A 57,671-nucleotide genomic window follows, 5' to 3' on the forward strand; every position below is an offset into this window, starting at 1 on the left:
ATCCTTGTCGCGCAAGTGGTTACAGGTAATCGACCCGGCTCAAACGATCCAGGGTCCGGCCCATCTGAAACGTAAATGGCCGGCCCAGGGTCTGCATCTTTTGATCGCACAGCGCTTGCAGCTCATCTTTGCGGGTGTCGAAAGACTGGGCGGTTGTGAGCTTCTGCACGCCGATGGAGCCGATGCTGATGGCGAATTCGTCGAACGGAACAGGCGCGGGCCGGGTGATTTTCGAGCTCGATGGCCAGATCTGGACGTTTTTCTGTTGCAGGTGCCGGTTCAGGTCCGGGTCATCGAAATGCACCCTGAGCGGTACCTTGGCGATGCTGCTGCGGATCATCAATGAGATCAGGCCGGGCTCCCTGAGGTCGTCCTCGAGGGCTTCATAGGCGATCAATTGCAAGCGCTCGGGCATTTTCAGGTGGGCGGTGATCTTGCAAGTGACCGGGCCTTCGATTTCGCTCTCGCTGACGATGGCGCTCATGGTGTCCTCATAGCTGCGGGCCAGCAGCATTTCGAAGGTCGGGTCGAACTCCAGGCTGGCGTCGATGCTGTCCGGCAGCCCGCTGGAGCCGGACGGGGTGACGCTGGCATGGGCGTTATCCAGGTCCAGGCGCAGGTTCATCGAGCTGGCCTTTCGCGCGTTGGTGACCCCTTCGAAGAGGGACCTGAGGCTGCCTCGTTGTTCCGGGCTCAGGGAACGGTCCGCCAGGCGCAGGTGGATCACCTTGTCATCCTCCGCGTCGCGCTCCAGGGCGATGGCATCCGGGTCCAGGCCTTGGGCGCTGAGCGCGGTGTAAATGCTCTGCTTGTACGCCTCGTGCACCAATTGGTCGGAGAATTGCGGGCCGGCCTTGGGGTCGGAACGCACCGAGTCCTGGAAGTGCAGGGTCGCGAAGTCTTCCTTGCATCCGGTCAGTGAGAGCAGCAGTGGCAACAGCAGCAGGCAGCAACGTTTCATGGTGGGCTCGTGCAGAGGATCAGCGGGGGCAGGGTTCGCGGCATGGGCGAACCGGAGAAGGTGCGGACAGGCGGCCGACGCGTCACTGCGCGAGGCGGCGACCATTGAGGCCGATGACCACGGCGAACTTTTTGGCGATGACCACCTCGGCCAGGTTGCTGGCGGCCAGGAAGTTCTGCATCGGGTAGGGAAATTCCACGGGGATTTCACCGATCGACACATGTTGCAGCGCTTGCGCCGGCAGCTCGATGCCGTCGCTCGCGGCGCCGCCGCGAATCAGGTAGACGTTGTCGCTGACAGGTTCGTAGGACATGCCGCCACTGCCCTGGATCCGTTGCAGGCTGGCGGTCTGTTCGGCCAGCACTTCCAGTTCGGCCTGGGTGATGGTGCGATGGGGTTTGCCGTGCAGGCGCAGGTCCTGCAGGTTCATGCGGTACTTGGCGCGGCGGCTCAGGTAGATGACAGCCGACACCAGGCTGATGACACCAAAAACCAGGGTGACCAGGTTGAGGAACAGGTTCATGCGCATCCTTGCAGGTACTGGCAATCAGGGTCGCGCATTATCCGCATCCGTTGCCGGTGGGTCCATGGCCCAGCCCGGGGCTTGCCCACTTTTTTGCGCGGCAGGCCAGGGCTTAATCGAAGCTCATGAAGCAGTCGCGCTCGGCGTAGTACTCGATGGCCGCCAGTAGCTCGGTGTTGCTCACCGTCGGCTTGTGGTGCAGGGCGCTCATGACCACGTCTTCGAGCAGTTCGTCGCTGAACCAGAATTCCAGGCCGTTCTGGATGACGTACGGCGGGTAGATTTCTTCGTCGTCATCGGTGATCTGGGAAAACGCCTCGATCACGCAGGGGGTTTGCAAGGTCAGAGGGGTGTCTTGTGGCGCGCCGTAGACGCAGAACTGCAGGGTTTTTTCCTGCTGGCGCAGACGCTCGATCAAGTCGCCAAAGGCCAGGTGCTGCTGGTAGTGCATAACACCTCCGCCGGTCATTCGCGGTAGCTGACGCTGGCGATGTAGTGAACGATCACGCCGCGGATGCTGGCGGTCGATGGGGTGCCGGTGAAACGGTGGTCGTAGGCCAGCACCAGTTGATTGAACGGCTGCGGGGTTTGCCCCAGGCCTTGCTCGGTGAGGCTGTCGCAGATGCTGGCGGCGTATGAAAAGTCTTCAAGGGCGGCGAGCAGCGAGCAGCCCACCTCGACTCGCGCAACTTCCAGCAGGTCGTCGTCGAGGCTCACGCCGAAGGCCCGGGAAAACTCCGAACCCTGGCTATCGCCGTCTTCGGTGTAGCTGGGGCAGGTCAGGTGGTGCAGCGTGTCCTCGCTCCAGTCAGCGTGGGTCGCCCAGATCGAGACGGTTTTTTCCGGCATTTGCGGTTCCTTGGCAAGCGCTCGGCATGGGGGCTCAAGCGTGCTCGGTAAAAGTGTTGCGGACTTTACCAGACACCAGAGTGCCCTGGAGTTTGTTGCAATCGCTCACACACTGCGCGGCAGGCAGGCGCCTTGGCTGTCTAGGTGGCAGTACACGAGCGCCGTTGGTCTGACGGCGGATATAGCATATTGAGATATCAGATGCTCGCGTCTAGCCTCCATAGCACTATGCGATAGGGACATTGCATGCGAATCATCACGGTCAAACGAATCTGGGAAGCCAAGGCGCGCTGGCAGCAGTCGGCCAATGCCCTGGATACGTGGTATCGGCTGCTCAAGGGCAGCAAACCGGTGGATTTCGCCGCCCTGCGCGCTCTTTGTCCGGCGGTGGACAAAGTGGGCCCGCTGCATGTGTTCGATATCGGTGGTAACAACGTGCGGTTGATTGCAGTGGTTCGCTATACCACGCAGAAGCTGTACATCCGTCATGTGTTGGATCACCGCGACTATGATCGCGGCCAATGGAGGGAGGAACGAGGATGAGTGTGTTGGTCGAGCAGGCTGCCGAGCATTGGCAGTATGTGGCGCCCCTGGTGTGCAAACCCAGGACCGAGGCGGATTACGACAGGTTGGTCGCGGCGCTCGATGAGTTGCTGGAGCTGACCGGGGATGACGAGGCGCATCCGCTCAACAGCCTGGTGGATATCATCGGCGACTGGATTGAGGCCTACGACGAAGAGCATCGGCCCATGCCGCAGGTCAGTGGGGTCAGTATGCTGGCGTCCCTGATGCGCGAGCACGGCCTGACCCAAAGCGACCTGCCCGGGGTGGGCGCGCAGTCGGTGGTGTCGGAGGTGCTCAGCGGCAAGCGCCAGCTCAACCTGCGGCAGGTCCGCTGGCTGGCCGAGCGCTTTGGTATCTCGGCCGAAGTGTTCATCTGAGGGCGCGACTCAGGAAGAACAGCTGATCTCCAGGTGCTTGCCCCACTCCGGGGGCCGCTCGGCATAGGCCTGCATGCCGGGCTGCTCCTCGAACGGCTGGCTCAAGACGCTGTGCAGGCGGCGTACCTCGCTGTAGTCGCCGCTCTCGGCGGCATCGATGGCCTTTTGCGCCAGGTAGTTGCGCAGGATGTACAGCGGGTTGACCCCGTGCATCCGTGCCCGGCGCTGAGCCTGAGGCTCCTGCGGCTCGCGGGCGACCCGGGCCTTGTAGCGCTCGGCCCAGGCGTCGAACCCCTTGATGTCGACAAAGTCGTCCCGCAGGCGGGCCACGGCCAGTTCGGCGGACTCGTCCCCCAGGCGGCGGAAGAACAGGGTGTAGTCGACGCTGCTGCCCTGCATCAGTTGCAGCAGTTGCTCCAGCAACTTCTGGTCCTCGTCCTCGGCGGTGGTCAGGCCCAGGCGCCGGCGCATCAGGTCCAGGTACTGCGCCTGGTACAGCGGCAGGAACAGGCCGAGGGTTTCGCGCAGCGCCTCGACGCTGATGAAGGGGGTCAGGGCCTGGGCCAGTGCGCTGAGGTTCCACTGGCCGATCGGCACCTGGTTGCTGAAGGAATAGCGGCCCTGGTCGTCGGAATGGTTGCAGATGAAGTGGGCGTCGAAATCGTCGAGAAAGGCGAAGGGGCCGAAGTCGAAGGTGATGCCCAGGATCGACATGTTGTCGGTGTTCATCACCCCGTGGCAGAAGCCATAGGCCTGCCACTTGGCGATCAGTTCGGCGTTGCGCTCGACGATCTCGCGAAACATCGCCAGGTACGGCTCGGGCTGCTCAAGGCACTCGGGGAAGTGCATGGCCAGCACGTGTTCGCCGAGCTGTTTTTGCTGCTCGGGTTTTTTCGTGTAGTAGAAATATTCGAAGTGGCCAAAGCGGATATGACTCGGCGCCATGCGCAGCACCATCGCCGCCCGCTCCTGTTTCTCGCGCCAGACCGGGGTGTCGGAGCCGATCACGCACAGCGCCCGTGAGCTGGGGATGCCCAGGGCATGCAGCGCCTCGGAGGCGAGGAATTCGCGGATCGACGAACGCAGCACCGCGCGGCCATCGCCCATGCGCGAGTAAGGGGTTTGGCCGGCGCCCTTGAGGTGCAGGTCCCAGTGCTCGCCGGCGGCGTTGTACACCTCGCCCAGCAGCAGGCCACGGCCGTCGCCGAGTTGCGGGTTGTAGGAGCCGAACTGATGCCCGGAATACACCATCGCCCGTGGCTCGGCCTCGGCCCACAGCTTGTGCCCGCCAAACAGCTCGGCGAACACCGGGGTCTCGGCCAGCGCCGGGTCCAGGTCCAGCAGGGCCATGGCGGCGTCGCTTGCCACCACCAGGCGCGGGTTGTCGATGGGGTCGGGCAGGACGTGGGTTGAGAAGGCGTCGCCCAGGCGGGCGAAGCGATTGTCGAAGGTCAGTTCGTCGAGGGCTTTCAACGGCCATCTCCTGGGGTCTGGTGCCGTTTGGTGATGAGCCGCGTTGCGGGGCCAAACGGTGCGAGGAAAGGCGCGGCCTGTCACCAAGCGGCAACAGGCCCTCGCAGAATGTCCGAGCATTCTGCTCGGGATAGGGCGCCTAGTCGAGTTTGCCCGGCGGCGGCTCTTGCAGCGGCTTGCCTTCGGGCAGCGGGACAATGGTCTTGGTCTCCGGCTCGATGGGCACCATTTTGTACTCCTGGCCGTGGAGGTTTTTCAGGTAGACCTCCATCTGCCGGAACGAAATGTTGATGTGCTGCTTCTTGAACTCGCGGTTGATAAAGCGGTTGACCTCATCCACCACCGGGTTGCGGTCGCCCAGCTCGCGCACGTGCATGCGCAGTTCGTGGTCCAGGGTGCTCTCGCCGAAATTGAGGAAGTACACGTGGGGCTCGGGCTCCTTGAGCACCCTTGGGTTCTCCCGCGCGGCCTTGAGCAGCAGTTCTTTCACCAGGTCCAGGTCCGAGCCGTAGTCGACGCCGAGCTTGAGGGTGACCCGGGTGATGGTATCGGTCAGCGACCAGTTGATCAGTTGCCCGGTGATGAAGGTCTGGTTGGGGACAATGATGTCCTTGCGGTCGAAGTCGGTGATGGTGGTGGCGCGGATGCGGATCTTGCTCACCGTACCCGACAGGTTGCCGATGGTGATGGTGTCGCCAATGCGCACCGGGCGCTCGAACAGGATGATGATGCCGGAGATGAAGTTGGCGAAGATCGCCTGCATGCCAAAACCCAGTCCCACGGACAAGGCCGCTACCAGCCACTGCAACTTGTCCCAACTGACCCCGAGGGTCGAGAGGGTGGCGACGAAACCGACCCCGGCAATGGCGTAGGACAACAGGGTGGTGGTGGCGTAGGCGCTGCCCTGGGCCAGGTCCAGCTTGGACAGCACCAGCACCTCCAGCAGCCCCGGCAAGTTGCGCGCCAGGGCGAAGGTGATGCCGATAATGATCAGCGCGCCGAGCATGTCGCCGATGCTGATCGGCACCATGCTCATGTTGGCGCCGGTGCCGCTGGTGTATTCGTAGAGGGTGACGTTGTCCAGGTAGGAGAACACGGTGATCAGGTCCGACCAGACCCAGTACAGCGCCGCCATGAAGCCGCCGAGCAAGGCCAGACGGATCAGGCGCAGGGATTGCTCGTTGACCTTTTCGATATCCAGGGGCGGCTCTTCGACCATCGCATCGCCGCTTTCCCCGGCTTCCTTGGCAGCCTGGCGCTTGCTCAGAGCGCGCTGGTAGGCCAGGCGCCGTGCCGCGACGCTGAGGCCGCGCACGAAGGTGGCTTCGATCACCAGCCAGAACATCAGCAGGTACAGGGTATTGATCAGGCGGTCGCTGAGTTTCAGCGCGGTGTAGTAGTAGCCGAAGCACACCGCGATGAACAAGGCGATCGGCAACGCCGTGAACAGCACCCCCACCGCCTTGCGAAACAGCGAGGCGTTCTGGTGGGTCGGGCTGCTCAGCAGCAGGCGGCTGAGCAGCCAGGCCATCAGCGCGTAACAGGTCAGGACTACGGCGATCCCGAGCACATCATCGGCCAGGGCCGCCGGTTGGTGCTCGGCCACCGCCACCACGGCCACCAGTGCCAGCACCACCAGGCCCAGGCGCCGGACCCAGCCCTGGAGGAATTCGACCTGGGGCTTCTCCCAACGGAAATGCAGTTCGGCCACGCCGCCCGGCGCGAGGATGCGATAGGCGGTGTAGAACACCAGCCAGGCCTGGGCCGTCTGCAACAGCGCGGCACCGAGGTTGGCGTTCTGCCCCCGGGCGTCGATCTGCAGGGCATAGCCGCACAGCGCCAGGGCCAGGGTCACCGGCATGGCCAGGAGGATATTGACCAGGATCGCCAGCGGTGTGTGCCACTGACTGTCGCGCTTGAAGTGGCCGATGTCCTGGTGAACCTTGTTCAGGCGCGAATACAGGCTCTTGCGTCGCCACAGCAGGGCACCGATCAACAGCAGCAGCGGCAGGAACAGCAACGGGCGCTGGGCCAGGCCGTCGGTCAGCTCGCTCAGGCTCGAGGCCCAGGGCAGGGTGGTGATCTGCTTCTGCAGGCGCTGCGGCACGCCTTCCAGCCATTCGAGGTCCAGCGGCTTGTTGCTGGGGATCCAGAACATCTGCTCGTCGAGGGTCGCCCGCAGGTTTTGCGAGGTGCTCAGCAGTTGCTTCTGGTTCAGTTGCAGGGTGATGGATTCGTTGAGCAGCGCGCTCAGTTCGCGGTTCAGCCGCTCCAGCAGGTCGGCGCGGGTGATCGCCAGGTCGAGCAGGGTCCGGCGCAATTGCGGCGTGACCTGCTCGGACGGCTGGGTGGCCAGCAGGTTGTCGACGTAGGTGCTGGGGCTGCTGATCAGCTCGCGCTGCTGGTTGACTTCGAACTGGTACAGGCGGATGTCGGCGATCTGGTCGGCTAGGTCGCGGTCCAGGCGCAGGCACGGCAGGGCCTGTTTCTGCTTATAGAGGATCTTCGACAGCAGCAGGCTGCCCTTGAGCACGCTGATCTGCTCGTCCAGGGCTGCATCGCTCTGGGTCACGCTGTCCAGTTGCTGCTTGGTTTCCAGGTTCTGCTGGGTCAGTTCGTTGAGACGGTCGGTGCTTTTGAGCAGGTAGTCGGAGAGCTTGAGGTTGGCCGCGCTTTCGCTGGCCAGCAGGCTGCTGCTGCCGGCCTTTTGCGCTTCGATGGACTGCTGGGTGACGGTCTGCTGCGACTGGGCCAGGCGTTTCTGGTTGATCAGGGTCTGCAGGTCCTGGATTTCCTGTTCCAGGCGCGCAGTTTTTTCCATCAGCAGGTCATGCTGGCTGTTGCCCAGATCCTGCAACTGGCTATTGCCTGCCAGCTCCTGGCGCCGCAGGGGGATCAAGGCATTGATCGCCGCCAGTTCGGCATTCAACAGGTTGCGCTGGTCGGCGCTGAGCAGCTTGCCGTTGTCGCGGCCGGACTTGAGGGTCAGGTTGATCTGCTGGGTGCGGGTCTGGCTGCTGCTGATTTCCGCCTGGGCGCGCTCCGGACGGGTTTGCGCGGTAATGGTCAGGCTGTTGGCATCGGCCAGGGCTTTTTGCAGGTCGCTTTGCTGGGTGGTGCGTTCGGTGAGCAGTTGCTCCAGCTGCGACACCGGCGCGCTGGCATAGCGTTGCGCTACCGGCACCACCTTGGTGGCTTTGAGGCGAGCCAGTTCACGCTGGTTTTCCGTGGTCTGGCGCGGCGCGTTGGCCAGTTGCTGCTTGAGGTCGTTCAGCCGCTGTTCGTAGTCCTGCTTGTTGCTCAACTGGGTCAGGGTGTTTTGCAGCACCGTCTGCAAGGCTTTCTGGTCGGCCTCGGGCAGTTTGCGGTCGGCGATTTTGTCCAGGCTTTGCTGGACCGCTTCGGCGCTGGGCGGTTCGGCAGCCTGGGCGGCGCTTACGGAAAAACACAAGCCCAGCAGGGCAATGGCGAGAAAAGTGCGCAGGGTTGGCATAGAGACCGGTCAAGCAAGTGGAAAAAGGGTCGGGTGCGTCAAAGCTGGTATCAGGTTGATACTAAACCGCAACGCGCCCTGGAGTTTAGAGGAAGAGACCGGGGCCCGGGCGACTTCCTTCGGGGAATCTGACGCCCACTTTGCTGATCTTGTTCCCGTCCATCACTGCAACGGTCCAGATGGTGCTGTTCCACTCCACCTGGTCGCCCACCACCGGTGCGCCACCGACCTTCTGGGTGATGAAACGGCTCAATGGCATGTCGCTATCAAGGCCGTCCAGCTTAAGCCCGTACAGCGCCGAAACCGCGCCCAGCTGGGCGTCTCCTTCCAGCACGAAGTCGCCGAAGAAGCGCAGATCCAGGCCACGTTGCGGGGCCTGGCTGAAGAGTTTGCCGAGGGCCGACAGGTTGTGTTCATGGCCGATCACGCACAGCAAATCATCGGCTTCGAGCACCGTACTACCCGACGGATGGAGCAGTTCCTGGCCGCGGAACAGGGCCGCGATCCGCGTGCCCTCGGGCATTTTCAGCTCGCGCAGGGCGGCGCCGATGCACCACTTCTCCGCGCCCAGGCGGTAAACGAACAGCTCCCACTCGCTGGTGACGTGGACTTCCAGCGCGGCCCGGGAAATCGGCGCCGGCTCCGGCGGCACCGTGACCTTCAGCAGCTTGGCGACCCAGGGCAGGCTGGTGCCCTGGACCAGCAACGACACCAGGACGATAAAGAACGCCAGGTTGAAGTACAGCTGGGCGTGGGGCAGCCCGGCCATCAGCGGGAACACCGCGAGAATGATCGGCACCGCGCCGCGCAGGCCGACCCAGGATATAAAGGCTTTTTCCCGACCATGGAAGGCCTTGAACGGCAGCAGGCCGACCATCACCGACAGCGGCCGGGCAAACAGGATCATCCACAGCGCCAGGCCCAGGGCCGGCAGGGCGATGGGCAGCAGGTCGTGGGGGGTGACCAGCAGCCCCAGCACCAGGAACATCCCGATCTGCGCCAGCCAGGCCATGCCGTCGAGCATGTGCAGGATGCCGTGGCGGCTGCGCACCGGGCGATTGCCGATCACCAGGCCACACAGGTACACCGCGAGGAAACCGCTGCCATGCAGGGCGTTGGTCAGGGCGAACACCAGCAGGCCGCCGCTGATCACCAGGATCGGGTACAGGCCGTTGGCCAGATGGATGCGGTTGACCATTTGCAGCATCACCCAGCCACCGCCCAGGCCGATCACGCCACCGATGCCGAACTCGCGCAGCAGGTGCCCGAGCAGGCTCCAGTGCAGGCCGGTCTGGCCGCTGGCGAGCATGTCGATCAGGGTCACAGTGAGGAACACCGCCATCGGGTCGTTGCTGCCGGATTCGATCTCCAGGCTCGCGGTCACCCGTTCGTTCAGGCCCTTGCCGCCCAGCAGGGAAAACACCGCCGCGGCATCCGTGGAGCCGACGATGGCGCCGATCAACAGGCCCTGGATCAGGTTGAGGTCAAATAGCCAGGCGGCGGCCATGCCGGTCAGCCCGGTGGTAATGAGCACCCCGACCGTGGCCAGGGACAACGCCGGCCACAACGCCACGCGAAAGCTCGAGACCCGGGTGCGCAAGCCGCCGTCGAGCAGGATCACGGCCAGGGCCAGGTTGCCCACCAGGTACGCGGTTGGGTAATTGTCGAAAATGATCCCGCCGCCATCGACGCCGGCAGCCATGCCCACGGCCAGGATGATCACCAGGATCGGGATGCCCAGGCGGGACGAAAGTGAACTGACTAAAATGCTCGCACCTACCAGCAACGCGCCGATCAAGAACAGGCTGTTGATGGTCGTCGCATTCAAAGGCAGTACTCCAGGAGCGAAAAGGCGGGCACAAACTGACCATGCAGTCTGCGTGCCAGCGATTCTAACCTGTTGAAATACGGTGATGTCAAAAAGCTTTTTATCGCGGCGTGCCGGGTGTTCTGGGTACCCCGTTCTATAGGGATACCCAGGCGGCCAGGCTACAGGTGAAAGCGTGTCACCAGGTTACTCAGGCCGACTGCCAGGCGCGACAGTTCCTGAGCCGCTGCACTGGTCTGGCCGGCCCCGGTTGAGGACTGCACCGACAGGTCGCGAATGTTCACCAGGTTGCGGTCGACCTCGCGGGCCACGGTGGCCTGCTCTTCCGCGGCGCTGGCGATCACCAGGTTGCGTTCGTTGATTTCGACAATCGCACTATTGATGGTGCCCAGGGCCTGGTCTGCGCCGCGCGCGATGGTCAGGGTCGATTCAGCGCGCTCGGTGCTGTGGTGCATCGAGCTCACGGCCTCTTCGGTGCCGGTCTGAATGCTGGCGATCATGCGCTCGATTTCGCTGGTCGATTGCTGGGTGCGATGGGCCAGGGCCCGCACCTCGTCGGCCACCACCGCAAACCCGCGTCCGGCATCGCCGGCCCGGGCGGCCTCGATTGCCGCGTTCAGGGCCAGCAGGTTGGTCTGGTCGGCCAGGCCGCGAATCACATCCAGGACCTTGCCGATATCGCGCGATTCATTGGCCAGGTCGCCGATCAGGCTGGCGGAGCCCTGCACGTCCTGGGTCATGCGTTCGATGGCGATCAGGGTTTCCTGAACGATGTCGCGGCCCTCGCCCGCCGAGGACGTGGCGTTCTGCGAGGCTTCACAGGTGCTCACGGCGTTGCGCGCGACCTCTTCCACGGCGCTGGTCATCTGGTTGACCGCGGTCGCTGCTTGCTCGATTTCGTTGTTTTGCTGGCTCAGGCCCTGGGCACTTTCGGCGGTCACGGTATTGAGTTCTTCAGCGGCCGACGCCAGTTGCGCCGACGAGCCGGATATTTCTTGCAGGGTGTCCCGCAGTTTTTCCTGCATGGTGCCCATGGCTTGCAGCAAGCGGCCGGCCTCGTCCTTGCCATCGACCTGCACCGCTTGGGTCAGGTTGCCCGCAGCAATCGCCTCGGCGGCCTTCAGGGCACTGGCAATGGGTTGGGTAATGCTGCGAATCAGCAGCCAGGCAAAAATCGCGGTCAGCACGCTGGAGAAAATCAGCAGCCCGACCACCAGGTTGAAGGCCCGGGAATATTGCTCTGTGGCCTGCTCGTTGCTATCCAGGCTCTGCTGGGTATTGACCTGCATCATCTGGTTCAGCAGCGCGTTGACCGCCTCGGAGTTGGTCTTCATCTCGCCATTGACCAGTGCACGCAAGGCTTCGATCTGGTTACTCCGTGACAAGATCGCCATGCGCTGTTCGAGCTGGCGATATTGCTCATGCAGTGCCTGGAACTGCGTATAGCCGGCCTGTTCCTCGGGGCTGCTGATGGACTCTTCGTAAGCGGGGCGTATGGCCCGCATCTGCTGTTCGCTGTTCTCCAGTTCATCGAAGGTCTGTTGCAGTACGTCAGGTTCACGGTTGACCAGCAGCCGGTAGGACAGCACCCGCTGGCGCATGGTCAGTTGGTTGAATGTATTGAGACCGCTGAGGCTGGGGATGTTGTCGCGAGAGATGTCTTCAGCCGCGCCACGGATCTGGCGCATCTGGGTCAGGGCAAAGATGCCGAGGGCCAGCATCAAGCCGCCGATCAGGGCAAACCCGAGGACGGCCCTTGGGCCGATATTCATATTGCGCAAAGACATGGTGCTTACCTCGAGCAGGGGCGCTATGGGAGGCGCCGGGGTTTTTGGACGGAAGTACAAAACCTATCGGGCTGGCCAATCAAAGCTTGATACATCTGATGCACTTTCAGAAAAATCCTACAGGGCGAGGGGATCTCAGGAACCACGGGGGCGAAACACAGTCTTTAAAGCTCGCCGAAAAGGACCGCGGCCAGGTTTATCAAGGCGTTGCGCCGGATAGCCCTGGCATCCGTGGTGACTTTTCTTTATCGTACGCGCCCTTTGAAAATGCTCGGAAAATCATAATGTTGGAAGCATCCCTAAGCCAATTGGAACAGCTGGTCAGCGACCTGGTGCAACAGAACCAGGAACTGCTCGGCACGAACGAAACCCTGAAGAGCGAACTGGCTCAGGCCAAGGATGAAAACGAAAGCCTGCAACTGAGCCTGATGGAGCAGGAAGAGAAACAAGGCGCGACCGCCGCCCGTATCCAGGCCCTGGTCGAGCGCGTCAGCGCTGGTCCCGTTAGCGCATGATGCACGGCGCCGAAGGGGTAAAAGTCGTCTCGATTCTCGGTGAAACCTATTCGATCAAGGCGCCGGCCGGGGAAGAGCAGACCCTGCTGGACGCTGCATTGATGTTGAAAGCCGCGTTGGCCGACACCAAGAAGAAATACCCATCGTTGATTGGCGACCGGTTGTTGGTGCTGGCAGCGATGAATCTGTGTTCGCAGCAGATCGAGATGCAAAAGCGCCACCAGCAGGAACTCAACCGTTACCAAGAGCAAGTCAGCGCCACGGTTGAAGTCATCGCCAAGACTATCAACCAGGGTTGAAGGGTTTGAGTACAACCAAGGAGTAGATTGTCGATTGAGTTGTATACAATCGGCACGGCTGTTGCAGTGTTTCAGCCTCTTATTCTTTGGGGGTGCTCCATGCAGTTCTGGCGACGCAGTATTCAATGGCAACTGATCCTGGGCATGGGTACTGCCCTGCTGGTCAGTGTTCTGATCGTGGTTGGCCTCTACACCCTGGTGGTCAACCGCCTGGCCCAGAGCTATCTGCTGGAGCAGGCACTGCCGTCGAGCATCGAAGCGATGCGCAACGATATCGAACGGATTCTGGTACAGCCGCTGACGGCAGCGAAGGACATTGCCGGCAACACAATGGTGCGTGATTGGCTGGCGGGGGGCGAAAACGTCGCTCAATCGGACAGCTTCGTCAGCTACCTGGAAGGTATCCGCGCCGAGCACCAGGCCTTCACCGCCCTGATCGCGGGCACCGCCAGCCACCACTACTACAACGAAAAAGGCCTGGACCGGACCCTCAGTCGGTCCAATCCCGCCGACTCCTGGTTCTACTCCTTCATCGACGGCGATTCGCCGCGCCTGCTCAATATCGATAACGACACCAGCACCGGCGAGCTGGCGCTGTTCATCGACCTCAAGGTGCGCCAGGCCGGCAAGGTGGTGGGTGTGGCCGGGCTGGGCCTGAGCATGCGCGAGCTGTCGGAGCTGATTCACAATTTCAGTTTTGGCGAGCGCGGTAAGGTGTTGCTGGTGCGAGACGACGGCCTGATCCAGGTCCACCCCGAGGCCCGGTTCAGCGGCAAGCGCCAGCTGGCGCAGCAGATCGGCGAAGACGCGGCCAAGGCGGTGATGGGCCATCAAGGCCTGTCCAGCAGCGCCTTCATCCGCGACGGCGAGGACTACCTGGCCTTCAGCCTGCCCCTGCGCGACCTGGGCTGGACCCTGGTGGCCGAAGTGCCCAGGGCGCAGATCTACGCCGAGGCTCGGCAGGCCCTGTGGCTGACCAGCGGCATCGGTTTGGCCGTGGCCCTGGCCTGCCTGTTATTGGTGGTGCTGCTGGCGCGTGGGCTGGTGCGCCCGATCCGCCAGGTAACAGCGGCGCTGGTAGCGATTGGTAGCGGTGGTGGCGATTTGACCCATCGCCTGGATGCCAGTCGTGCCGATGAGCTGGGTGATCTGGCCCGGGGCTTCAATCGTTTTCTGCAAAGCCAGCGCGACATGATCGGCGAAGTCCTGGCCACCAGCGAGCGCCTGCGTGCGGCCGTGGGCCAGGTGGCGCAGGTGGTGGACAACACCGCCGGGCGTTCCGGCCGCCAGCAGGAAATGACCGACATGGTGGCCACCGCCGTCCACGAAATGGGCCTGACGGTGCAGGACATCGCGCAGAACGCCGGCAACGCCGCGCTCGCCTCGCAGTCGGCACGGGACGAGGCGTTGCAGGCCCGTGACGTGGTGGGGGGATCGATCCGGCATATCCAGAGCCTGTCCGATGAAGTAGGGATTGCCGCCGAGGCGGTGAGCGAACTGGCGACCCAGGTGGCTTCCATCGATCAGGTGCTGGCGGTGATTCGCAGTATTTCCGAACAGACCAACCTGTTGGCCTTGAACGCCGCCATCGAAGCGGCGCGGGCCGGTGACATGGGCCGTGGTTTCGCGGTGGTGGCCGATGAAGTGCGAACCCTGGCGCGGCGGACCCAAGCCTCCACTGATGAGATCCAGCACATGATCCAGCGCCTCAAGCAGGGCGCGGAGAACGCCGTGTCCTCCATGCATTCCGGGCAGGCGGCCACCGGCACCGGAGTCGAGTCGAGCCAGCGCACCGGGGCTTCCCTGACCGCGATTACCGGCCAGGTCGAGCGCATCAGCGACATGAACCATCAGGTGGCGACGGCCACCGAGGAGCAGTCGGCGGTGACCGAGGAAATCAATCGCAATGTGCAGGGCATCTCCGACCTGGCGCGGGCCACGGCCAGTGAAGTGCAGGCCTGCCGCGAAGACTGCCAGACCCTGCAGCGCCTGGCGGATGACCTGGCGCGGCAGGTGGGCGGGTTCAAACTGGGTTGATCGAGTGCGTCAGGCCCCGTGTCTCAGAGCCCGCGCCTCAGAACCAGGCGTCCTGCATGGTCAGGCAGGTGTCGTCCCGGGCTTCGAGCAGGGCCAGTTCATGATGGCAACTCGGTACTTCCCAGGTCAGGAAGTACCGCGCCGCCTGCAATTTGCCCTGGTAGAAATCGCTGTCCGCCGGGTTGCCCCTGGCCAGCCCTTGTTCGGCGTGGATCGCCTGTTCCAGCCAGCGCCAGCCAATCACCGTGTGGCCGAAAGCTTTAAGGTACAGCGCCGAGTTGGCCAGGCTGCTGTTGACCCGGCCCTGGGCCAGGTCGCCGAGCAGGCCCAGGGTCACGCTTTGCAGGCGTGCCACCAGTTGCTCCAGGGGCTGGCGCAGGCGCGTCAGTGATTCATGGGCCTGGGCCCGTTCTGTGGTCTGGGCGATCAGGCGGATCAGTTGCTTCAGGCCGGCGCCACCGTTCTGCGCCAGCTTGCGCCCCAGCAGGTCGAGGGACTGGATGCCGTGGGTGCCTTCGTGGATCGGGTTCAGGCGGTTGTCGCGGTAGTACTGCTCCACCGGGTATTCGCGGGTGTAGCCGTGGCCGCCGAGGATCTGGATCGCCAGCTCATTGGCCTTGAGGCAAAACTCCGAAGGCCAGGATTTGACGATCGGGGTCAGCAGGTCCAGCAGTTCGTGGGCCTGCCTGCGCTCGGTCTCGCTGCCCAGGGTGGTGGTGTCATCGAACAGCCGCGCGGCGTACAGGCCAAGGTCGAACGCGCCTTCCACATAGGCCTTCTGGGTCAGCAGCATGCGCTTGACGTCGGCGTGCTGGATGATCGACACCGGTGCGGTGTTCGGGTCCTTGCTGTCCGGCAGGCGGCCCTGTGGCCGTTCGCGGGCGTACTCCAGGGAGTACAGGTAACCGGCATATCCGAGCATCACCGCGCCCATGCCGACGCCGATCCGTGCCTCGTTCATCATCTGGAACATATAGCTCAGGCCCTGGTGCGGCTTGCCCACCAGGTAGCCGACGCAGGCGCCGTTGTCGCCGAAGTTCAGTGCGGTGGAGGTGGTGCCGCGCCAACCCATCTTGTGGAACAGCCCGGCCAGCAGCACGTCGTTGCGCGGACCGAGGCTGCCGTCATCGTTGACCAGGAACTTGGGCACGATAAACAGCGAAATGCCCTTCACTCCGGCCGGCGCATCCGGCAGCTTGGCCAGGACCATGTGCACGATGTTTTCCGACAGCGGGTGATCGCCGCCGGAGATAAAGATCTTGTTGCCCTTGAGCCGGTAGCTGCCATCGGCCGCCGGTTCGGCGCGAGTGCGGATATCCGACAGCGAAGAGCCGGCGTGGGGTTCGGTGAGGGCCATGGTGCCGAAGAAACGACCGTCGATCATCGGTTGCAGGAAGCGTTGCTTCTGCTCCTCGGTGCCGAAGCTCTCGATCAGGTTGGCCGCACCCATGGTCAGGAACGGATAAGAAGTCGAGGCCGCGTTGGCCGCCTGGAAATGCGCAAAGCAGGCCTGGGACAGCAAGGTTGGCAACTGCATGCCGCCAGCCTCGAAACTGCGGGCAGCATTGAGAAAGCCGGCCTCGAGAAAGGCGTCGACGGCGGGTTTGACGTCAGGAATCAGAATCGCTGCGCCGTTTTCATAGCGCGGTTCGTTCTCGTCACCCTTGCGGTTGTGCGGGGCGAAGAACTTCTCGGCAATGCTGCGGGCGGTGCCGATGGCGGCATCGAACGTTTCGCGATTGTGTTCGGCAAACCGCTCGCGCTGGGTCAGGCCCTCGGCATCGAGGACTTCATACAGCTCGAAAGCCAGATTGCGGGAACTGAGCAGCGTCTCGGACATGGCGGCCTACCTGTAGAAAAGTATGCCGCGAGTGTAGGAAGGCTTATAAAAAGGGGGAAGGAAGATAGATGGGGGTGATGGGGCGGCACAAGCAGCAAGTAACAGCGGCAAGTTGCAAGCCTCTAGCGGCAAGAAAAAAGCAGCCCGAACTGGACTGCTTTTCCTTGCCGCTAGAAGCTTGCCGCTGCTCTTACCCGATGGTCATGAGGCTGGCGTTACCGCCCGCCGCAGCAGTGTTGACGCTCAGTGCGCGCTCGATCACCAGGCGTTCCAGGGCCACCCCGGTTTCGCCCTGGGACAGGCCGTGCACGCCGACGATGGCGCCGGCACGCTTGGCCACTTGCTCGCACACTGCGCGCAACTGGTCGGAGTCGCCGTGATGCAGCACGGCATCGATCAGCACCTCGTCCTTGGTCCAATCGGCGACGCGCTGGATGCGGGCCTGGACGTCCTTCGGCAGGCGCGCATACAGCGCCTTGCCCGGTTCACCTTCCGGCCATACCGCGCTGCCGCCTACGGCCAGTACCGCGGCCAGTTGCGTCAGCAGGTCGCCTTCGTCCTGGGCCAGGCACAGCACGTGTTCGCGGGGCAGGATCGCGTAGCTGTTGCGCTCACCGGTCGGGCCGGCCAGGGTCCGGGTGACGCCACTTTGCGATTGCGCCGCAAACTGCACGCAGAGCGCGCCCAGTTCCGCCAACTTATTGCTTTCGGCCCAGGCTTGCAGGGCGCCCAGCGGTTTGCTCATGGCGTCGCGCAGGCGCACATCCGGTGCATTCAGGGCGTCGCCACGAGCGAACGACTGCTCGATGGCGTCCACTGGGCGGGTCGACAGCAGGCGGTACAGGTACAGCGGGCCACCGGCTTTCGGGCCAGTGCCCGACAGGCCTTCGCCGCCGAACGGTTGCACACCGACCACGGCGCCAACGATGTTGCGGTTGACGTAGACGTTACCGGCATGGACGTTGTCGATCACCTTGGCGATGGTTTCGTCGATGCGGGTGTGCACGCCCAGGGTCAGGCCGTAGCCCGAGGCGTTGATCTGGGCGATCAACTGGTCGATCTCTTTGCGCTTGTAGCGCACCACGTGCAGCACCGGACCGAAGATCTCCCGTTGCAGCTCGTCGAAGCTTTCCAGTTCGATCAGGGTCGGCATGACGAAGGTGCCGCGCTTGATTTCTTCGCCGTCGGCAATCGCCACCTGGTACACGTTGCGACCTTTGTCGCGCATGGCCTGGATATGTTTCTCGATGCCGGCCTTGGCTTCGGCGTCGATCACCGGGCCGATGTCCACCGACAGGCGCTCCGGGTTGCCCAGACGGCATTCAGCCATGGCGCCCTTGAGCATTTCGATCACGCGGTCTGCCGAATCTTCCTGCAGGCACAGTACGCGCAGGGCCGAGCAACGCTGGCCGGCGCTGTCGAAGGCCGAGGACACCACGTCGATGACCACTTGTTCGGTCAGCGCCGAGGAGTCGACGATCATCGCGTTCTGGCCGCCGGTTTCGGCGATCAGCGGAATCGGCCGGCCCTGGTTGTCCAGGCGCCCGGCGACGTTGCGTTGCAGCAGTCGCGCCACTTCGGTGGAGCCAGTGAACATCACGCCTTTGACCCGATCGTCGCCAACCAGGCGGGCGCCGACGGTTTCGCCGCGGCCCGGCAGCAGTTGCAGCACGCCTTCGGGAATCCCGGCTTCGAGCAGAATGCGCACGGCTTGTGCCGCCACCAGCGGAGTTTGCTCGGCAGGCTTGGCCAGTACCGGGTTGCCGGCAGCCAGCGCTGCGGCGACCTGGCCACTGAAGATGGCCAGCGGGAAGTTCCACGGGCTGATGCAGACCACCGGGCCCAATGGGCGGTGGGCATCGTTGGTGAAGTCGTTGCGAGCCTGTACCGCGTAGTAGCGCAGGAAGTCCACGGCTTCACGCACTTCGGCGATGGCGTTGGCGAAGGTCTTGCCGGCTTCGCGGGCCAGCAGGCCCATCAGCGGCTGGATCTCGCCTTCCATCAGGTCGGCGGCGCGTTCCAGGATCGCGGCGCGTTCGGCGGGCGGGGTCGCCTGCCAGATCGGGCCAGCGTTGATCGCGCACTGGAGAGCATTGTCGACGTCTTCGACCGTGGCTTCCTGGACATGGCCGACCACGTCGCGCAGATCCGACGGGTTGAGCACGGGGGCAGGCGCTTCGGTGCTGGACGCGCAGCCCAGCATCGGCGCGGCTTTCCAGTTGTTGTGAGCAGTGGCCAGCAGGGCGCAGGACAGCGATGCCAGGCGGTGTTCGTTGGCCAGGTCGATGCCCGCCGAGTTGGCGCGCTCGCTGCCGTACAGATCACGCGGCAATGGAATACGCGGGTGCGGCAGGCCGAAGCCGCCTTCCAGCGTTGCCATTTGCTCGATGCTGGCCACTGGATCGGCCACCAGCTCCTGGATCGAAATCGACTGGTCGGCAATCCGGTTGACGAACGAGGTGTTGGCGCCGTTTTCCAGCAGGCGACGGACCAGGTAGGCCAGCAGGGTCTCATGGGTGCCCACCGGTGCGTACACGCGGCACGGTCGGTTCAACTTGCCTTCGGCAACCTTGCCCACCACTTGCTCGTACAGGGGTTCGCCCATGCCGTGCAGGCACTGGAACTCGTACTGGCCCGGGTAATAGTTCTGCCCGGCGATGTGGTAGATGGCCGACAGGGTGTGGGCGTTGTGGGTAGCGAACTGCGGGTAGATGACTTCCGGCACCGACAGCAGCTTGCGTGCGCAGGCGATGTAGGAAACGTCGGTGTAGACCTTGCGGGTGTAGACCGGGTAGCCCTCCAGGCCTTCGACCTGGGCGCGCTTGATTTCGCTGTCCCAGTACGCGCCTTTTACCAGGCGGATCATCAGGCGATGGCGGCTGCGGCGCGCGAGGTCGATCACGTAGTCGATCACGTACGGGCAGCGTTTCTGATAGGCCTGGATCACAAAGCCGATACCGTTCCAGCCGGTCAGCTGCGGCTCGAAGCACAGGCGCTCCAGCAGGTCCAGGGACAGCTCCAGGCGGTCGGCTTCTTCGGCGTCGATGTTCAGGCCGATGTCGTATTGCTTGGCCAAGAGGGTCAGCGACAGCAGACGCGGGTACAGCTCGTCCATCACGCGCTCGTACTGGGCGCGGCTGTAACGCGGGTGCAGGGCCGAGAGCTTGATCGAGATGCCCGGGCCTTCATAAATGCCGCGACCGTGGGAAGCCTTGCCGATCGAATGGATGGCCTGCTCGTAGGAGGCGAGGTACTTCTGTGCATCGTGTTCGGTGAGTGCCGCTTCACCGAGCATGTCGTAGGAGTAGCGGAAGCCCTTGGCTTCGAACTTGCTGGCGTTGGCCAGGGCTTCGGCGATGGTTTCGCCGGTGACGAACTGTTCGCCCATCAGGCGCATGGCCATGTCGACGCCCTTGCGGATCATCGGCTCGCCGCTCTTGCCGATGATGCGGCTCAGGGACGATGTCAGGCCGGCTTCGTTGTGGGTGGCCACCAGTTTGCCGGTCAGCAGCAGGCCCCAGGTGGCCGCGTTGACGAACAGCGACGGGCTGTTGCCCAGGTGCGGCTGCCAGTTGCCGGTGCTGATCTTGTCGCGGATCAGCGCGTCACGGGTGCCCTTGTCGGGAATGCGCAGCAGCGCTTCGGCCAGGCACATCAGGGCCACGCCCTCCTGGGACGACAGGGAGAACTCCTGCAGCAGGCCCTGAACGATACCGGCACGGCCGCCGGCGCTCTTCTGGTTGCGCAGTTTTTCCGCAATCGACGACGCCAGCTTGTTGGTGGCTTCGGCCATGGCCGCCGGCAGGCGGGCCTGCTCGATCAGCATCGGCACCACTTCCGGTTCCGGGCGGCGGTAGGCGGCGGTGATCGATGCACGCAGTACCGACTGCGGGAGGATGCTTTCGGCGAATTCGAGGAAGCACTGGTGCGCGTGGTCGAGTTGCACCTCGCCGGCTTCGTCGCCGTCGGTGCGGATCGAACCGCTGAGCTCAGTCAGGGTTGCACCACCCTCGAGTTTTTCCAGGTAATTGAAAATTGCCTGCTTGATCAGCCAGTGCGGTGTGCGATCAATCGAGGTCGCGGCCGCCTTCAGGCGCTCGCGGGTCGGGTCATCGAGTTTGACCCCAAGGGTGGTGGTAGCCATATTTTTATCCTCATGTTTGCCACGACTGCGTGGCATCAGCTGGGCGCAAGATTAGCCGGGCGCCGAAAGAGGTGCAACCGGGTGCAACCCTTTTTTTGTCGGACAAATACGCAGCTCATCAGGAAAAAAATTCCAGTTGCTTGGGTGTGATCGCAGTTGGTGCTTTTCATTCTGAAAATCAGGCTTTTTGCTCCAAAAGGGAGCAAGAAATGGGTTATTACGGATTAAAACGACTAGGTGCAACTAATTCTCAAGAAACTGGTTGCACCCTATTTGAGTTGTTGAATAGGATTCGCGCCCAAGGTGCAACCGTCTCACGAGGGCGGTTCACCGGCTGATGGCTTTCCTGGGGAAACATCGGTCATAAATGCGCGGAACACCCCATCGTCTGTCAGACGTACACGTTTGGCGGTGAAGAATGACCGCAGCACCATAAAAACAAAGCCAGGGCGTAACTCAATGAGTGCAAGCAATCCAACCTTGATCACCTTCGTGATCTACATCGCAGCAATGGTGCTGATCGGCTTCATGGCCTATCGCTCTACCAATAACCTTTCCGACTACATTCTGGGCGGCCGCAGCCTGGGCAGCGTGGTAACTGCGCTTTCCGCCGGTGCCTCGGACATGAGCGGCTGGTTGTTGATGGGCCTGCCAGGTGCCATCTATATGTCGGGCCTGTCGGAAAGCTGGATCGCCATCGGCCTGATCATCGGCGCCTACCTGAACTGGCTGTTCGTGGCCGGTCGCCTGCGGGTGCAGACCGAGCACAACGGCGATGCCTTGACCCTGCCGGATTATTTCTCCAGCCGTTTCGAGGATAAAAGCGGTCTGCTGCGGATCATTTCCGCGGTCGTGATCCTGGTGTTCTTCACCATCTACTGCGCTTCGGGCATCGTGGCCGGCGCCCGTCTGTTCGAAAGCACCTTCGGCATGTCCTACGAGACCGCGCTGTGGGCCGGTGCTGCCGCGACCATCGCCTACACCTTCGTCGGCGGTTTCCTGGCGGTGAGCTGGACCGACACCGTACAAGCCACGCTGATGATCTTCGCCCTGCTGCTGACGCCGATCATCGTGCTGCTGGCCACCGGTGGCGTCGACACCACCTTCCTGGCCATCGAGGCCCAGGACCCAAGCAACTTCGACATGCTGAAAAACACCACCTTCGTCGGCGTGATCTCGCTGCTGGGCTGGGGCCTGGGTTACTTCGGCCAGCCGCACATCCTGGCGCGCTTCATGGCCGCGGATTCGGTGAAATCGATCGCCAAGGCCCGTCGCATCTCCATGACCTGGATGATCCTGTGCCTGGGCGGCACCGTGGCGGTGGGCTTCTTCGGCATCGCCTACTTCTCGGCGCACCCGGAAGTGGCCGGCCCTGTGACCGAGAACCACGAGCGTGTGTTCATCGAACTGGCCAAGCTACTGTTCAACCCGTGGATTGCCGGCGTCCTGCTGTCGGCCATCCTGGCGGCGGTCATGAGCACCCTGAGTTGCCAGTTGCTGGTGTGCTCCAGTGCCCTGACCGAAGACTTCTACAAGGCTTTCCTGCGTAAAAACGCTTCCCAGGTCGAGCTGGTGTGGGTCGGTCGGGCCATGGTGCTGCTGGTGGCCCTGGTTGCCATCCTCATGGCCGCCAACCCGGAAAACCGCGTACTGGGGCTGGTCAGCTACGCCTGGGCCGGCTTCGGCGCTGCCTTCGGTCCTGTGGTGCTGATCTCGGTGCTGTGGAAAGGCATGACCCGTGACGGCGCGTTGGCGGGGATCATTGTCGGTGCGGCCACTGTGATTCTGTGGAAACACTTCGACACCATGGGCCTGTACGAAATCATCCCGGGCTTTATCTTCGCCAGCCTGGCGATCCTCCTGGTCAGCAGCAAAGGCCGCCCTACGGCGGGCATGCTGCAACGCTTTGACGCTGCGGAAAAAGACTTCAAGCTCAATCGCTGACGGCCACGAGCCAAGGCTCGTTGCCCTCGGATAAGAAACGGCCCGCCACCTTCTGGTTGCGGGCCGTTTTTTTTAGGCCAGGCTCAGGGCCTGGTCGAGGTCGGCAAGGATGTCTTCGATGGCTTCGATGCCCACCGAGAGGCGGATCATTTCCGGTTTGACCCCGGCTTTGGCCTGCTCCTGCTCATTCATCTGGCGATGGGTGGTGGAGGCCGGGTGACAGGCCAGGGACTTGGCGTCGCCGATGTTCACCAGGCGCTTGAAGATCTGCAGCGCGTCGTAGAAACGCACGCCGGCTTCATAGCCGCCCTTGAGGCCGAACGAGAGAATCGCCGACGGTTTGCCCTTCATGTATTTCTGCGCCAACTCGTGGTGCGGGTGGTCAGGCAGCCCGGCGTAGCTGACCCAGGCCACCTGGGCATGCTGCTGCAGGAACTGCGCGACCTTGAGCGCGTTCTCGGTGTGGCGTTCCATGCGCAGGGCCAGGGTCTCCAGGCCTTGCAGCAGCAGGAACGCGTTCATCGGCGCCAGGGCTGCGCCGGTGTTGCGCAGTGGCACGGTACGGGCGCGGGCGATAAAGGCCGCCGGGCCGAACTTCTCGGTGTAGACCACACCGTGGTAGGCCGGCTCCGGGGTGTTGAGGCTGGCGAATTTTTGCGGGTGGTCGGCCCACGGGAAGGTGCCGCTGTCGACAATCACCCCGCCCAGGGAGTTGCCGTGGCCGCCAACGTATTTGGTCACCGAGTGCACCACGATATCGGCGCCGAACTGGATCGGCTTGCACAGGATCGGCGTGGCCACGGTGTTGTCCACCATCAGCGGCACGCCACGGGCGTGAGCGGCCTGGGCCAGGCCTTCGAGGTCGACGATGTTGCCGGCCGGGTTGCCGATGCTTTCGCAGTACACCAGCTTGGTCTTGTCGTCGATCAGCTCGGCAATCGCCTCGGCCGAATCATCCCGGGCAAACCGCACCTCGACGCCGAAGCTGGGCAGCAGGTGGGCGAACAGGGTGTAGGTGCCGCCGTACAGCTGCGGGGTGGAGACAATATTGTCACCGGCCTGGGTCAGGGTCTGGATCGCGTAGTGGATCGCCGCACTGCCCGCGGCCACTGCCAACCCGGCAATCCCGCCTTCCAGGGCTGCCATGCGCTGCTCCAGCACATCGTTGGTGGGGTTCATGATGCGGGTGTAGATATTGCCCGGCACATCGAGGTTGAACAGGTCCGCGCCATGCTGCGCGTTATCGAACTCGAACGCGACGTTCTGGTAGATCGGCACGGCCACGGCCTTGGTCGTCGGGTCTGATTTGAATCCATGGTGCAGCGCAATCGTTGCGTCTTTCATAAGTGGCTCGACCTCCTTGGCTTGCATTGGTTTTTTTGTAGGGCCTGAATGTAATGCCTTCGCAGCGCACAGGTCGAACTGGCATTAGAATTTTTTCTCACCCCGGCCCCGGTTTGCGGCATAAGCCAGGGGCTGCGCGGCGTGACCTGACGACGGCGCGTGTACAAGGTAAACTTCGCCCCCTGCGCAGGAGCAACCATGAACTATCGTCACGCCTTCCACGCCGGCAACCACGCCGACGTCTTCAAACACCTGACCCTGACCCGCCTCATCGCCCTGATGTCGCGCAAGGAGCAGCCATTTGCTTACCTCGACAGCCACGCCGGCATTGGTCTGTACGACCTTCAGGGCGACCAGGCGTCGCGCACCGGCGAGTACCTGGAGGGCATTGCCCGGTTGTGGGGCGAGCAGGATCTGCCGCCGCTGACCGCCGATTACATGGACCTGCTGCGCAAGATGAACCCGGATGGCCAATTGCGCTATTACCCGGGCTCGCCGGAGCTGGCGCGGCGCCTGACCCGCCCGCAGGACCGGGTGCTGCTCAACGAGAAACACCCTGAAGACGGGCAGTTGCTCAAGGACAACATGAAAGGTGATCGCCGGGTGGCGGTGCACCTGGGCGAAGGCTGGCACGTGGCGCGGGCGCTGCTGCCGGTGGCCGAGAAGCGCGCGTTGATGCTGATCGATCCGCCCTTCGAGCAATTGGACGAAATGCAGCGGTGCGCGGCGTCGCTCAAGGAAGCCATCGGCCGCATGCGCCAGACCGTGGCGGCCATCTGGTACCCGGTCAAGGATCAGCGCATGTTGCGCCGCTTCTACCAGGACCTGGCCGGCACCGGAGCCCCCAAACTGTTGCGCGTGGAGTTGCTGGTGCACCCGCTGGACACCCCCAACAGCCTCAACGGTTCCGGCCTGGCCATCGCCAACCCGCCGTGGGGCCTGGAGGAAGAGCTGCGGGAACTGCTGCCGTGGCTGTCGAAAAAGCTCGGCCAGACCCAGGGCGGCTGGCAGATGGACTGGCTGATAGAGGAGTAACAGCGGCAAGCGGCAAGCCAGGACTGAACCGCTTGTCGCTGCTCTTAACTTGCCGCTTGTGGCTGCTCTAAATGGGGCAAGTGACCCCGGTGCCACCGATGCCGCAGTAGCCGGCGGGATTTTTCGCCAGGTATTGCTGGTGGTAGGCCTCGGCAAAGTAGACGGTCGGGGCTTCTTCGATTTCAGTGGTGATGGTGCCCAGGCCGGCCTTGGTCAGTTCTTCCTGATAGGCCTGTGCACTGGCTTTTGCCGCCGCCAACTGCTCTGGCGTGGTGGCATAGATCACCGAGCGATACTGGCTGCCGATGTCATTGCCCTGGCGCATGCCCTGGGTCGGGTTGTGCAGTTCCCAGAACATTTTCAGCAGGTCTTCGTAGCGGGTCTTGGCCTGGTCGTAGACCACCAGCACCACTTCGCTGTGGCCGGTCAGGCCCGAGCAGACTTCTTCATAGGTCGGATTGGGCGTCACGCCGCCGGCATAGCCGACCACCGTGCTGACCACGCCGTCGTGCTGCCAGAAGCGGCGTTCCGCGCCCCAGAAACAACCCAGGCCAAAGATCGCGAAGCCCACATCGTCGAGGAATGGGCCCAGCAGCGGGTTGCCATTGACGAAATGGGTTTCGGGCAGGTTCATCGGGGTTTCGCGGCCAGGTAGAGCTTGTTCTTTAGTCGGTAGCACGTTTTTGTTCACCAGGATTTCCGAGCGCAGAACCATGATTCAGTCCTCTCAGTCAGGTTGGGGAGTCAGTTACAGAATAGACACGCAGTTTGCCCGAGTGTTACAGCGCTGTCAGGCGATTGGGCCGCGCGGGTAGCGTTTGAGCTTGTCGATCAGCTCGGAGCCGGGGATCGGGCGGTCGAACAGGTAGCCCTGGCCGACGTCGCAACGGTGGCGGCGCAGGAAGGCCAGTTGCTCGGCAGTCTCGATGCCTTCGGCCACCACCTTGAGTTTCAGGTTGTGAGCCATGGCGATCACCGCTGAAGTGATCTCCATATCGTCCTGATTGTCGGGAATTTCGTGGATAAAGCTGCGATCGATCTTGATGATGTCGATCGGGAATTTCTTCAGGTAGCTCAGGGACGAATAGCCGGTGCCGAAGTCGTCCATGGCCAGGGTCAGGCCGAGCTTTTTCAACTGATCCAGTTGCTGGTGGGTGTCTTCCGTGGCTTCCAGCAGCAAACCTTCCGTCAGTTCCAGCTCCAGCAGCGAGGAGGGCAGTTGCTCCTCCTTGAGGATGCTGGCGATCGAGGCCACCAGGTCCGGGTCGGAAAACTGCTTGGGTGACAGGTTGATCGCCACCTGCAGGTTGCCCAGGCCCGCTGCGGTCAGTTGCTTGCTCATGCGGCAGGCCTGGCGCGCGATCCACTTGCCGATGGGGATGATCAGGCCGGTCTCTTCAGCCACGCTGATGAACTGGTCCGGGCGGATCATGCCCTTTTCCGGGTGGTTCCAGCGCAGCAGGGCTTCCATCCCCAGCAACCGGCCGCTGCGCAGGCAGAGCTTGGGTTGGTAGAACACGTCGAGTTCGTTCTGGGTCAGGGCGCGGCGCAGATTGTTTTCCACGAACAGCTTGTAGCTGGCCTCGGCGTTCAGTGCTTCGGTGAACACCTGCACCTGGTGCTTGCCGTTGGCCTTGGCCTTGTGCAGGGCCAGGCCGGCGTTGCGCATCAGGGTTTGCGGGTCGCGCCCGTGCAGCGGCGCGCAGGCCAGGCCCACGGAGCCGGTGACGCTGATCAGCTGGTTGTCGACGAACATCGGCTTGTCCAGGGTCGTCAGCAACTGGCTGGCAATCAGCTGGCCGGCCTCCAGGCTGGTGTCATCCAGCAGCACCGCGAACTCGTTGCTGGCGAAGCGCGCCAGGCTGCCGCTCGGGCTCAGGCTGTTGCGCAGGCGGCGGGCCAGGCTGATTAGCAATTTGTCGCCGGTCTGGTGGCCGAGGCTGTCGTTGATCCGCTTGAAGTTGTCGATGTCCACCAGCAGCAGGCTGATGGGGGTGTTGCTGTCGCGGGCGAAACGTTCGTCAAGGTTGCGGATAAAGGCCGGACGGTTGCCCAGGTTGGTCAGGTTGTCGGTGTAGGCCAGGCGCTCGATGCGCTGCTGGGCCAGCTTGGCCTGGGTGATGTCTTCGTAGATGCCGATGTAGTGCGTCAGCTCGCGGTTGTCGCCATAGACCTTGGAGATCGACAACTGGCCCCAGTAGGGCTCCAGGTTTTTGCGGCGGCTCTTGAACTCGCCTTGCCAGCTGTTGCTCTGGGCCAGGCTTGATGGCGCGTCGAACAGCAGCTCGCTGAGGTTTTCCAGGGCCGGCAGTTCCGACAGCCGATGACCGTGGACTTCCTCGGTGCTGTACTGGGTGATCGCCGTGAAACTGGGGTTGACGTACTCCACCACGCCATCGCAATTGACCAGCAAAAACGCGTTGGCGCTTTGCTCCACGGCACGCTGGAACAGGTGCAGGGCGCTGGTGGCGGTGCGGCGGTTGTGATTGTTGATGACTTGGGCGAACTGATCGGCCAGCTCGCCGGCAAAGGCGATCTCGTCGGACTGCCAGGCCCGGGTCACGCCGGTCTGTTCCAGGCACAGCACGCCGACCACCTGGCCGTCGATGCGGATGCTCGCGTCGAGCATCGCATTCACGTCGCGGGGCCTAAGGCTTTCTGCCATCTCTCGGGTGCGCGGATCGCGCATGGCGTTGTGCGCATCGATGGCGCGGCAGCTGTGCAGGGCCTCCAGGTAATCCGGAAAACCACTGGCGTCGATAACCTCGGGGATCCGGTATTCCTGAGTCGCGCGGGTGTACGCGGCGATCGGCTTCAGCAGCTGGTCTTCGAGGTTCCAGATGCTCGCGCAGTCGATCTCGTAGATGTCGCAGGCGCAGCGTGTGATCAGCTCGGCGGCTTCCTTCAACGAGTTGCCGGAGCTGTAGCGCTGGCGCGTCAGGAGCAGGATCAGGTCCTGCTGGGCGCGTACCCGGTCCAGGTGCTGCAGCTGTTCCTGCTGGGCGCGCTGGTTGAGTTCCAGGGCGATCTGCAGACGGCTGTTCTGGGTTTCCAGGTCCTGGGTGGGCAGTGTGGGGGCGTCGCTGAACAGGCCGTCGACCACCAGCAGGTAGCCGCGCAACAGGTGGCGATTGTGCTGTTTGTAGGCTTCGCCCAGCTCCAGCAGGCTCAACGGGCCTTCGGCTGTATGCAGGGTGTAGCGCACCAGATAGTGCGGGCTGTGGGTCAGTTGCTGCTGGATGGCGTCATGCAACTGATAGCGCGCTTCAGGCTCCATCAGGCTGGCGTAAGGGGCGCCGACCAGGGCACAGAGTTCGACCGCCGGCAGGCCGAATTGGCGTTCGCAATTGGGGTCGAGAAACAGCAGCGCCCAGCTAGCTTCGTTCAGCCGTTCGAAACGCAGCATGCCGAGCCTGGAAGGCACGGGCAACTGCGTCACTACCTCGGCCACCATACGGCTGGCGGCATCGGGTTGGCTTTTCATTGAGGAACTCGCTTCGAAAATGCTGATCGCGCTGGGCTCGCGCCCTCTTCACTGTTGTCTGCGGCAAGGTTGCATCATGCGGCACTTACTGACAAGAGAGATGAAGGCTAAGTGCTATAAGAATCTATCGGCAGCGCTCAGGATTTCTGCACACTTATCGCGTGCCGTTTGGCGCCGGGCTCTGGCCTGGCTGCTGCGCCGATGTGCAGGCAAAAAAAAGCCCCGCCAAATTGGCGGGGTTGAGGTACGAGCGTGGCGCTCGGAAAACAGTGCGTATCGGCTCTCCCATGACAGGAGAGCCGATTGGCTTACAGCAGGATGGTGCGGATGTCGGCCAGCAGGTCGCTCAGGCGCTTGGTGAAGCGTGCCGCAGCGGCGCCGTTGATCACACGGTGATCGTAGGAGAGCGACAGGGGCAGCATCAGCTTCGGCTGGAAGGCTTTACCGTCCCAGACAGGCTGGATGGTGGCCTTGGAAACACCGAGGATCGCCACTTCCGGCGCGTTGACGATCGGCGTGAAGCCGGTGCCGCCAATGTGCCCGAGGCTGGAGATGGTGAAGCAGGCGCCCTGCATGTCGTCGGCCGAAAGTTTCTTGGTCCGGGCTTTTTCAGCCAGGGCCGCGGCTTCGGCAGCCAGTTGCAACAGGCTCTTCTGATCGACGTTCTTGATCACCGGTACCAGCAGGCCATCAGGGGTGTCGACCGCGAAGCCGATGTTGACGTACTTCTTGCGGATGATCGCCTTGCCGCTAGGGGCCAGCGAGCTGTTGAAGTCCGGCAGTTCCTTGAGCAGGTGTGCGCAGGACTTGAGCAGCAATGGCAGCACGGTCAGCTTGACGCCAGCCTTCTCGGCGACGGCTTTCTGGGCCACGCGGAACGCTTCCAGCTCGGTGATATCAGCCGAGTCGAATTGGGTCACGTGCGGCACGTTCAGCCAACTGCGGTGCAGGTTGGCGGCGCCAGCCTGCATCAGGCGGGTCATCGGTACTTCTTCGATCTCGCCGAAGCGGCTGAAGTCCACGACCGGGATCGGCGGGATGCCAGCGCCACCGGTTGCGCCGGCAGCTGCCGGTGCTTCCTTGGCTTTCTGCAGCATGGCCTTGACGTAGACCTGCACGTCTTCTTTCAGCACACGGCCGTGTGGGCCGCTGGCGCTGACGCCGCTCAGGTCGACGCCGAACTCGCGAGCCAGTTGGCGAACCGCCGGACCTGCGTGAACCTTGGCGCCCGGCTTGGCCGGGGCTGCCGCAGGTGCCGGAGCCGCAGCGGCAGGTGCGCTTTCAGCCTTGGCCGCGGGAGCCGCAGCAGGGGCTGGAGCAGGAGCGGCTGCGGGAGCTGCGCCCTTGACCTTGAGCTTGAGGATCAGGTCGCCGGTGCCGACTTCGTCGTCCAGCTTGATCGAAACGCTTTCCACGACGCCGGCGGCAGGCGATGGAATTTCCATGCTCGCCTTGTCGGATTCGAGGGTGATCAGCGACTGGTCGGCGGTGACGGTGTCGCCAGCCTTGACCAGGACTTCGATGATCTTGGCCTTGCCCGACGAACCGATATCCGGGACGTGGATGTCCTGGACGGTGTCGGCTACCGGTGCTGCAGGCGCGGCCGCAGGAGCGGCAGCGGCTGCCGGAGCAGGCGCTGCAGCCTGGGCTGGCGCGGCGGCGGCAGGGGCCGCAGCACCCGCCACTTTCAACGCCAGGATCAGGTCGCCAGTGCCGACTTCGTCGTTGAGCTTGACGCTGATGCTCTCGACCACGCCAGCGGCAGGCGATGGAATTTCCATGCTCGCCTTGTCGGATTCGAGGGTGATCAAGGATTGATCGGCCTCAACGGTGTCGCCGACCTTGACCTGGATCTCGATGATCTGGGCCTTGCCCGACGAGCCGATGTCCGGCACGTGGACTTGCTGCGTGGTGGCAGCAGCCGGCGCGGCGGCTGGAGCGGCGGCGGCAGGTGCGGCCGCCGGTGCTGCTTCAGCTTTGGCCGCCGGCGCAGGGGCAGCCGCAGGGGCCGCAGCAGCGGCACCTTCGACTTCCAGCTCCAGCAGTTCGTCGCCTTCTTTCAGGCGATCGCCCAGCTTCACTTTCAGGGCTTTGACGATGCCGGCCTTGGGCGCAGGAATTTCCATGCTGGCCTTGTCCGACTCAAGCGTCAGGATGCTCTGGTCGGCTTCGACACGGTCGCCGACCTTCACAAATAGTTCGATTACTTCACCTTCACCGCTGCCGATGTCAGGTACGCGAATGAGTTCGCTCACAGAGTGTCTCCTCAGCAGTCCAGTGGGTTGCGTTTTTCCGGGTTGATCCCGAACTTGACGATAGCCTCGGCCACCACCTTGGGTTCGATATCACCGCGGTCAGCCAAGGCTTCCAGGGCTGCCAACACCACGAAATGACGGTCTACTTCGAAGAAGTGACGCAGTTTCTTGCGGCTGTCGCTGCGGCCGAAACCGTCGGTGCCCAGGACTTTGAATTCCTTGGACGGGACCCACTGACGAATTTGTTCAGCGAACAGTTTCATGTAGTCGGTAGAGGCAATGACCGGACCTTTACGGCCGCTCAGGCACTCTTCGACGTAGCTCAGTTGCGGCTTCTGGCCCGGGTGCAGGCGGTTGCTGCGCTCGACGGCCAGGCCATCGCGACGCAGTTCGTTGAAGCTGGTAACGCTCCAGACGTCAGCGCCGATGTTGAACTCTTCACGCAGGATCTTCGCCGCTTCACGCACTTCGCGCAGGATGGTGCCGGAGCCCATCAGCTGGACGTGGTGTGCCGCTTCCTTGGTGTCTTCTTCGAGCAGGTACATGCCCTTGATGATGCCGTCCTCGACACCGGCCGGCATGGCTGGCTGCTGGTACGACTCGTTCATCACGGTGATGTAGTAGAAAACGTCCTGCTGCTCTTCGGTCATTTTCTTCATGCCGTCCTGGATGATCACCGCCAGCTCATAGCCGTAGGTTGGATCAAAGGTGCGGCAGTTCGGGATGGTGCCGGCCAGGATGTGGCTGTGGCCGTCTTCGTGTTGCAGGCCTTCGCCGTTCAGCGTGGTGCGGCCGGCGGTGCCGCCGATCAGGAAGCCACGGGTGCGGCTGTCGCCAGCGGCCCAGGCCAGGTCGCCGATACGCTGGAAGCCGAACATCGAGTAGAAGATGTAGAACGGCAGCATCGGCTGGTTGTGGCTGGAGTACGAAGTGCCGGCAGCGATGAAGGAGCTCATGGCGCCCGCTTCGTTGATGCCTTCTTCGAGAATCTGGCCCTTCTTGTCTTCGCGGTAGAACATCACCTGGTCTTTATCGACTGGCTCGTAGAGCTGGCCGACGGACGAGTAGATGCCCAACTGGCGGAACATGCCTTCCATACCAAAGGTACGGGCTTCGTCAGGGATGATCGGAACGATGCGTGGGCCGATTTCCTTGTCCTTGACCAGCTGCGCGAGGATCCGCACGAAGGCCATGGTGGTGGAGATTTCACGGTCGCCCGAGCCGTCGAGGATGGCCTTGAGGGTGCTGAGGTCTGGCGTCGGGACGGCGAAGCTCTCGGCGCGGCGCTGTGGCACGAAACCACCCAGGGCAGTGCGGCGCTCGCTGAGGTAGCGGGCTTCGGCGCTGTTTGGCTCTGGCTTGAAGAACGGCAGGTTCTCCAGCTCTTCGTCCTTGACCGGGATGTCGAAGCGGTCGCGGAACAACTTCAGGCTGTCGACATCGACTTTCTTGGTGTTGTGCGCGGTGTTTTTCGCTTCGCCGGCACCGGTGCCATAACCCTTGATGGTCTTGGCCAGGATGACGGTAGGTTGTTCTTTGTGGTTGACCGCTTCGTGGTAGGCCGCATAGACCTTGTACGGGTCGTGGCCGCCACGGTTGAGTTTCCAGATCTCGTCGTCGGACAAGTCGGCAACCATGGCCTTGAGTTCAGGCGTGTTGAAGAAGTGCTCGCGAACGAAGGCGCCGTCTTTGGCCTTGTAGTTCTGGTACTCGCCGTCGATGACTTCGTCCATGCGACGTTGCAGGATGCCGTCGACGTCCTTGGCCAGCAGTGGGTCCCAGAAACGGCCCCAGATGACTTTGGTCACGTTCCACTGGGCGCCACGGAATACGCCTTCGAGTTCCTGGATGATCTTGCCGTTGCCGCGAACCGGGCCGTCGAGGCGCTGCAGGTTGCAGTTGATGACGAAGATCAGGTTGTCCAGCTTCTCGCGGCCGGCCAGGGAGATGGCGCCCAGGGATTCCGGTTCGTCGCACTCGCCGTCGCCCAGGAAGCACCAGACTTTCTGCTTGCCTTCAGGGATGAAACCGCGGGCTTCCAGGTACTTCATGAAGCGCGCCTGGTAGATCGCCTGGATTGGACCCAGACCCATGGATACGGTCGGGAACTGCCAGAAGTCAGGCATCAGCCAAGGGTGCGGGTAGGACGACAGGCCCTGACCGTCGACTTCCTGGCGGAAGTTGTTCATTTGTTCTTCAGAGATGCGGCCTTCCATGAACGCACGGGCGTAAACGCCTGGGGAGGTGTGGCCCTGGAAGTAGATCAGGTCGCCGCCGTGTTCGTCGGTCGGGGCCTGGAAGAAGTAGTTGAAACCAATGTCATACAGCGTCGCGCTGGAGGCGAAGCTGGAGATGTGACCGCCCAGGTCTGAATCCTTCAGGTTGGTGCGCATGACCATCGCCATCGCGTTCCAACGTACCAACGAGCGAATGCGGCGTTCCATGAACAGGTCGCCAGGCATGCGTGCTTCGTGGGTGACGGGAATCGTGTTGCGATAGGGCGTGGTGATGGCGTAGGGCAATTGCGAGCCGCTGCGGGTCGCGAGTTCGCCCATACGGGTCATCAGATAGTGAGCACGGTCTTCGCCTTCTTTGTCGAGAACCGATTCCAGGGCGTCCAGCCATTCCTGGGTTTCGACGGGATCGAGGTCTTGCATGGCTTGCTCCAGGGCGGAAAGGCTTCCAGAATCGGTTGCCTGAGTTTGCGACTGGCCTTGTGGGCAGACGATTATAAATTCTTGGATTGCCGGAGGGTTGATCCGGCGGCGTGTAGTTTTACTACAAATCGTCGGCCATTTCAGCCTTTCGAATGTATATACGAGTAGTAAAACTACAGAAGATTGGCTTGTGGCCTCCTGCTTCGTTGTGAGAAAAATCGTTACTGTTGGTCAACGGCCAACATCCTTGGGTAGGAATTTGATGCTGGCTGCCAATAAAACAGAATTTTCAGCTATTTCTAACCTTTGTTCGACAGTCCATCACGACGCGTGTTTGCGGTATTTGCCACAGCCCCTCACTTTCCACGCCGATCAAGGATAGCCCATGAGCCTGCCCGTGCTTGCCCAAGTCCCCGCGATTCTCCTGCCATTAGTCACTCGTGCGCAGCAGTCGTTTCGTGACGCGGTGGCAGCCCTGGATGACGAACACGGGCTTGGAGCCTGGACCGAGCAACGCTGGGACGACTTTGCCCGGGTCGGCGCGGCCAGCGATTTTGTCATTGAGCAGAGTCTGCGTGACCCTTTGATGTTGCTGCAACTGGTGCAGTCCGGCGAGCTGGATCGCGGTTTTGCGCCGGGAGAGCTGTGCGCCCAGATTGCAGCCGCGGTGCAGCAGGCCGAAACCGAAGACGAGTTGGGTCGGGTGCTGCGCCGCCAGCGGACCCGGCACCAGGTCCGGATCATCTGGCGCGACCTGACGCGCCAGGCGGACCTGGTGCAAACCTGTCGCGACCTGTCCGACATGGCCGACGCCAGCATCGACCAGGCCTATCAATGGCTGTACCTGCGCCATTGCCAGCAGTTCGGCACCCCCACCGGTCGCCGCAGCGGCGAGCCGCAACAGATGGTGATCCTCGGCATGGGCAAGCTGGGGGCGGTGGAGCTGAACCTGTCTTCGGACATCGACCTGATCTTTGCCTACCCCGAGGGCGGCGAGACGGTGGGGGTCAAGCGTTCGCTGGATAACCAGGAATTCTTCATTCGCCTCGGTCAGCGCCTGATCAAGGCCCTGGACCCGATGACCGTCGACGGTTTTGTGTTCCGTGTCGACATGCGCCTGCGCCCTTATGGGTCGGCCGGCGCCCTGGTCCTGAGTTTCAATGCCCTTGAGCAGTACTACCAGGACCAAGGCCGGGACTGGGAGCGCTACGCCATGATCAAGGCGCGGGTGGTGGCTGGTGATCAAGTGGCCGGGGCCCAGTTGCTGGACCTGCTGCGGCCCTTTGTCTACCGGCGCTACCTGGATTTTTCGGCGATCGAAGCGCTGCGCACCATGAAGCAGTTGATCCAGCAGGAAGTGCGGCGCAAGGGCATGGCCGAGAACATAAAGCTGGGTTCTGGTGGCATTCGCGAGGTCGAGTTCATTGCCCAGGCGTTTCAACTGATCCATGGCGGGCGCGACCTCAGCTTGCAGCAGCGGCCTTTATTAAAGGTGCTGAGCACCCTGGAAGGTCAGGGTTACCTGCCGCCGGCAGTGATTGGTGAGTTGCGCGAAGGTTATGAGTTCCTGCGTTACACCGAGCATGCAATCCAGGCGATTGCCGACCGCCAGACCCAAATGCTGCCTGACAGCCCGCAGGACCAGGCGCGTATCGCCTTTATGCTGGGCTTTGCCGATTGGGCGGCGTTCCACGAGCAGTTGATGTACTGGCGCGGCCGGGTGGAGTGGCACTTCCGCCAGGTGATTGCCGATCCGGACGAGGAAGACGGTACCGAGAGCGAAGTGGTGGTCGGCGGCGAATGGCTGCCGCTGTGGGAGGAGGCCCAGGACGAAGAAGCCGCCTGCCGGCAGTTGCAGGAAGGCGGCTTCAACGATGCGCCCAAAGCCCTGAAAACCCTCGCCAGCCTGCGCAGCAGCCCGCAACTGCGGGCCATGCAACGCCTGGGGCGGGAGCGGCTCGACGCCTTTATCCCGCGCTTGCTCGCGCAGGCGGTGGAACATGCCAACCCTGATCTGGTGCTGGAGCGGGTGTTGCCGCTGGTGGAGGCGGTGGCGCGGCGTTCGGCCTACCTGGTACTGCTCACCGAGAACCCCGGGGCCCTGCGCCGTTTGCTGACCCTGTGCGCCGCCAGCCCGTGGATTGCCGAGCAGATCACCCGATTCCCGCTGTTGCTCGATGAATTGCTCAACGAGGGCCGGCTGTTCAAGCCGCCCCTGGCCCCGGAGCTGGCCGCCGAGCTGCGGGAGCGCCTGACCCGCATCCCCGAGGACGACCTTGAGCAGCAGATGGAAGCCTTGCGCCACTTCAAGCTGGCCCACCGGCTGCGGGTCGCCGCCTCGGAAATCGCCGGCAGCCTGCCCTTGATGAAGGTCAGCGATTACCTGACCTGGCTGGCCGAGGCCATTCTCGAACAGGTTCTGGCCCTGGCCTGGCGCCAGACGGTGGCCAAATATGGCTCGCCCCAGCGCAGCGACGGCACCCTATGCGACCCGGGCTTTATCATTGTCGGCTACGGCAAGGTCGGTGGTATCGAGCTGGGGCACGGCTCCGACCTGGACCTGGTGTTTATCCATGACGGCGATCCCCAGGCCGAAACCGATGGCGCCAAGCCGATCGACGGTGCGCAATTCTTCACCCGGCTGGGCCAGCGGATCATTCATTTGCTGACCACCCAGACCAACTCCGGGCAGCTCTATGAGGTCGATATGCGCCTGCGTCCGTCCGGCGCTTCGGGGCTCTTGGTCAGCTCCCTGGGGGCCTTTGCGCGTTATCAGGAAAACGAAGCCTGGACCTGGGAGCATCAGGCCCTGGTGCGGGCGCGGGTGCTGGTCGGCAGCCAGGATGTGGGCCGGGCCTTTGAGAAAGTCCGCGCCGCGGTGCTGGGCAAGGCCCGCGACCTGCCCAAGCTGCGCCAGGAGGTCAGCGAGATGCGGGCCAAGATGCGCGACAACCTGGGCAGCAAGCTGACCGCCGCCGGAACCGCGGCAAACGCCTTCGAGGCCACGGCGCCGTTCGATCTCAAGCAGGACGCCGGTGGTATCGTCGATATTGAATTTATGGTGCAATACGCGGCCCTGGCGTGGTCGCAAGAGCACCCGTCATTGCTGCGCTACACCGACAATATCCGCATTCTGGAAGGGTTGGAGGAGGTCGGGCTACTTCCCGCAGCCGATGCCAGCCTGCTGCGCGAGGTGTATAAGGCCTACCGTTCCGCCGCCCACCGCCAGGCCTTGCAGAACGAGGCCGGGGTGATTGCCGGTGATCAGTTCGCCAGCGAACGGCGCGAGGTTTTACGGATTTGGCGCGAGCTGGGGCTAAGCTAGGTTTTTGCCCATACCCGCGCAGCCAGGGTTGGCCAGCAACGTGAGGTTGCTACAAACGTACCCGGCGAGCCGTTCGCGGCTGGTCGTAAATCAACTGGCGGTGAAGGCCGCGGGTGCTGGATTCTCGAGGCGGGGAGGCGGAAGCCTCCCCGGTTCGTTTTTGGAAACCACATGAATATTCTGATCGTTGGGCCCAGTTGGGTCGGTGACATGGTGATGGCACAGACGCTGTTTCAGTGCCTGAAGCAGCGCCATCCGCAATGCGAGATCGACGTGCTGGCCCCCGAGTGGAGCCGCCCGATCCTGGAGCGCATGCCCGAAGTGCGCCAGGCCTTGAGCTTCCCGCTCGGCCACGGCGCGCTGGAATTGGCCACCCGTCGGCGCATCGGCAAATCCCTGGCCGGCCAGTACGACCAGGCGATCCTGCTGCCCAATTCCCTGAAATCGGCCCTGGTGCCGTTTTTCGCCGGCATCCCCCAGCGCACCGGTTGGCGTGGCGAGTTCCGCTATGGCCTGCTCAACGATGTGCGCAAGCTGGATAAAGAACGCTACCCGCTGATGATCGAGCGCTTTATGGCCCTGGCCTACGCGCCTGGCGCCGAGTTGCCGACGCCTTACCCGCGCCCGAGCCTGCGCATCGAACCGCAAAGCCGCGATGCCGCCCTGGCCAAGTTCGGCCTGAGCCTCGATCGCCCGGTATTGGCCTTGTGCCCGGGTGCCGAGTTTGGTGAATCCAAACGCTGGCCGTCCGAGCATTACGCCAAAGTGGCCGAAACCAAGATCCGCGAGGGCTGGCAGGTCTGGCTGTTCGGTTCGAAGAACGACCATGGTGTGGGTGAAGAGATTCGCGCCCGACTGATTCCGGGCCTGCGTGAAGAGTCATACAACCTCAGCGGCGGCACCTCCCTGGCCGAAGCCATCGATCTGCTGTCCTGCGCCGACTCGGTGGTGTCCAACGACTCCGGCCTGATGCACGTGGCCGCCGCCCTGAATCGCCCGCTGGTGGCGGTGTACGGTTCCACGTCGCCGGGTTTTACACCGCCGCTGGCGGAGAAAGTCGAAATCGTGCGCCTGGGCCTCGAATGCAGCCCCTGCTTTGACCGCACGTGCCGTTTCGGCCATTACAACTGCCTGCGCCAGCTCCTGCCGCAGCCGGTGAACGAAGCCTTGCAGCGCTTGCAGGGCACTGCGGTCGAGGTCCAGTAAGTTGCGGGTACTGTTGATCAAGACTTCCTCCCTGGGTGATGTGATCCATGCGTTGCCGGCGCTGACCGATGCCGCGCGGGCGATTCCCGGGATTACGTTCGATTGGGTGGTGGAAGAAGGTTTTGCCGAGATTCCCACCTGGCACCCGGCGGTGGGCAAGGTGATTCCGGTGGCGATCCGCCGCTGGCGCAAGAACATCTGGCAGACCATCAAGAGCGGCGAGTGGAAACGCTTCAAGCAAAGCGTGCGTTCGACCAAATACGACCTGGTGATCGACGCCCAGGGCCTGCTCAAAAGCGCCTGGTTGACCCGTTACGTGCGCGCCCCGGTCGCCGGCCTGGATAAAGAGTCGGCGCGTGAGCCGCTGGCGGCGCGCTTTTATTCGCGGCGCCTGGCGGTGGCCCGTGGGCAGCACGCGGTGGAGCGGGTGCGCCAGCTGTTTGCCGTGGCCCTGGGCTACGACCTGCCCCAGGGCCTGGGTGACTACGGCCTGAACCAGGAAAAACTGGTGGAGCTGCCGCGCAAGAATCCGTTTGTGCTGTTTCTGCACGGCACCACCTGGGACACCAAGCACTGGCCCGAAGCCTACTGGCGCGAGCTGTGCGAGCGCATGGGCAACCTTGGGGTCGAGGTCCGCCTGCCGTGGGGCAATGTGGCCGAGAAGGAGCGTGCGGAGCGCATTGCCAGCGGCCTGAAAAATGTCACGGTGTTGCCGAAGCTGAACCTGGCCGGAGTGGCCAAGGTGCTGGTCCAGGCCCAGGCCTGCGTGGCGGTGGATACCGGTCTTGGCCACCTGGCCGCGGCGCTGGATGTGCCGACCATCTCCCTGTTCGGCCCGACCAATCCGGGCCTGACCGGGGCCTATGGCAAGGTGCAGGTCCACATGGGCAGCGACTTTCCTTGCGCACCCTGCCTGCAGAAAAAATGCACCTACCAGCCGACGCCCCAAGACCAGCGCCGGTTTGACCTGAAACGCGAGTGGCCGCTGTGCTTCACTCGCCTGAATCCTGAGCGTGTCGCCAGCCGGCTGAGCAGGTTGTTACTGGCTGAGGAGCTGCGCTGATGCAACTGGCTTTTGTCCTTTACAAATACTTCCCCTTTGGCGGCCTGCAACGCGACTTCATGCGCATTGCCCTTGAGTGCCAGAGCCGTGGGCATCAGATCCGCGTCTACACGCTGATCTGGGAAGGTGATATTCCACCGGGTTTCGAAGTGCTGGTAGCGCCGGTCAAGGCCTTCTTCAACCATCGGCGCAACGAGAAACTCAGCGCCTGGATGGAAGCCGACCTGGCCCAGCGCCCGGTGGACCGCCTGATCGGTTTCAACAAAATGCCGGGGCTGGACGTGTACTACGCCGCCGATGGCTGTTTTGAAGACAAGGCGCAGAACCTGCGCAACTCGTTCTATCGTCGCTGGGGCCGCTACCGGCATTTCGCCGAGTACGAGCGCGCGGTCTTCGCCAAGGATGCCAAGACTGAAATCCTAATGATTTCCGAAGTCCAGCAGCCGCTGTTCATCAAGCATTACGACACCCCGCTGGCGCGTTTTCACCTGCTGCCGCCGGGCATTGCCCAGGACCGCCGGGCGCCGCCCAATGCGCCTGAAATCCGTGCCGAGTTCCGCCGCGAGTTCGGCCTGGCCGACGATGACTTGCTACTGGTACAGATCGGCTCCGGGTTCAAGACCAAGGGCGTCGACCGCAGCCTCAAGGCCCTGGCCGCGCTGCCCCCGGCCCTGAAGAAACGCACCCGGCTGTTTGTAATTGGCCAGGACGACCCCAAGGTATTCCAATTGCAGAGTGCTGCATTGGGCTTGGGCGAGCATGTGCAGTTCCTCAAGGGGCGCAGCGATATTCCGCGCTTCCTGTTGGGCGCCGACCTGTTGATCCACCCGGCGTACAACGAAAACACCGGCACTGTATTGCTCGAGGCCCTGGTGGCCGGGCTGCCGGTGCTGGTCAGCGCCGTCTGCGGTTATGCCCATTACATCGCCGAGGCCGACAGCGGCCTGGTGCTGGATGAGCCGCTGGAGCAGGCGCAACTCAATCAATACCTGAACACCATGTTGACCGACGACGCTGCACGCGCGACCTGGAGCCGTAACGGCCTGGCGTTCGCCGAGACGGCCGACCTCTATAGCATGCCGCAGCACGCTGCGGATGTGATTCTGGCGGAGCAACACTGATGAAGTTGATTCTTGCCGAACCGTTCAAGAGCCTTTGGGCCGGGCGCGATGCGTTCGCCGAAGTCGAGCGTCTGGACGGCCAGGTTTATCGTGAACTGGAAGCCCGGCGCACCTTGCGCACGGAAGTCGCCGGTCACGGTTTCTTTGTAAAAATCCATCGCGGCATCGGCTGGGGCGAGATCTTCAAGAACCTGCTCACCGCCAAGCTGCCGGTGCTCGGCGCCGGCCAGGAATGGCAGGCCATCCAGCGTCTGCAGCAGGCCGGCGTGCCGACCATGACCGCCGTCGCCTATGGCGAGCGCGGCAGCAACCCGGCGGATCAGCATTCGTTTATCGTCACCGAGGAGCTGGCGCCCACCGTCAGCCTCGAAGACTTCAGCCTCGACTGGGTCAAGCAGCCGCCCGAACCCCGGCTCAAGCGCGCGCTGATCGCCGAAGTGGCGCGCATGACCGGGATGATGCACCGCGCCGGGGTCAACCACCGCGACTGCTACATCTGCCACTTCCTGCTGCACACCGACAAACCGGTGACCGCCGATGACTTCAAACTCTCGGTGATCGACCTGCACCGGGCCCAGACCCGCGACGCCATTACCCGGCGCTGGCGCGACAAGGACCTGGCCGCGCTGTACTTTTCGGCGTTGGACATCGGCCTGACCCGGCGCGACAAGCTGCGTTTTCTCAAGGGCTATTTCCAGCAGCCGCTGCGCCAGATCCTGGCCGAAGAAGCGGCGCTGCTGGCCTGGCTCGAAGGCAAGGCCAACAAGCTCTACGCACGTAAGCAGCGGTACGGAGATGCGCTCTGATGGCGGGTTGGAATCTGGAACCTGGCTACGAGGATCTGGCGCAGAGTTTTGGCAGTCTTGAGGCGGTGTTCGCCCTGCAGGGCGAGCGCCTGACCCGGGACCCGCTGTCCGAGGTCATCCGTGTCGAGCTCAAGGGCGTCAACTATTACGTCAAACGCTACAGCGGCGCCGGCAAGAACCTGCGGCGCTACCTGGGCAAGCCACGGGTCAAGTCCGAATGGCAGAACCTCAAGCGCTTCGCCAAGTGGGGTATCCCCACTGCCGAAGTCGTGGCCTGGGGCCTGGAGCGTCGTGGCCTGGCCTACGACCGCGGGGCGATGATCACCCGCGAGTTGCCGCAGACCGAAGACCTGTCGGCCCTGGCCGAGCGCAAGGACCCGCGCCTGGCGGATCGGGCCTGGGTCGATGGCATCAGCCGGCAGTTGGCGGGCTACACCCGGACCATGCACGATCAGCGCTTCACCCATAACGACCTGAAGTGGCGCAACCTGCTGGTGGATGATCAGGCCACGCTGTACCTGATCGACTGCCCGAACGGCGACTTCTGGCGCGGTTTCTGGCTCAAATATCGAATTACCAAGGACCTGGCGTGTCTGGATAAGGTGGCCAAGTATCACCTGTCGGCCACCCAGCGCCTGCGCTTCTACTTGCAGTACCGCGAACGCAGTCGACTGAGTGAGGCGGACAAGCAACGGATTCGCCACGTGGTGAGATTCTTCGAGGGACGCGAATGACTGACTTCCTGGCGGCTGAAGACCGTGCCCTGCTGGAGCGCCACGGCTTGGGCGATTTTGATGCGCTGTGGGCCAAGCAGCTGGAGGCGGTGGATGAGCCCAACACCAATCGAGGTGGCTGGAGCAGCGTCTATCGGCTGGATCTGGAAGGTCGGGGCTTTTACCTCAAGCGCCAGAGCAATTACCTGACCCGGACCCTGCATCGCCCTTTTGGCGAGCCGAGTTTTGCCCGCGAGTTCCGCAATATCAGCCGCTACCGGCAACTGGGTATCCCGGCCCTGCAGGCAACGTTCTTCGGTGAGCGCAAGGTGGCCGGCGAGACCCGGGCCATCCTGCTGACCCGGGCGCTGGACGGCTGGAATGACCTGGACTCGCTGTTGCAGCAGTGGGAGCGGCTCAGCGTCGCGCAGCATCAGGCGATCCTGCGGGCGTGCGGCCTGCTGGCGCGGCAACTGCACGGTCTGCGCCAGGTGCATGGTTGTTTCTACCCCAAGCATATTTTCCTGCACGCCACCGGCGACGGTTACCAGGCGCAATTGATCGACCTGGAAAAGACCCGGCCGTTGCTGTTCGGGCAGCGCGATCGGGTCAAGGACCTTGAACCCCTGTTGCGCCGGGCTTCTGTCTGGAGCGTGGATGAGGTGCGTAGCTTGCTCGCAGCGTACCTGGACCAGCCGGTGGACAGTTCGCTGGTGCACACCTGGGTTCAGCGCCTGACCGCGCGCAGCAGTCACAAGAGGGCGCGCTGATGCGGTTGTCTGAATTGAAAAACGCCGGGCGCACCCCGCGCTTGCCCCTGAGCCTGGAACTGGCGGACGCCGCCGGCCCGGCCCAGTTGCAATTGCTCAGCCTGCTGCGGGTGCTGCCCGGGCAGCGTTATGTCGGCGCCGGCGTCTGGCGTGGGCGCACGGTGCTGGCCAAGCTGCTGGTGGGCAATAAGGCGGCCCGGCACTTTCAGCGCGAGCTGCAAGGGGTGCGCCTGCTGGCCGAGCAGGGCCTGACCACGCCGCTGTTGCTCGCCGATGGCTTGCAAGAGGGCGAGGGCGGCTGGTTGTTGTTCGAGTTTCTCGAAGGCGCCCACAGCCTGGGCGATGCCTGGGAGCAGGTCGCGGCGTTGCCGGTGCTGGCGGATCCGCAGCTGGATGTGCTGGGGCAGGCGTTGGCTGCGATTGCCGAACTGCATGCCAGGGGCCTGTGGCAGGAAGACCTGCACCTGGACAACCTGCTGCGCCATGACGACAAGCTGTATTTGATCGACGGCGCGGGTATCTGCGTGGAGCACGCCGGGCAGCCGTTGTCTCGGCAAAAGGTCCTGGAAAACCTCGGGGTGTTCTTCGCCCAGTTGCCCAAGAGCCTGGAGCCCTTCACCGAAGAGTTGCTGGTGCATTACCTGCTGGCCAATCCCGAGCACGCCTTGCCCCTGGAGATGTTGCAGAAGCAGGTGAGCAAGGTGCGCAGCTGGCGCCTGAAGGACTTCCTGAACAAGGTCGGGCGCGAGTGCAGCCTGTTCAGCGTGCAGCGCGGGCCCTTTGCCTTGCGCGCGATCCGCCGCGAAGAAGAGGCAGCGATGCTGCCGGTGCTGGAGCAGGCCGATCAACTGCTCGACCAGGGGCACCTGTACAAGACCGGAGGCGCCGCCAGTGTCGGTCGGGTCGAAGTTGCGGGTCGCAGCCTGGTGGTCAAGCGCTACAACATCAAAGGGCTGGCCCACTGGTTCAAGCGCTTCTGGCGCCCGAGCCGGGCCTGGCATTCCTGGCGCGAGGGCAATCGCCTGGCGTTCCTGGGGATCGCCACACCCAAGCCGCTGGCGGTGTTGGAGAAACGCTTCCTGTGGTTGCGCAGCCGCGCCTACCTGATCACCGAGTATTTGCCGGGGCCGGACATCATCGAGCGTTTTGCGCCTTTCGTCGAAAGCGGCGCGGCGCCGGAATCCGAGCTGGTGGCGCTGGAGGCGTTGTTCGCCGAGTTGCTCAAGGAGCGCATCAGCCATGGCGACTTCAAGGGGCACAACCTGTTCTGGCAGGAGGATCGCTGGGCCCTGATCGACCTCGATTCCATGTGCCAGCACTCAAGCCTGAGCAGCTTCGCCCCGGCCTACGCCCGCGACCGGGCGCGCTTCATGCGCAACTGGCCGGAAACCAGCGCCCTGTACCAACTCATCGATCAACGCCTACCCAAAACCGCCCTGTAGCCGCTGCCGAGGTACGAGGCTGCGCTGTCCCTCGCGGGCGCCGGCGTCGTATCTGACCCATCACGGCCAGCCTGCGAATCCATCAGATCAAAACCGATACTCGGCGCCTGCGCCGGCATACCACGAGCGCCCCGGTGCGGCTTCGTAATAGCGTCCGTTGCCGTCGCCAACGATCACCGAACCGACGTACTGCCGATCCAGCAGGTTGTCCAGGCGCAGGGTCTGGTGGAAGGTCCAGTGCTCGACCTTCTGTTCGAAGCGCGTGCGCCAATTGAACACGCTGTAGCCCGGCGCGGCCTTGTCCTGGTTGCTGTCTTCGACGTAAACCTTGCTGCGGTACAGGCCTTCAAGGGCGGTGCTGACCCAGTCCCGCGGCTTCCAGTTCAGCTCGGCGAACAGCGTGGTCTGCGGTACGCCGGGCAGGTAGTTGCCCTTGTCGATGTGTTTTTGCGTGGCGCCGCTGCCGCTGGTGAAGTCGCTGTCGTAGGTGGCTTGCAGGCGGGTGTAGGCGAGGTTGGTGCTCCATTGTTCGCTGAGCTGGCTCTCGATACCCAGCTCGAATCCGCGGCGCAGGGTGCGTCCGGCGTTTTGGTAAGTCGTGCGGCCGCCACTGGATTGCTGCACCACCAACTCGTCGTCCGTAGTGATCTGAAACAACGCAGCATTGATACGGGTGTCTTGACCGATCCGCGCCTTCAAGCCGACTTCATACTGCTTGCTGATCGACGGCTTGAGCGCAAAGTTGAAGCCGCTTGTGGTGCTGGAGTAGGCAGACTCTGCCTGTGTCGGTGTTTCAAAGCCCTTACCCGCGCTTACGTAGCCATGCAGGTTGGGAGTGAAGGCGTACATGACGCTCGCCGATGGTGTGTTCTTCTGATAGGTCTTGCTGCCACTGTCGTTTCCGTCACTCAGGAAGTGATCGTCGACCTCCATTTTCATGGTGCTGTGGCGCAGACCTGCTTGCAGGGTCCAGTCGCCTATAAGCCAGTTGGCTTGGGCAAACGGATCGAGGCTGGTAGCGGTGTCGATTTCATCGCGACCCAGAGCACCTTTCACTCCGTGCTCGCCGTTGAGGGTATTGGAATAACCTTGGCGATCATCCTGACTGCGGTCGTAATCCAGCCCGGTGATCAGAGTCAGATCGCCGGGGGCGCTAGTGATAGGTTGCAACCAGTGAACCGAGCCGCCGTAGAATTTGCGGTCAAAGGCAACTACGCCGCCGCGAGCGTTTGCAGGATTGGGGTTTCCATTACCGAGCTTGTCTGGAATCGACAAGTACTGAATCACACTCCGCCGTCCCGTATAAGCATTGACCTGCAAGGTCGCATCGCCGAAATAGCGCTCGTAATTCATCCCCAATTGCTGATGATCGATGCTTTTACGCGTGTTGTAGCTCAAGGCGTTGGCAGTCACCGAACGTGGATCGGCCTTATAGGCCGCCCAGGTCTGCCCCAACGGGTCCTGGGTGCCATTCTGCTCCAGGCTGCTGAAAATCAGCGCCATCTTGCTGTCGTCGTCGGGCTTGAAGTTGACCTTGGCGAAGGTCTGGTCGCGCCGCGCGGCGCTGTGGTCACGGTAACCATCGGTGTCCATGCGCGAGGCGTCCAGCACAAAGCCTGCGCCGTCGACCGCACCTTCGGCGCTCAGGTGATTCTTGCTCAGGCCGTCGCTGCCGATCAGGGTTTCGGCGCCGATCCGTGGTGGACCTTCGCCATCACGGGAGAACATCTGGATCACCCCGCCGGCATTGCTGCCATACAGGGTCGCCGCCGGACCGCGCAGCACTTCGATGCGCTCGGCGGTGTCGAGGTTGAAGGTTGCCGCCTGGCCCTGGCCGTCCGGAGTGCTGGCCGGAATGCCGTCGGCCAGCAGCTTGATGCCGCGCACGCCGAAGGCCGAGCGCGCACCGAAGCCGCGGGAGGAAATCTGCAGGTCCTGGGCATAGTTCTGGCGGTTCTGCACCACCAGCCCGGGCACCCGTGACAGGGCCTCGGAGGCGTTGATGCCGAGCTGGCCGTCACTGATCTGTTGCTGGCTGACGCTGTCCACCGAGTAGGGCAGGTCGAAGCTCTGGGTGGCGCTGCGTGAGCCAGTGACGACGCTGGGGTCGAGTTCCAGGGGCGCTGGTGCGGCGAGGCTGGCACCACTGAGGCCAAGGAGCAGGCCCGGCAACAGCGGGACGAGGCGGGCAGGAGCGGCTTTTTTCATGGGGTGAGTCGAATTCCGGAAAGCGGGTCGCCCTGTCGGGGCGAGCAAAGGGGCGCGAGTTTACCCAGTGTGGGGCGCCTGGCAGGCGTCTGCGACATTCAGTCGCAAGCGGCGGGCCGGGTTGGCGATGGTAGCGCTGTTTCAGATAGACGTCCGGCTCGCGCCATAAAAAAGGCCGTCATGGCCTTCGCAGGCTGTCGCAAGGCCTGAATATCGGCAAAAGTCGCCTCAATCGCCGGCCGTTTGCCGCTAGAGGCTTGCCGCCGCTTTTACGTTATAATCCCGCCCTTTAGTTGTTTCTCGCCCTTTTGCGAGCACACATTTTCTCAAGGCGCATCGCGCCTGCACGCAGACTAAACGAGGCTAGACCCCTGTGGCATTGACGATTCTTGGCCTGTCCGGCGCCCTTAGCCATGATCCTTCAGCAGCCCTGTACATCGACGGCAAACTGATTGCGGCCGCTGAAGAAGAGCGCTTCGTGCGCGACAAACATGCAAAGAACCGCATGCCCTACGAATCGGCGAAGTTCTGCCTGGAACAGGCCGGGATCAAGCCTTCCGACGTTGACGTGGTGGCGATTCCGTTCGCCCCCATCAGCTTGTTCGGCGAGGCCCGCTGGCACTACGCCAAGCGTTACTGGTACGCCCCGGACCGCGCCCTCGACGCGATCCTGATGGGCAACCGCCGCTACAAACGCTATCGCAACAAGATCGTCTGGTGCCTCGAGCAACTGGGTTTCGATCCGAAGAAAATCAAGATCGAGCCGGTCGAGCATCACCTGGCCCACGCCTCCAGCGCCTACCACTGCTCGGGCTTCCAGGAGAAAACCGCGATCCTCGGGATCGACGGCAAGGGTGAGTACGCCACCACCTTCTTCGGCTACGGCGAAAACGGCAAGATCCACAAGATCAAGGAATTCTACGACCCGGACTCCCTGGGTGGCCTGTACGGCGCGATCACCGAGTTCCTCGGTTTCGAGATGCTCGACGGCGAGTTCAAGGTCATGGGCATGGCGCCTTACGGCGATGCCAGCAAGTACGATTTCTCGCGTCTGGCCAGCTTTGAAAACGGCCAGTTGGTGATCAACACCGACTACGCCAACGTCATTGGCCTGCGTCGCTATAAAGAGAAGGGCAAGGGCTTCTACTTCTCGCCAAAACTCATCGAGTGGCTGGGTCCCAAGCGCGAAGGCGACATCGCCGACGAACCGTACATCCACTACGCGGCCAGCATGCAAGCGCTGTTCGAGAAACTCTCGCTGCAGATGATCGACTACTACCTGGGCGATGTGCTCAAGGAAACCGGCAAGCTGGCCTTCGCTGGCGGCTGTGCGTTGAACGTCAAGCTGAACCAGAAAATCATCGCTCGCGACGACGTCAAGGAACTGTTCGTGCAGCCGGCCTCCGGCGACGCCGGGACCGCAGTCGGCGCGGCGGCCTACGTTTCCCACGCCCGTGGCGTACCGGTGGAGAAGATGGAACACGTCTATCTCGGCCCGTCCTACAGCAACGAAGACGTGATCGCCGCTTGCGCCCGTCATCCGAGCAAGCCGGTGTGGCGCAAGCTCGAAGACATGCCGGAAAAAATCGCCAAGATCATGGTCGACGGCAACCCGGTGGCCTGGTTCCAGGGCCGCATGGAGTTCGGCCCGCGCGCCTTGGGCGGTCGCTCGATCATTGGTTGCCCAAGCGCCACCGGCGTGGCCGACCGCATCAACCACCAGATCAAGTTCCGCGAGCGCTGGAGGCCTTTCTGCCCGTCGATGCTCGACACCGTGGCTCCACAGATGATCAAGGTCGATCACCCGGCGCCGTTCATGACCTTCACCTTCGAAGTGGCTGAAGAGTGGAAAGCCCGCGTGCCGGAAGTTGTCCATGAAGACGGCACCTCCCGCGCCCAGGTGCTCAAGCGCGAATACAACCCGCGCTACTACGACATGATGAAGGCCCTGGAAGTCCTGACCGGCAACGGCGTTTCCCTGAATACCTCGCTCAACCGTCGTGGCGAACCGATGATCTGCTCGCCGACCGACGCGCTGAACATGTTCTTCGGCTCCGACCTGCAGTACCTGATCATGGAAGATATTTTGGTGGTCAAAGACGGCGCGGATGCTTATGACTCGCTCGGCTGAGCGCCATGTGCTGCAGTTCTGTCACGGATATGACGGGCCTTTTCTGGACTGCGCCCGGCAGTACGCCAGCCTGTTCGTGGGGCGCGGCTATCGGGTGACCACGGTCTTTTTGACCGGTGCCGCGGATGCGGAAGTCGCTGCTGGCTGTGCTTCCGATGAAGTGCTGTTCATGGAGCGCAGCTCCAAGAGTATCCGTGGCCTGAAACTGGGGGCGATCGCCGATTTGCGCAAAATCGTCGCCTCGCGCAATTTCAGTTTCTGTATCGCCCATCGTTTCAAGCCGATCTACATCGCGCTGCTGGGCAGCCGCTTGCCGGTGATTGGCGTGCACCACGCGTTTGGCGACTATCAGCGCTGCAGCCGCAAGCTGTTCGCGCGGATCTTTCGCCAGCGCTTGAGCCTGCTCGGTGTGTCCGATGCCGTGCGCGATGACATTCGTCGCTGCTTGCCGAATTGGTCGCCCTCACGTATTCAGACCCTCTACAACCGCATTGATATAGACGCCTTGCAGGCGTCTCAGTTGGACGCGGTCGAAGCCCGCCAAGAGCTGGGGCTGTCCGCCAATGCCTGGATTGTCGGCAATGTGGGTCGCCTGCACCCGGATAAAGACCAGGCGACGTTGTTGCGTGGTTTCGCGCTGGCCTTGCCGGGGCTGCCCGAGAACAGCCAGCTGGCAATCATGGGCAGCGGTCGGCTGGAATCGGACCTCAAGGCCCTGGCTCTTGAGCTGGGGATTGGCGAGCGGGTGCTGTTTCTCGGACAGGTGGCGCAAGGCCGTCGCTACTTCCGGGCGTTCGATGTGTTTGCCCTGAGTTCCGATCATGAGCCCTTCGGCATGGTGCTGCTCGAAGCCATGGCGGCCGGCGTACCGCTGTTGGCTACGGCTTGCGGTGGCGCCAGCGAAGTGGTCGAGGGCGTGGGTATTCTGTTTCCACTGGGCGATGCCGAGCACATGGCCCAGGGCCTGAAGCATCTGGCCGCGATGGAACCCAAGCAGCGCCTGCAATGTGCCGAGCTGATGCTTGATCGCTTGCGTGAGCGTTTTTCGGATCAGGCCGTGCGCGATGCATTCTGGCGTTTGCCATCCGTCACCGACCTGACCGCGAGGGGCTGATGCTTAACCGATTTCAAGGCTGGCGCGAGCGCGGTTGGTCAGTCATCGACGCGCCTGCCTATGCTACGGCCTGGCAGCGTTTTGGGGGCAGCGTCGCGACCCATCCTCTGGTGGTTGAGCGTCTTGCGGACCTGGCGAAAATTCCGGTGCGCTACCTTGCCTGGGAGCAGGACGGCGAGCTGACAGCCGCTATCCCGACCTGGGGGCGCGACTTGGCGCTGTCCAAGGATGTGCTCAAGCGGGCCGGCAAAAAAGGCTTGTTCGACCTCGGCAATGCCGAACTGATTCTGCCTGCCGCGCCTGAGGCCGGGGCGGTCTTGCGTCATCGTGGGCGTTACTTGTCGGCACTCAACGAAGGCCGATTCACGGCACTCAAGCCCCAGGCCGAGCAATTGGCCATGGCGCGCACGCCGGAAGAGCTGTCGAAGAAATTTCGCTACAACCAGCGCCGTGAGCTGCGGCTGCTGGAAGAGGCGGGTGGCGTGGTGCGCCCGGTCGGAGAGTTTTCCAGTGCCGAACTGGCCGCCATCTACTGCGATCTGTTCAAGCGGCGCTGGGGCTTTGTTGCCACCGGCGCAGAGCACATGGCGCAGGTCATCGAGTTGCTGGGCGAGCTATTGATGGGGTCGGTAATTTTTCTCAACGATGCGCCGATTGCCATCCAGCTGGTCTATCGGGTGGAAGCGCCGGAGTGGATCAGTGTCGAGTACGTCAATGGTGGCGTCGATCCGCAAACCCGCGAGTTCAGTCCGGGCAGCGTGCTGAGTTTCCTCAATACGCAAAGTGCCTGGGAGCACGCGCGTGCGCTCGGCAAGCCGCTGCGTTTTTCCTTCGGGCGCGCCGACCGTGAATACAAGGACCGTTGGTGCAATCCTGTACCGGTCTTCCAGGTATGAGCCAGCCCATGAGTCGCAAACAGCAACTGCTCAAACGCCATCGGCGCAACAAGCGTATCGGTCTGATGATCGGCCTGTTGGTGTTGCTGGCTGTTGGCGTGCTTGTGGTCTGGTGGCTGCCGTTGCTGCTGGCTGTCCTGGCCTGGGTGGCCCATGAGGCGTGGTTTGCCGATCACTTGTTCTATTCCCCCAGCGATGATTACGACTATCAGCTCGCCGCCGATGAGCAACTGGCGCTGACGCTGGTGGCAGGCCGCTTGAGCCTGCCCGGGACCTTGTCGCTGGGGGCTGGCGATACCTTGATGTTGAAGGTGCGCATCCGCGCATCCTGGTGCGGGCGGTTTCTCGATCCCGGAGTAAAGATTCTGGGCGGAACGGCCGATCAGCAGGATTTCGAGCGTGGCACCCGCGGTATTCGCTACCTCAATCTGACAGGTCAACATGAGGCACTGCTTGGCGGTCGGCTCCAGCTCCAGGGGCGTTTCTGTAAAGTTGCCGAGGCAGTAGAGCTGTCAGTCGTGCGTCACCCGGATTACCGAGCGCAGCGCTTACTGGTGATAGCGCCCCATGCCGATGACGCCGAGCTTGCGGCTTTTGGCCTGTACAGCAGCGCCGAGGAAAGCTGGGTGGTCACCCTCACGGCGGGTGAAATTGAGGCTGAGCATTATCAGGCAATGGGCCTGGATCGAGTCGCCGCCGCGCGATTGAAAGGCTCGTTGCGGGCGTGGGACAGCATCAGCGTGCCGTTGTGGGCGGGCGTGCCCCAGGAGCGTTGTGTGCAACTGGGCTATTTCTGCCTGCAGTTGCCGCAGATGCAGGCAGCGCCGAGCGTTGCCGTGCCTTCGCGAGAGGCAGACTTGAGCGATACCCGGTACTTCCGGCGTTTTAATGCCTTTGCTCTGGGCAGTGACGCTGATGGCATTGCGTCATGGGACAACCTGGTGGCTGATCTGGTCGAGCTGATCGAGCGCATCGAGCCGCAGGTGGTCGTCTTGCCGCACCCGCGCTTCGATCCTCATCCCGATCACATCTGTGCCCAACAGGCGCTGATGCAGGCCCTTACCCGCAGTTCCTGGCAGCCGCAATCACTGTTGCACTATGCCAACCACCTGCATGATAACGACCGCTGGCCCATGGGCGCCGCTGGCAGTGGCGTCGCCTTGCCGCCACAGCTCGCCAGCCAGGGGCCGTTGCGGCCTTGGGCGCTGCCCGTTTCAGACCAGCAACAGTGGCACAAGGCTATGTCCTTGGGCATGATGCACGACTTGCAGCCCGCGCCCCCTTTCAAGCGCACGTTGCGGCGCATTATCCAGCGCTACCTCGCCGCGCGCCGGTGGCCTGCTTTCGGTGATAACGAGTTCTTTCGCAAGGCGGTTCGGCAGCACGAATTGTTCTGGGTCGACGAGAACCTCAGTAAGAGAGACAACCCTTGAAAGTCCTGTTTCTGGTGCAGAAAGAACAGCGTGCCATTCTCGACCGGTTCTACGACGGGATCGCTGAGCGTTGCGAGTGCGATATGCGCGAGCTGACCAGCGCTGAACAAGACAATCTGCGCAAGTATTTCCGCGAGCATGTGGATGTCTCGCGTTACGACCGCATCGTTTTTTTCCTGCGCTTCAAGAAAGAGATCAGACAGGTCAGGTTCATACAGACCCTACCCAACCTGGTTATTCTCGAGCATGACGCCTATCAGAACTATATCCCCTGCAAGTACACCGGAAAATTCAGCGCCCATTACCGCAAGCTGCCTTGGGCCAGGGTCATCAGTTCCGGGTTCATGGTCAGCGAACGCTTGCGCCAGGAGGGCTTCGACGCGCACTTCGTGCCCAAGGGCTACGATCAGGCGCTGTTGCAGAATCGCGGGCGGGAGCGGGATATCGAACTCGGGTTTGTCGGCAGCCTCAACAGCGTGGCCTATGCCGGGCGCAAAGCCATGCTGGAGTCGGTGGCCGAGGTGGAGAACCTGCTGATCACCCGGACCAAGTCGGGTGAGGAATACTGCGAGACCTTGAGTCGTATCCGCTATTTCGTCAGTGCCGATGTCGACATGGGCGAGTACATGATCAAGAACTTCGAGGCGATGGCCTGTGGTTGTGTACTCCTGGCCTATGACCAGGGCGAAGAAGAAAACCGTGCGCTGGGTTTTGTCGATATGCAGAACATCGTGTTGTACCGCACTCGGGAAGAGCTCAGGAGCAAGCTGCAAACGCTGCGCGCCTCTGCCGCCTTGAGTCTGGCAATCGCCCAGGCCGGCCAGGCGCTGGTCGAACAACGTTACAGTTTCAGGGCTCTCGGGCACGCCGTAGTCGAGGCCATGAGCGCCCCGCTGCGTGAGCGCGCACCGCTGAGCTGGAAAGAAAAACTACGTCTGTCGTTAGGTTTCTAAGAACCGGCGGCTACTCCACCCTTAATAAGGCGGTGCACATACATGCTGTTCAGTGAGAGTAGCGATATCTCGGTGATGGTGACCAGTTGCGGGCGTTTCGACTTGCTCAAGCGAACGCTCGAGACATTTGATCGCTTCAATACTGCGCCTATTCGCAAAGTGTTCATTACTGAGGATTCAGGTGATCGGGCCGTCGAAGACTGCATTCCCGAGCATTGGAGACCTCACACGGTTTTTCTCGTCAACAATCCGCGATTGGGCCAGTTGCGCTCGATCGATCTGGCCTATGGGCAGATTGAGACCCCGTGGATTTTCCATTGCGAAGACGACTGGGACTTCTACCGCGAAGGTTTTATCGAAGAGTCTCAGCAGTTGCTGGAAGACGACCCTCAGGCCTTGCAGGTCTGGCTGCGCAGTGCCCATCACGACTTGGCGGTGCACAGCCCCTATGTCTTCTTGAATGAGCGCAAGGTGGCACATGGAATTGCGTTCTATGTGCTGGGCTCGCATAAAGCCGATTGGCAGGGGTTCTCCTTCAACCCAGGGTTGCGCCGGCGTGCCGACTACCTGCTGCATGCTCCGTATGCGGCGTTTTCCGGGGAGAAGGATTTGTCCCGGCTGTACGCCCAGGAAAATCGTTATGCGTTGATTCTGGAGAATGATGCGGTTCTGCACACCGGGTTTGGTGAGCATGTGGTGGTTCCTGAAGAGCGTTCGAACAAGCTACGGCGCAAGCGTCGAGACCGCGTAAAGCTCATGGCAACTTTAATTTTAGGTATGGCGATAGGGTGGTTGCTACATGGAATTTAATGGCGTGAAGTTAAGCAGAGTGACCACTTACTTCAGTGCGATGTTATGTCTGTTTCTGTTGAGCTTTGTCGTTGGTTGGTCGTCAAAATCGACCAATAACGTGTTTTACGGGCTGATTGCCCTGCCAGGGTTGTTCTTCCTGCTAAAAGGTCACGGCCTCAAGGTACTCAAAGAGCCATTGGCCTGGCTTTGGCTGGTGTTTATGCTCTGGTTTGCTGTTTCGGCCACGGTATTTGGGGCGATGGAGTTCTATAAACCCATTGTCTACGTCTTATCGTTTGTCTTTATCGTTGCCAGCCTGGTAAGCCCTGATTTTTTCAGAAGCAAAGAGTTTATCCGGGCCCAGTTCTGGATTCTGATTCTCTACATTTACCTGAGCGCGATATACAGCTGGAGCACAGGGCAATTCCCCTTCGGCAGTCGAGTGGCCTTGTTGCCAGCCCGGCTGATAAACGTGATTTACGCCAGCATCTGGTTGTTCTGTGCCCTGGCCCTGGCCTTGCCATACTGGGTCAAGACCAAGCGTTGGATTGAGGCCACTGCCGCAGTGCTGCTGTCGGTGATTGCCGTGACCTTTGTTCTGCAGACCCGGACCGCTCTGGTGGGGGCTGCATTTCTATTCGGGCTTTGGGTGCTGTATGGCCTTTATCTGCGGCCGAAGGTTGTCGGTAGCATTCTCCTGGTGGGAGCCTTGGTCCTGGGCCTGGTGGTCTGGGGCGTGCATAACGAAGCCTGGTACATCTCGCTGTGGAACCGTGGAGACTCTTACCGGGTCGAGATCTTCAACGTCATGGTCGGCGAGTGGAGAAACTGCGGCTGGACCTTGGGCTGCGGCGTTGGCTTCCACACTGAGCAATTGTTGGACGGGTTTATGCCGATCCAGCACCCACACAATATCTTCGTGGCCCTGGGTGTTTACACGGGGGCTCCGGCCTTGTTGCTGTTTGTGGTGCTGATGCTGACAAGCCTGCTGGCGGCCTGGCGCCTGCGCGATGCCTGGGGCATGTTCCTGGCCTGTGCGCTGGTGATGCTCAACTTTGATGGCAGTATTTTGGTCCACAGTCCGGATGAGCTGTGGCCGCTGGTGTTGATGCCCGCGGCATTGATCCTGGGACGTGTCTCGCAAGCGCGGCAGTTGCAGCGCGGGTAAGGCTTTGCACCCGCCAGCGCTGAGGCGCTGGCGGGTGGTGTTCAGTTTTTATGCAGTTCGGTATTCAATTCGCTTATCGAGCACGTGCTTTGCGCCGCGGCGTAGTGCTCTATAAACACCCCGCCGTGGTTATCCAGCAACCACTCCCGATCTTGCTTGTAACGCAACATGTGTTTGAAGTTGCGCAGGCGCAAGGCCTTGCGCAATGGGCGGGAAAAGACTTTCAGGTCGGCAATGTCGATCAGCCCCAACTGCCCTTCAGGTGTCAGCACGATATTGCCCAGGTGCGCAGAGCGAAAGTAAATGCCGCGCTCGTGGAGTATCGCGATGAACGTGCCCAGTTGCGCCCTCAGTGCATCGCCGCGCAGGCCATCATCCAGCAACTGACGCAGGGTCTGGCCCGGCAGTGGATCATAATGCACGGCATCCCTTTGAATGCTTGAGATCCGGTAAACCTGGCGGATGCTGGGGCACGGTATCTGGCGTTGCTTCAAGCGCGTGCAGTTATCGGCGAAGCGCTTTGCATAGGGATACCAGGCCGCCGAAGTCAGGAGGCGCTTGCGCCGGAACAGTTTGAGTATCGAGCCATCCGTCAACCGCAGCACCTTATCGCCAGAACCGTCGGCTTCGAGAACTTCAGCTGCTTCGCGCAAAGTGAGGTAGTGATTATGGTCAAGCGCTTGCATCAATACTCCAGAGTTCAACAACAGCAGGCGGGGTCAAGGTACATGGTACCGTAGCTCATCGACTAAAATGGCCTGTGTTATAGTTGCGGGCTCATTTCTCATTCAACGGCTTCTCATGACTACCCCTGATTCGCCTGCGGCGTCGAGCCTGAAGATTTACCTGCGATTGCTGTCGTACGTCCGTCCCTATGCGGGGATGTTCGCGCTCAGTATCCTGGGTTTTGTCATTTTCGCATCGACGCAGCCGATGCTGGCGGGAATCCTCAAGTACTTTGTCGACGGCTTGAGCAACCCCGAGGCCGTACTCTTTCCAAACGTCCCTTACTTGCGTGATCTGCAACTGCTGCAGGCCGTGCCGATGCTGATCGTCCTGATCGCCGCATGGCAGGGGCTGGGTTCGTTTCTGGGTAACTTCTACCTGGCCAAGGTGTCCCTAGGGCTGGTGCATGATCTGCGGGTCGAGCTGTTCAACAAGTTGCTGGTCCTGCCCAATCGGTACTTTGACACCCACAACTCCGGACACCTGATTTCCCGCATCACCTTCAACGTGACCATGGTTACCGGTGCTGCAACGGATGCCATCAAGGTGGTGATCCGCGAAGGCCTGACCGTGGTGTTCCTGTTTGTCTACCTGTTGTGGATGAACTGGCAGTTGACCCTGGTGATGGTCGCGATCCTGCCGTTGATCGCGGTCATGGTCAGCAGCACCAGCAAGAAATTCCGCAAGCAAAGCAAGAAAATCCAGGTGGCCATGGGGGATGTCACCCACGTGGCCTCCGAAACCATCCAGGGCTATCGCGTGGTTCGCAGCTTTGGTGGCGAGGCCTATGAGCAGCAGCGTTTCGCCTTGGCCAGCCAGAGCAACACCGATAAGCAGCTGCGCATGACCAAGACCGGCGCGGTGTACACGCCCATGCTGCAGTTGGTGATTTATTCGGCCATGGCGGTGCTGATGTTCCTGGTGCTGTTCCTGCGTGGCGATGCCACGGCGGGTGACCTGGTGGCTTACATCACCGCTGCCGGCCTGTTGCCCAAGCCCATCCGCCAGTTGTCGGAAGTCAGCTCGACCATTCAGAAGGGCGTGGCTGGCGCGGAAAGCATCTTTGAGCAACTGGATGTCGAGCCTGAATCGGACACCGGCACCGTCGAGCTCGAGCGTGTCGAAGGGCGGCTGGAGGTGCGTAACCTGAGCTTCACCTACCCGGGCACCGAGCGTGAAGTGCTGCGTGATATCAGCTTCAGCGCCGATCCAGGACAGATGATTGCCCTGGTTGGGCGCTCCGGTAGTGGCAAATCCACATTGGCTGCACTTATTCCGCGCTTTTATCACCACGATATCGGGCAGATTCTGCTGGATGGTGTCGAGGTCGAAAGCTACCGCCTGCGCAACCTGCGCCGACATGTGGCCCAAGTGACCCAGCATGTGACCCTGTTCAACGACACCATTGCCAACAACATCGCCTATGGCGACCTGGCAGGAGCTCCACGGGAGGATATCGAGAAGGCGGCCAAGGATGCCTACGCGATGGACTTCATCGCGCAAATGCCCCAGGGGCTGGACACCCAGGTCGGAGAGAACGGTGTGCTCCTGTCTGGCGGTCAGCGTCAGCGGTTAGCCATTGCCCGGGCCCTGCTGAAAAATGCCCCGCTGTTGATTCTCGACGAGGCAACGTCTGCGCTGGATACCGAATCCGAGCGGCATATTCAGGCTGCGCTGGACAAGGTCATGAAAGGCCGTACGACCCTGGTGATTGCACACCGCCTGTCGACCATCGAGAAGGCCGACCTGATCCTGGTCATGGATCAGGGGCAGATTGTCGAGCGCGGTACCCATACGCAGTTGTTGGAGCAGAACGGCTATTACTCCCGACTGCACGCCATGGGGCTGGAAGAGCCCGTTCATAACGATATTGCCTGACCGGTAAAAGGCAGCGGCCAGGCCACTGCCAATCAGGCCCGCATTGTGCAAGGCAATGGGGCCTGGTTTGTATCCGGATATTTACTGTCTTGACCAAGCCTAAATAATTTCTCCCGCCGTGCTTGTTATGGTTTCCCGCTATTAGTCGAATGATCGACGGGGCTATCCCCGCCGCGTGGGGGCTGGAATGCTGCAACGCTATTTGTGGAAGTTATTGCCCAAATCCCAGCGCACCTTGCTGTTGGGGCGCTTGTCGGTAGTGGATCGCCAGGCAGTGAATAAATCCATGTCTGCCGATATACGCTTTCCCGAGGCGTTCACCAAACACTCCTGCTTGTACATCCATGTCCCCAAGTGTGCCGGTAGCAGCGTGTGCTCCGCTTTGTTCGGGGGCTGGAGCCCGGGGCATCTGCCGCTGTACTGGTACGAGCAACAGTTCCCGTGCGCGTTTGCCAGCAGTTTCAAGTTCGCCTTCGTCCGTGACCCTCTGGCGCGCGCCTACTCGGCCTATACCTTT

At 62.3% G+C, this 57,671-nt stretch carries 41 protein-coding genes and 1 pseudogene (1 of these 42 cut by a window edge); 25 read left to right on the forward strand and 17 right to left on the reverse strand.

Features of this window, described 5'->3' with window-relative positions; all coding sequences use genetic code 11:
• Nucleotides 1-19: 19 nt before the first annotated feature.
• From MF4836_RS05440 to MF4836_RS05455, 4 genes are all read right to left on the reverse strand, one after another.
• Nucleotides 20-961, reverse strand: a complete 942-nt coding sequence (locus tag MF4836_RS05440; RefSeq protein ID WP_078469487.1) for a hypothetical protein — start codon at nucleotides 959-961, stop codon at nucleotides 20-22.
• A gap of 82 nt (nucleotides 962-1,043) precedes the next feature.
• Complete coding sequence (locus tag MF4836_RS05445) at nucleotides 1,044-1,484, reverse strand: hypothetical protein (protein ID WP_078469488.1); 441 nt, start codon at nucleotides 1,482-1,484, stop codon at nucleotides 1,044-1,046.
• Between the two features lie 112 nt (nucleotides 1,485-1,596).
• Nucleotides 1,597-1,935 carry a DUF7716 domain-containing protein gene (locus MF4836_RS05450; protein WP_078469489.1) on the reverse strand — a complete coding sequence of 113 codons (339 nt, stop codon included), beginning with the start codon at nucleotides 1,933-1,935 and terminating at the stop codon, nucleotides 1,597-1,599.
• Nucleotides 1,936-1,949: 14 nt separating this feature from the next.
• Nucleotides 1,950-2,333 (reverse strand): immunity 22 family protein, encoded by a 384-nt coding sequence (locus MF4836_RS05455; protein WP_078469490.1) that lies wholly within the window; start codon nucleotides 2,331-2,333, stop codon nucleotides 1,950-1,952.
• A gap of 246 nt (nucleotides 2,334-2,579) precedes the next feature.
• Here MF4836_RS05455 and MF4836_RS05460 point away from each other — a divergent pair, with 246 nt between their 5' ends.
• Both MF4836_RS05460 and MF4836_RS05465 read left to right on the forward strand, forming a co-directional pair.
• Nucleotides 2,580-2,876, forward strand: coding sequence for a type II toxin-antitoxin system HigB family toxin (locus MF4836_RS05460; RefSeq protein ID WP_078469491.1), 297 nt, complete (start codon nucleotides 2,580-2,582; stop codon nucleotides 2,874-2,876).
• Nucleotides 2,873-3,274: a helix-turn-helix domain-containing protein gene (locus MF4836_RS05465; RefSeq protein ID WP_078469492.1), complete on the forward strand. Its 402-nt coding sequence runs from the start codon at nucleotides 2,873-2,875 to the stop codon at nucleotides 3,272-3,274. The genes MF4836_RS05460 and MF4836_RS05465 overlap by 4 nt, the downstream gene beginning before the upstream one ends.
• A 9-nt stretch (nucleotides 3,275-3,283) precedes the next feature.
• On the opposite strand, the gene selO is transcribed toward MF4836_RS05465, so the two are convergent.
• The 4 genes from selO to MF4836_RS05485 all read right to left on the reverse strand — a co-directional run bounded on the left by selO (nucleotide 3,284) and on the right by MF4836_RS05485 (nucleotide 11,855).
• Nucleotides 3,284-4,747, reverse strand: coding sequence for a protein adenylyltransferase SelO (gene selO / locus MF4836_RS05470; protein ID WP_078469493.1), 1,464 nt, complete (start codon nucleotides 4,745-4,747; stop codon nucleotides 3,284-3,286).
• A gap of 139 nt (nucleotides 4,748-4,886) precedes the next feature.
• The gene (gene mscK / locus MF4836_RS05475) at nucleotides 4,887-8,240 is read right to left on the reverse strand and encodes a mechanosensitive channel MscK (protein ID WP_078469494.1); all 3,354 of its coding nucleotides are present in this window, start codon (nucleotides 8,238-8,240) and stop codon (nucleotides 4,887-4,889) included.
• A gap of 85 nt (nucleotides 8,241-8,325) precedes the next feature.
• A complete protein-coding gene (locus tag MF4836_RS05480) occupies nucleotides 8,326-10,068 on the reverse strand; it encodes a potassium/proton antiporter (protein WP_078469495.1) in 1,743 nt (580 codons plus the stop codon).
• Nucleotides 10,069-10,229: 161 nt separating this feature from the next.
• Entirely contained in the window at nucleotides 10,230-11,855 is a 1,626-nt protein-coding gene (locus tag MF4836_RS05485) for a methyl-accepting chemotaxis protein (protein ID WP_078469496.1), read from the reverse strand.
• Nucleotides 11,856-12,139: 284 nt separating this feature from the next.
• On the opposite strand from MF4836_RS05485, the gene MF4836_RS05490 reads away from it, so the two are divergent.
• From MF4836_RS05490 to MF4836_RS36085, 4 genes and pseudogenes are all read left to right on the forward strand, one after another.
• A complete protein-coding gene (locus tag MF4836_RS05490) occupies nucleotides 12,140-12,370 on the forward strand; it encodes a hypothetical protein (RefSeq protein WP_078469497.1) in 231 nt (76 codons plus the stop codon).
• Nucleotides 12,367-12,669, forward strand: a complete 303-nt coding sequence (locus MF4836_RS05495; RefSeq protein ID WP_078469498.1) for a cell division protein ZapA — start codon at nucleotides 12,367-12,369, stop codon at nucleotides 12,667-12,669. The genes MF4836_RS05490 and MF4836_RS05495 overlap by 4 nt, the downstream gene beginning before the upstream one ends.
• A gap of 144 nt (nucleotides 12,670-12,813) precedes the next feature.
• Nucleotides 12,814-13,839: pseudogene (locus tag MF4836_RS36080) on the forward strand (HAMP domain-containing protein); the annotation flags it as partial.
• 135 nt (nucleotides 13,840-13,974) lie between these two features.
• The gene (locus tag MF4836_RS36085; protein WP_443217282.1) at nucleotides 13,975-14,706 is read left to right on the forward strand and encodes a methyl-accepting chemotaxis protein; all 732 of its coding nucleotides are present in this window, start codon (nucleotides 13,975-13,977) and stop codon (nucleotides 14,704-14,706) included.
• A 37-nt stretch (nucleotides 14,707-14,743) separates the two neighbouring features.
• On the opposite strand, the gene MF4836_RS05505 is transcribed toward MF4836_RS36085, so the two are convergent.
• Together MF4836_RS05505 and putA are read right to left on the reverse strand one after the other, a co-directional pair.
• Nucleotides 14,744-16,546 carry an acyl-CoA dehydrogenase gene (locus tag MF4836_RS05505; protein WP_078469500.1) on the reverse strand — a complete coding sequence of 601 codons (1,803 nt, stop codon included), beginning with the start codon at nucleotides 16,544-16,546 and terminating at the stop codon, nucleotides 14,744-14,746.
• A gap of 190 nt (nucleotides 16,547-16,736) precedes the next feature.
• Nucleotides 16,737-20,690, reverse strand: coding sequence for a trifunctional transcriptional regulator/proline dehydrogenase/L-glutamate gamma-semialdehyde dehydrogenase (putA, locus tag MF4836_RS05510; RefSeq protein ID WP_078469501.1), 3,954 nt, complete (start codon nucleotides 20,688-20,690; stop codon nucleotides 16,737-16,739).
• Between the two features lie 459 nt (nucleotides 20,691-21,149).
• Here putA and putP point away from each other — a divergent pair, with 459 nt between their 5' ends.
• Nucleotides 21,150-22,634, forward strand: coding sequence for a sodium/proline symporter PutP (putP, locus tag MF4836_RS05515; protein WP_078469502.1), 1,485 nt, complete (start codon nucleotides 21,150-21,152; stop codon nucleotides 22,632-22,634).
• Between the two features lie 72 nt (nucleotides 22,635-22,706).
• On the opposite strand, the gene MF4836_RS05520 is transcribed toward putP, so the two are convergent.
• Nucleotides 22,707-23,978 carry an O-acetylhomoserine aminocarboxypropyltransferase/cysteine synthase family protein gene (locus MF4836_RS05520; protein ID WP_078469503.1) on the reverse strand — a complete coding sequence of 424 codons (1,272 nt, stop codon included), beginning with the start codon at nucleotides 23,976-23,978 and terminating at the stop codon, nucleotides 22,707-22,709.
• A gap of 198 nt (nucleotides 23,979-24,176) precedes the next feature.
• Here MF4836_RS05520 and MF4836_RS05525 point away from each other — a divergent pair, with 198 nt between their 5' ends.
• Nucleotides 24,177-25,013 (forward strand): 23S rRNA (adenine(2030)-N(6))-methyltransferase RlmJ, encoded by an 837-nt coding sequence (locus tag MF4836_RS05525; protein WP_078469504.1) that lies wholly within the window; start codon nucleotides 24,177-24,179, stop codon nucleotides 25,011-25,013.
• Nucleotides 25,014-25,080: 67 nt separating this feature from the next.
• On the opposite strand, the gene msrA is transcribed toward MF4836_RS05525, so the two are convergent.
• From msrA to aceE, 4 genes are all read right to left on the reverse strand, one after another.
• Nucleotides 25,081-25,728: a peptide-methionine (S)-S-oxide reductase MsrA gene (gene msrA, locus MF4836_RS05530; RefSeq protein ID WP_078469505.1), complete on the reverse strand. Its 648-nt coding sequence runs from the start codon at nucleotides 25,726-25,728 to the stop codon at nucleotides 25,081-25,083.
• Between the two features lie 75 nt (nucleotides 25,729-25,803).
• Entirely contained in the window at nucleotides 25,804-28,497 is a 2,694-nt protein-coding gene (locus tag MF4836_RS05535) for a sensor domain-containing phosphodiesterase (protein WP_078469506.1), read from the reverse strand.
• A gap of 308 nt (nucleotides 28,498-28,805) precedes the next feature.
• The gene (gene aceF, locus MF4836_RS05540) at nucleotides 28,806-30,752 is read right to left on the reverse strand and encodes a dihydrolipoyllysine-residue acetyltransferase (protein WP_078469507.1); all 1,947 of its coding nucleotides are present in this window, start codon (nucleotides 30,750-30,752) and stop codon (nucleotides 28,806-28,808) included.
• An 11-nt stretch (nucleotides 30,753-30,763) separates the two neighbouring features.
• On the reverse strand, nucleotides 30,764-33,409 hold the full coding sequence (aceE, locus tag MF4836_RS05545) for a pyruvate dehydrogenase (acetyl-transferring), homodimeric type (RefSeq protein WP_078469508.1): 2,646 nt from the start codon (nucleotides 33,407-33,409) through the stop codon (nucleotides 30,764-30,766).
• Nucleotides 33,410-33,794: 385 nt separating this feature from the next.
• On the opposite strand from aceE, the gene glnE reads away from it, so the two are divergent.
• The 8 genes from glnE (at nucleotide 33,795) to MF4836_RS05585 (ending at nucleotide 43,855) form a co-directional block, all read left to right on the forward strand.
• Nucleotides 33,795-36,734 carry a bifunctional [glutamate--ammonia ligase]-adenylyl-L-tyrosine phosphorylase/[glutamate--ammonia-ligase] adenylyltransferase gene (gene glnE / locus MF4836_RS05550; protein WP_078469509.1) on the forward strand — a complete coding sequence of 980 codons (2,940 nt, stop codon included), beginning with the start codon at nucleotides 33,795-33,797 and terminating at the stop codon, nucleotides 36,732-36,734.
• A 171-nt stretch (nucleotides 36,735-36,905) separates the two neighbouring features.
• A complete protein-coding gene (gene waaF, locus MF4836_RS05555) occupies nucleotides 36,906-37,940 on the forward strand; it encodes a lipopolysaccharide heptosyltransferase II (RefSeq protein ID WP_020298936.1) in 1,035 nt (344 codons plus the stop codon).
• A gap of 1 nt (nucleotide 37,941) precedes the next feature.
• The gene (gene waaC / locus MF4836_RS05560) at nucleotides 37,942-39,003 is read left to right on the forward strand and encodes a lipopolysaccharide heptosyltransferase I (RefSeq protein WP_078469510.1); all 1,062 of its coding nucleotides are present in this window, start codon (nucleotides 37,942-37,944) and stop codon (nucleotides 39,001-39,003) included.
• Nucleotides 39,003-40,124 carry a glycosyltransferase family 4 protein gene (locus MF4836_RS05565; RefSeq protein ID WP_078469511.1) on the forward strand — a complete coding sequence of 374 codons (1,122 nt, stop codon included), beginning with the start codon at nucleotides 39,003-39,005 and terminating at the stop codon, nucleotides 40,122-40,124. Before waaC ends, MF4836_RS05565 begins: the two co-directional genes overlap by 1 nt.
• Nucleotides 40,124-40,930 carry a lipopolysaccharide core heptose(I) kinase RfaP gene (gene rfaP, locus MF4836_RS05570; protein WP_078469512.1) on the forward strand — a complete coding sequence of 269 codons (807 nt, stop codon included), beginning with the start codon at nucleotides 40,124-40,126 and terminating at the stop codon, nucleotides 40,928-40,930. The genes MF4836_RS05565 and rfaP overlap by 1 nt, the downstream gene beginning before the upstream one ends.
• Nucleotides 40,930-41,664: a lipopolysaccharide kinase InaA family protein gene (locus MF4836_RS05575; RefSeq protein WP_078469513.1), complete on the forward strand. Its 735-nt coding sequence runs from the start codon at nucleotides 40,930-40,932 to the stop codon at nucleotides 41,662-41,664. Before rfaP ends, MF4836_RS05575 begins: the two co-directional genes overlap by 1 nt.
• Nucleotides 41,661-42,413 (forward strand): lipopolysaccharide kinase InaA family protein, encoded by a 753-nt coding sequence (locus MF4836_RS05580; protein WP_078469514.1) that lies wholly within the window; start codon nucleotides 41,661-41,663, stop codon nucleotides 42,411-42,413. The genes MF4836_RS05575 and MF4836_RS05580 overlap by 4 nt, the downstream gene beginning before the upstream one ends.
• Nucleotides 42,413-43,855, forward strand: a complete 1,443-nt coding sequence (locus MF4836_RS05585) for a lipopolysaccharide kinase InaA family protein (protein ID WP_078469515.1) — start codon at nucleotides 42,413-42,415, stop codon at nucleotides 43,853-43,855. Before MF4836_RS05580 ends, MF4836_RS05585 begins: the two co-directional genes overlap by 1 nt.
• An 87-nt stretch (nucleotides 43,856-43,942) precedes the next feature.
• On the opposite strand, the gene MF4836_RS05590 is transcribed toward MF4836_RS05585, so the two are convergent.
• The gene (locus MF4836_RS05590; protein WP_078469516.1) at nucleotides 43,943-46,063 is read right to left on the reverse strand and encodes a TonB-dependent receptor family protein; all 2,121 of its coding nucleotides are present in this window, start codon (nucleotides 46,061-46,063) and stop codon (nucleotides 43,943-43,945) included.
• Between the two features lie 373 nt (nucleotides 46,064-46,436).
• Here MF4836_RS05590 and MF4836_RS05595 point away from each other — a divergent pair, with 373 nt between their 5' ends.
• From MF4836_RS05595 to MF4836_RS05625, 7 genes are read left to right on the forward strand one after another with little or no spacing between them, the layout of a single operon-like run.
• Nucleotides 46,437-48,194, forward strand: a complete 1,758-nt coding sequence (locus tag MF4836_RS05595; RefSeq protein WP_078469517.1) for a carbamoyltransferase family protein — start codon at nucleotides 46,437-46,439, stop codon at nucleotides 48,192-48,194.
• A complete protein-coding gene (locus tag MF4836_RS05600; protein ID WP_078469518.1) occupies nucleotides 48,178-49,308 on the forward strand; it encodes a glycosyltransferase in 1,131 nt (376 codons plus the stop codon). Before MF4836_RS05595 ends, MF4836_RS05600 begins: the two co-directional genes overlap by 17 nt.
• Nucleotides 49,308-50,204: an antimicrobial resistance protein Mig-14 gene (locus MF4836_RS05605; protein ID WP_078469519.1), complete on the forward strand. Its 897-nt coding sequence runs from the start codon at nucleotides 49,308-49,310 to the stop codon at nucleotides 50,202-50,204. Before MF4836_RS05600 ends, MF4836_RS05605 begins: the two co-directional genes overlap by 1 nt.
• A gap of 8 nt (nucleotides 50,205-50,212) precedes the next feature.
• On the forward strand, nucleotides 50,213-51,637 hold the full coding sequence (locus tag MF4836_RS05610) for a PIG-L deacetylase family protein (protein ID WP_078469692.1): 1,425 nt from the start codon (nucleotides 50,213-50,215) through the stop codon (nucleotides 51,635-51,637).
• A complete protein-coding gene (locus MF4836_RS05615; RefSeq protein ID WP_078469520.1) occupies nucleotides 51,634-52,590 on the forward strand; it encodes a glycosyltransferase family protein in 957 nt (318 codons plus the stop codon). The genes MF4836_RS05610 and MF4836_RS05615 overlap by 4 nt, the downstream gene beginning before the upstream one ends.
• Nucleotides 52,591-52,632: 42 nt before the next feature.
• Nucleotides 52,633-53,400, forward strand: coding sequence for a hypothetical protein (locus tag MF4836_RS05620; protein ID WP_078469521.1), 768 nt, complete (start codon nucleotides 52,633-52,635; stop codon nucleotides 53,398-53,400).
• Nucleotides 53,390-54,550 carry a hypothetical protein gene (locus MF4836_RS05625; RefSeq protein WP_078469522.1) on the forward strand — a complete coding sequence of 387 codons (1,161 nt, stop codon included), beginning with the start codon at nucleotides 53,390-53,392 and terminating at the stop codon, nucleotides 54,548-54,550. Before MF4836_RS05620 ends, MF4836_RS05625 begins: the two co-directional genes overlap by 11 nt.
• A gap of 41 nt (nucleotides 54,551-54,591) precedes the next feature.
• Here the strand turns inward: MF4836_RS05625 and MF4836_RS05630 are convergent, their stop codons facing one another.
• Complete coding sequence (locus MF4836_RS05630; RefSeq protein ID WP_078469523.1) at nucleotides 54,592-55,236, reverse strand: toluene tolerance protein; 645 nt, start codon at nucleotides 55,234-55,236, stop codon at nucleotides 54,592-54,594.
• 115 nt (nucleotides 55,237-55,351) lie between these two features.
• Here MF4836_RS05630 and msbA point away from each other — a divergent pair, with 115 nt between their 5' ends.
• Nucleotides 55,352-57,154, forward strand: coding sequence for a lipid A export permease/ATP-binding protein MsbA (gene msbA / locus MF4836_RS05635; RefSeq protein WP_078469524.1), 1,803 nt, complete (start codon nucleotides 55,352-55,354; stop codon nucleotides 57,152-57,154).
• Nucleotides 57,155-57,341: 187 nt separating this feature from the next.
• On the forward strand, nucleotides 57,342-57,671 hold the start of the coding sequence (locus tag MF4836_RS05640) for a sulfotransferase family 2 domain-containing protein (RefSeq protein ID WP_078469525.1). The gene runs 375 nt beyond the window's last position; only the first 330 of its 705 coding nucleotides appear in the window; the start codon lies at nucleotides 57,342-57,344; its stop codon lies off the right edge, out of view.

This window comes from Pseudomonas sp. MF4836 (genome assembly GCF_002018875.1).
Lineage (GTDB): Bacteria > Pseudomonadota > Gammaproteobacteria > Pseudomonadales > Pseudomonadaceae > Aquipseudomonas.

What these genes read in the sequence shown, in the direction of transcription:
- MF4836_RS05625 (WP_078469522.1), top strand. Translation starts at nt 53,390, where the DNA reads ATGGAATTTAATGGCGTGAAGTTAAGCAGAGTGACCACTTACTTCAGT.
- MF4836_RS36085 (WP_443217282.1), top strand. Translation starts at nt 13,975, where the DNA reads ATGGTGGCCACCGCCGTCCACGAAATGGGCCTGACGGTGCAGGACATC.
- MF4836_RS05575 (WP_078469513.1), top strand. Translation starts at nt 40,930, where the DNA reads ATGGCGGGTTGGAATCTGGAACCTGGCTACGAGGATCTGGCGCAGAGT.
- MF4836_RS05495 (WP_078469498.1), top strand. Translation starts at nt 12,367, where the DNA reads ATGATGCACGGCGCCGAAGGGGTAAAAGTCGTCTCGATTCTCGGTGAA.
- MF4836_RS05565 (WP_078469511.1), top strand. Translation starts at nt 39,003, where the DNA reads ATGCAACTGGCTTTTGTCCTTTACAAATACTTCCCCTTTGGCGGCCTG.
- glnE (WP_078469509.1), top strand. Translation starts at nt 33,795, where the DNA reads ATGAGCCTGCCCGTGCTTGCCCAAGTCCCCGCGATTCTCCTGCCATTA.
- MF4836_RS05620 (WP_078469521.1), top strand. Translation starts at nt 52,633, where the DNA reads ATGCTGTTCAGTGAGAGTAGCGATATCTCGGTGATGGTGACCAGTTGC.
- MF4836_RS05600 (WP_078469518.1), top strand. Translation starts at nt 48,178, where the DNA reads ATGACTCGCTCGGCTGAGCGCCATGTGCTGCAGTTCTGTCACGGATAT.
- MF4836_RS05465 (WP_078469492.1), top strand. Translation starts at nt 2,873, where the DNA reads ATGAGTGTGTTGGTCGAGCAGGCTGCCGAGCATTGGCAGTATGTGGCG.
- putP (WP_078469502.1), top strand. Translation starts at nt 21,150, where the DNA reads ATGAGTGCAAGCAATCCAACCTTGATCACCTTCGTGATCTACATCGCA.
- MF4836_RS05605 (WP_078469519.1), top strand. Translation starts at nt 49,308, where the DNA reads ATGCTTAACCGATTTCAAGGCTGGCGCGAGCGCGGTTGGTCAGTCATC.
- putA (WP_078469501.1), bottom strand. Translation starts at nt 20,690, where the DNA reads ATGGCTACCACCACCCTTGGGGTCAAACTCGATGACCCGACCCGCGAG.
- rfaP (WP_078469512.1), top strand. Translation starts at nt 40,124, where the DNA reads ATGAAGTTGATTCTTGCCGAACCGTTCAAGAGCCTTTGGGCCGGGCGC.
- MF4836_RS05460 (WP_078469491.1), top strand. Translation starts at nt 2,580, where the DNA reads ATGCGAATCATCACGGTCAAACGAATCTGGGAAGCCAAGGCGCGCTGG.
- waaF (WP_020298936.1), top strand. Translation starts at nt 36,906, where the DNA reads ATGAATATTCTGATCGTTGGGCCCAGTTGGGTCGGTGACATGGTGATG.
- MF4836_RS05535 (WP_078469506.1), bottom strand. Translation starts at nt 28,497, where the DNA reads ATGAAAAGCCAACCCGATGCCGCCAGCCGTATGGTGGCCGAGGTAGTG.
- aceE (WP_078469508.1), bottom strand. Translation starts at nt 33,409, where the DNA reads ATGCAAGACCTCGATCCCGTCGAAACCCAGGAATGGCTGGACGCCCTG.
- msrA (WP_078469505.1), bottom strand. Translation starts at nt 25,728, where the DNA reads ATGGTTCTGCGCTCGGAAATCCTGGTGAACAAAAACGTGCTACCGACT.
- MF4836_RS05520 (WP_078469503.1), bottom strand. Translation starts at nt 23,978, where the DNA reads ATGAAAGACGCAACGATTGCGCTGCACCATGGATTCAAATCAGACCCG.
- msbA (WP_078469524.1), top strand. Translation starts at nt 55,352, where the DNA reads ATGACTACCCCTGATTCGCCTGCGGCGTCGAGCCTGAAGATTTACCTG.
- MF4836_RS05525 (WP_078469504.1), top strand. Translation starts at nt 24,177, where the DNA reads ATGAACTATCGTCACGCCTTCCACGCCGGCAACCACGCCGACGTCTTC.
- MF4836_RS05630 (WP_078469523.1), bottom strand. Translation starts at nt 55,236, where the DNA reads ATGCAAGCGCTTGACCATAATCACTACCTCACTTTGCGCGAAGCAGCT.
- MF4836_RS05505 (WP_078469500.1), bottom strand. Translation starts at nt 16,546, where the DNA reads ATGTCCGAGACGCTGCTCAGTTCCCGCAATCTGGCTTTCGAGCTGTAT.
- MF4836_RS05445 (WP_078469488.1), bottom strand. Translation starts at nt 1,484, where the DNA reads ATGAACCTGTTCCTCAACCTGGTCACCCTGGTTTTTGGTGTCATCAGC.
- MF4836_RS05585 (WP_078469515.1), top strand. Translation starts at nt 42,413, where the DNA reads ATGCGGTTGTCTGAATTGAAAAACGCCGGGCGCACCCCGCGCTTGCCC.
- MF4836_RS05610 (WP_078469692.1), top strand. Translation starts at nt 50,213, where the DNA reads ATGAGTCGCAAACAGCAACTGCTCAAACGCCATCGGCGCAACAAGCGT.
- MF4836_RS05450 (WP_078469489.1), bottom strand. Translation starts at nt 1,935, where the DNA reads ATGCACTACCAGCAGCACCTGGCCTTTGGCGACTTGATCGAGCGTCTG.
- MF4836_RS05485 (WP_078469496.1), bottom strand. Translation starts at nt 11,855, where the DNA reads ATGTCTTTGCGCAATATGAATATCGGCCCAAGGGCCGTCCTCGGGTTT.
- mscK (WP_078469494.1), bottom strand. Translation starts at nt 8,240, where the DNA reads ATGCCAACCCTGCGCACTTTTCTCGCCATTGCCCTGCTGGGCTTGTGT.
- MF4836_RS05590 (WP_078469516.1), bottom strand. Translation starts at nt 46,063, where the DNA reads ATGAAAAAAGCCGCTCCTGCCCGCCTCGTCCCGCTGTTGCCGGGCCTG.
- MF4836_RS05455 (WP_078469490.1), bottom strand. Translation starts at nt 2,333, where the DNA reads ATGCCGGAAAAAACCGTCTCGATCTGGGCGACCCACGCTGACTGGAGC.
- MF4836_RS05580 (WP_078469514.1), top strand. Translation starts at nt 41,661, where the DNA reads ATGACTGACTTCCTGGCGGCTGAAGACCGTGCCCTGCTGGAGCGCCAC.
- MF4836_RS05440 (WP_078469487.1), bottom strand. Translation starts at nt 961, where the DNA reads ATGAAACGTTGCTGCCTGCTGCTGTTGCCACTGCTGCTCTCACTGACC.
- MF4836_RS05490 (WP_078469497.1), top strand. Translation starts at nt 12,140, where the DNA reads ATGTTGGAAGCATCCCTAAGCCAATTGGAACAGCTGGTCAGCGACCTG.